General features: G+C 73.1%; 45 protein-coding genes and 3 pseudogenes (2 of these 48 running past the window's edge). 21 read left to right on the forward strand and 27 right to left on the reverse strand.

Translation table 11 applies throughout. The features are described from left to right. On the reverse strand, window positions 1-114 hold the 5' portion of the coding sequence (locus AB0L21_RS24545) for a class I SAM-dependent methyltransferase (protein ID WP_365700768.1). Its footprint begins 486 nt before the window's first position; only the first 114 of its 600 coding nucleotides appear in the window; the start codon lies at window positions 112-114; the stop codon falls past the left edge of the window. A 152-nt stretch (window positions 115-266) separates the two neighbouring features. On the opposite strand from AB0L21_RS24545, the gene AB0L21_RS24550 reads away from it, so the two are divergent. From AB0L21_RS24550 to AB0L21_RS24570, 5 genes are all read left to right on the forward strand, one after another. Continuing rightward, on the forward strand, window positions 267-1040 hold the full coding sequence (locus AB0L21_RS24550; protein ID WP_365700766.1) for an MHYT domain-containing protein: 774 nt from the start codon (window positions 267-269) through the stop codon (window positions 1038-1040). A gap of 47 nt (window positions 1041-1087) precedes the next feature. Continuing rightward, window positions 1088-3709: a nitrate- and nitrite sensing domain-containing protein gene (locus AB0L21_RS24555; protein ID WP_365786389.1), complete on the forward strand. Its 2622-nt coding sequence runs from the start codon at window positions 1088-1090 to the stop codon at window positions 3707-3709. After that, entirely contained in the window at window positions 3706-4143 is a 438-nt protein-coding gene (locus AB0L21_RS24560) for a roadblock/LC7 domain-containing protein (protein ID WP_365700762.1), read from the forward strand. The genes AB0L21_RS24555 and AB0L21_RS24560 overlap by 4 nt, the downstream gene beginning before the upstream one ends. Window positions 4144-4161: 18 nt before the next feature. Then, on the forward strand, window positions 4162-4575 hold the full coding sequence (locus AB0L21_RS24565) for a DUF742 domain-containing protein (protein ID WP_189889154.1): 414 nt from the start codon (window positions 4162-4164) through the stop codon (window positions 4573-4575). A gap of 230 nt (window positions 4576-4805) precedes the next feature. Continuing rightward, window positions 4806-5408, forward strand: a complete 603-nt coding sequence (locus tag AB0L21_RS24570; protein WP_365786391.1) for an ATP/GTP-binding protein — start codon at window positions 4806-4808, stop codon at window positions 5406-5408. Window positions 5409-5417: 9 nt separating this feature from the next. On the opposite strand, the gene AB0L21_RS24575 is transcribed toward AB0L21_RS24570, so the two are convergent. Then, entirely contained in the window at window positions 5418-5846 is a 429-nt protein-coding gene (locus tag AB0L21_RS24575; RefSeq protein ID WP_365786393.1) for a PPOX class F420-dependent oxidoreductase, read from the reverse strand. A 91-nt stretch (window positions 5847-5937) separates the two neighbouring features. Here AB0L21_RS24575 and AB0L21_RS24580 point away from each other — a divergent pair, with 91 nt between their 5' ends. Both AB0L21_RS24580 and AB0L21_RS24585 read left to right on the forward strand, forming a co-directional pair. Beyond that, on the forward strand, window positions 5938-6351 hold the full coding sequence (locus tag AB0L21_RS24580; protein WP_365700756.1) for a roadblock/LC7 domain-containing protein: 414 nt from the start codon (window positions 5938-5940) through the stop codon (window positions 6349-6351). A gap of 126 nt (window positions 6352-6477) precedes the next feature. Continuing rightward, window positions 6478-7239: pseudogene (locus AB0L21_RS24585) on the forward strand (DUF6397 family protein); the annotation flags it as partial. 591 nt (window positions 7240-7830) lie between these two features. Here the strand turns inward: AB0L21_RS24585 and AB0L21_RS24590 are convergent. Together AB0L21_RS24590 and AB0L21_RS24595 are read right to left on the reverse strand one after the other, a co-directional pair. Then, window positions 7831-8697, reverse strand: a complete 867-nt coding sequence (locus AB0L21_RS24590; RefSeq protein ID WP_365786395.1) for an acyl-CoA thioesterase II — start codon at window positions 8695-8697, stop codon at window positions 7831-7833. A 40-nt stretch (window positions 8698-8737) separates the two neighbouring features. Further along, complete coding sequence (locus AB0L21_RS24595; RefSeq protein WP_365700752.1) at window positions 8738-11251, reverse strand: DUF3516 domain-containing protein; 2514 nt, start codon at window positions 11249-11251, stop codon at window positions 8738-8740. Between the two features lie 145 nt (window positions 11252-11396). Between AB0L21_RS24595 and AB0L21_RS24600 the strand changes: the two genes are divergently transcribed. After that, window positions 11397-12191, forward strand: a complete 795-nt coding sequence (locus tag AB0L21_RS24600; protein ID WP_365700750.1) for a metal-dependent hydrolase — start codon at window positions 11397-11399, stop codon at window positions 12189-12191. 32 nt (window positions 12192-12223) lie between these two features. Here AB0L21_RS24600 and AB0L21_RS24605 read toward each other — a convergent pair whose 3' ends face one another. From AB0L21_RS24605 to AB0L21_RS24630, 6 genes are all read right to left on the reverse strand, one after another. Further along, window positions 12224-12487 (reverse strand): type B 50S ribosomal protein L31, encoded by a 264-nt coding sequence (locus tag AB0L21_RS24605; protein WP_014671210.1) that lies wholly within the window; start codon window positions 12485-12487, stop codon window positions 12224-12226. A 51-nt stretch (window positions 12488-12538) separates the two neighbouring features. Continuing rightward, window positions 12539-13003, reverse strand: a complete 465-nt coding sequence (locus tag AB0L21_RS24610; RefSeq protein WP_365700748.1) for a DUF5709 domain-containing protein — start codon at window positions 13001-13003, stop codon at window positions 12539-12541. A 761-nt stretch (window positions 13004-13764) separates the two neighbouring features. Next, complete coding sequence (locus AB0L21_RS24615) at window positions 13765-15546, reverse strand: ABC transporter ATP-binding protein (protein WP_365700746.1); 1782 nt, start codon at window positions 15544-15546, stop codon at window positions 13765-13767. Next, window positions 15543-17348, reverse strand: coding sequence for an ABC transporter ATP-binding protein (locus tag AB0L21_RS24620; protein WP_365786397.1), 1806 nt, complete (start codon window positions 17346-17348; stop codon window positions 15543-15545). Before AB0L21_RS24620 ends, AB0L21_RS24615 begins: the two co-directional genes overlap by 4 nt. Before the next feature lie 830 nt (window positions 17349-18178). Then, complete coding sequence (locus AB0L21_RS24625; protein WP_365786399.1) at window positions 18179-20125, reverse strand: N-acetylmuramoyl-L-alanine amidase; 1947 nt, start codon at window positions 20123-20125, stop codon at window positions 18179-18181. 260 nt (window positions 20126-20385) lie between these two features. Beyond that, window positions 20386-21963, reverse strand: a complete 1578-nt coding sequence (locus AB0L21_RS24630) for a M1 family metallopeptidase (protein WP_365786401.1) — start codon at window positions 21961-21963, stop codon at window positions 20386-20388. A 148-nt stretch (window positions 21964-22111) separates the two neighbouring features. Here AB0L21_RS24630 and AB0L21_RS24635 point away from each other — a divergent pair, with 148 nt between their 5' ends. Further along, on the forward strand, window positions 22112-23722 hold the full coding sequence (locus AB0L21_RS24635; RefSeq protein ID WP_365786403.1) for a peptide-N4-asparagine amidase: 1611 nt from the start codon (window positions 22112-22114) through the stop codon (window positions 23720-23722). A 99-nt stretch (window positions 23723-23821) separates the two neighbouring features. Here AB0L21_RS24635 and AB0L21_RS24640 read toward each other — a convergent pair whose 3' ends face one another. Continuing rightward, window positions 23822-24271: a MarR family transcriptional regulator gene (locus tag AB0L21_RS24640; RefSeq protein ID WP_365786405.1), complete on the reverse strand. Its 450-nt coding sequence runs from the start codon at window positions 24269-24271 to the stop codon at window positions 23822-23824. Between the two features lie 114 nt (window positions 24272-24385). Here AB0L21_RS24640 and AB0L21_RS24645 point away from each other — a divergent pair, with 114 nt between their 5' ends. Further along, window positions 24386-26188, forward strand: coding sequence for an ABC transporter ATP-binding protein (locus AB0L21_RS24645; protein ID WP_365700735.1), 1803 nt, complete (start codon window positions 24386-24388; stop codon window positions 26186-26188). Window positions 26189-26257: 69 nt separating this feature from the next. After that, window positions 26258-27163 carry an endolytic transglycosylase MltG gene (gene mltG / locus AB0L21_RS24650; RefSeq protein WP_365700734.1) on the forward strand — a complete coding sequence of 302 codons (906 nt, stop codon included), beginning with the start codon at window positions 26258-26260 and terminating at the stop codon, window positions 27161-27163. Between the two features lie 12 nt (window positions 27164-27175). On the opposite strand, the gene AB0L21_RS24655 is transcribed toward mltG, so the two are convergent. The 5 genes from AB0L21_RS24655 to AB0L21_RS24675 form a co-directional block, all read right to left on the reverse strand. Next, window positions 27176-28252, reverse strand: coding sequence for an NAD(P)-binding domain-containing protein (locus AB0L21_RS24655; RefSeq protein ID WP_365786407.1), 1077 nt, complete (start codon window positions 28250-28252; stop codon window positions 27176-27178). Window positions 28253-28294: 42 nt separating this feature from the next. Further along, entirely contained in the window at window positions 28295-29308 is a 1014-nt protein-coding gene (locus tag AB0L21_RS24660) for an ABC transporter substrate-binding protein (RefSeq protein ID WP_365700732.1), read from the reverse strand. A 31-nt stretch (window positions 29309-29339) separates the two neighbouring features. Further along, window positions 29340-30077: an ABC transporter ATP-binding protein gene (locus AB0L21_RS24665; protein WP_365786410.1), complete on the reverse strand. Its 738-nt coding sequence runs from the start codon at window positions 30075-30077 to the stop codon at window positions 29340-29342. Beyond that, complete coding sequence (locus AB0L21_RS24670) at window positions 30050-30952, reverse strand: ABC transporter permease (RefSeq protein ID WP_365786412.1); 903 nt, start codon at window positions 30950-30952, stop codon at window positions 30050-30052. The genes AB0L21_RS24665 and AB0L21_RS24670 overlap by 28 nt, the downstream gene beginning before the upstream one ends. A 172-nt stretch (window positions 30953-31124) precedes the next feature. Next, a complete protein-coding gene (locus tag AB0L21_RS24675) occupies window positions 31125-31208 on the reverse strand; it encodes a putative leader peptide (RefSeq protein WP_365178906.1) in 84 nt (27 codons plus the stop codon). 122 nt (window positions 31209-31330) lie between these two features. Here AB0L21_RS24675 and AB0L21_RS24680 point away from each other — a divergent pair, with 122 nt between their 5' ends. Beyond that, window positions 31331-31753 (forward strand): secondary thiamine-phosphate synthase enzyme YjbQ, encoded by a 423-nt coding sequence (locus tag AB0L21_RS24680; protein ID WP_365700727.1) that lies wholly within the window; start codon window positions 31331-31333, stop codon window positions 31751-31753. Between the two features lie 53 nt (window positions 31754-31806). Here the strand turns inward: AB0L21_RS24680 and AB0L21_RS24685 are convergent, their stop codons facing one another. Next, window positions 31807-32622 carry a LuxR C-terminal-related transcriptional regulator gene (locus AB0L21_RS24685; protein WP_365786414.1) on the reverse strand — a complete coding sequence of 272 codons (816 nt, stop codon included), beginning with the start codon at window positions 32620-32622 and terminating at the stop codon, window positions 31807-31809. Window positions 32623-32893: 271 nt separating this feature from the next. Then, window positions 32894-33304 carry a DUF5997 family protein gene (locus AB0L21_RS24690; RefSeq protein WP_365786416.1) on the reverse strand — a complete coding sequence of 137 codons (411 nt, stop codon included), beginning with the start codon at window positions 33302-33304 and terminating at the stop codon, window positions 32894-32896. A 255-nt stretch (window positions 33305-33559) separates the two neighbouring features. Here AB0L21_RS24690 and AB0L21_RS24695 point away from each other — a divergent pair, with 255 nt between their 5' ends. Next, window positions 33560-34375 (forward strand): LysR family substrate-binding domain-containing protein, encoded by an 816-nt coding sequence (locus AB0L21_RS24695; RefSeq protein ID WP_365786418.1) that lies wholly within the window; start codon window positions 33560-33562, stop codon window positions 34373-34375. 150 nt (window positions 34376-34525) lie between these two features. Here AB0L21_RS24695 and AB0L21_RS24700 read toward each other — a convergent pair whose 3' ends face one another. The 4 genes from AB0L21_RS24700 to AB0L21_RS24715 form a co-directional block, all read right to left on the reverse strand. Next, window positions 34526-36025 (reverse strand): MFS transporter, encoded by a 1500-nt coding sequence (locus tag AB0L21_RS24700; RefSeq protein ID WP_365700719.1) that lies wholly within the window; start codon window positions 36023-36025, stop codon window positions 34526-34528. 107 nt (window positions 36026-36132) lie between these two features. Continuing rightward, entirely contained in the window at window positions 36133-38925 is a 2793-nt protein-coding gene (locus tag AB0L21_RS24705) for a beta-L-arabinofuranosidase domain-containing protein (RefSeq protein ID WP_365786420.1), read from the reverse strand. 111 nt (window positions 38926-39036) lie between these two features. Continuing rightward, window positions 39037-39726, reverse strand: a complete 690-nt coding sequence (locus AB0L21_RS24710; protein WP_365700717.1) for an HAD family phosphatase — start codon at window positions 39724-39726, stop codon at window positions 39037-39039. Window positions 39727-39746: 20 nt separating this feature from the next. Then, window positions 39747-40223, reverse strand: a complete 477-nt coding sequence (locus AB0L21_RS24715) for an Lrp/AsnC family transcriptional regulator (protein ID WP_365700715.1) — start codon at window positions 40221-40223, stop codon at window positions 39747-39749. A gap of 238 nt (window positions 40224-40461) precedes the next feature. Between AB0L21_RS24715 and AB0L21_RS24720 the strand changes: the two genes are divergently transcribed. Continuing rightward, window positions 40462-41952: an FUSC family protein gene (locus AB0L21_RS24720; protein WP_365700713.1), complete on the forward strand. Its 1491-nt coding sequence runs from the start codon at window positions 40462-40464 to the stop codon at window positions 41950-41952. 168 nt (window positions 41953-42120) lie between these two features. After that, window positions 42121-43158 (forward strand): lactonase family protein, encoded by a 1038-nt coding sequence (locus AB0L21_RS24725; protein WP_365786422.1) that lies wholly within the window; start codon window positions 42121-42123, stop codon window positions 43156-43158. Between the two features lie 118 nt (window positions 43159-43276). Here the strand turns inward: AB0L21_RS24725 and AB0L21_RS24730 are convergent, their stop codons facing one another. The 3 genes from AB0L21_RS24730 to AB0L21_RS24740 all read right to left on the reverse strand — a co-directional run bounded on the left by AB0L21_RS24730 (window position 43277) and on the right by AB0L21_RS24740 (window position 46367). Continuing rightward, a complete protein-coding gene (locus tag AB0L21_RS24730) occupies window positions 43277-44203 on the reverse strand; it encodes a hypothetical protein (protein ID WP_365700709.1) in 927 nt (308 codons plus the stop codon). Between the two features lie 286 nt (window positions 44204-44489). After that, window positions 44490-45167 (reverse strand): uracil-DNA glycosylase, encoded by a 678-nt coding sequence (locus tag AB0L21_RS24735; RefSeq protein ID WP_365700707.1) that lies wholly within the window; start codon window positions 45165-45167, stop codon window positions 44490-44492. 111 nt (window positions 45168-45278) lie between these two features. Continuing rightward, window positions 45279-46367 carry an exo-alpha-sialidase gene (locus AB0L21_RS24740; protein ID WP_365786424.1) on the reverse strand — a complete coding sequence of 363 codons (1089 nt, stop codon included), beginning with the start codon at window positions 46365-46367 and terminating at the stop codon, window positions 45279-45281. Window positions 46368-46645: 278 nt separating this feature from the next. Between AB0L21_RS24740 and AB0L21_RS24745 the strand changes: the two genes are divergently transcribed. Continuing rightward, window positions 46646-47233, forward strand: a complete 588-nt coding sequence (locus tag AB0L21_RS24745) for a hypothetical protein (protein WP_365700703.1) — start codon at window positions 46646-46648, stop codon at window positions 47231-47233. A 612-nt stretch (window positions 47234-47845) separates the two neighbouring features. Here the strand turns inward: AB0L21_RS24745 and AB0L21_RS24750 are convergent. Further along, complete coding sequence (locus AB0L21_RS24750; RefSeq protein ID WP_365786427.1) at window positions 47846-49522, reverse strand: acyl-CoA dehydrogenase family protein; 1677 nt, start codon at window positions 49520-49522, stop codon at window positions 47846-47848. A gap of 71 nt (window positions 49523-49593) precedes the next feature. Here AB0L21_RS24750 and AB0L21_RS24755 point away from each other — a divergent pair, with 71 nt between their 5' ends. Beyond that, on the forward strand, window positions 49594-50364 hold the full coding sequence (locus AB0L21_RS24755) for a PaaX family transcriptional regulator C-terminal domain-containing protein (protein ID WP_365786429.1): 771 nt from the start codon (window positions 49594-49596) through the stop codon (window positions 50362-50364). A gap of 221 nt (window positions 50365-50585) precedes the next feature. On the opposite strand, the pseudogene AB0L21_RS24760 reads toward AB0L21_RS24755, so the two are convergent. Then, window positions 50586-51261: pseudogene (locus AB0L21_RS24760) on the reverse strand (pectate lyase). A 143-nt stretch (window positions 51262-51404) separates the two neighbouring features. Here AB0L21_RS24760 and AB0L21_RS24765 point away from each other — a divergent pair. The 4 genes and pseudogenes from AB0L21_RS24765 to AB0L21_RS24780 form a co-directional block, all read left to right on the forward strand. Next, window positions 51405-51548 (forward strand): annotated as a pseudogene (locus AB0L21_RS24765) (cellulose binding domain-containing protein); the annotation flags it as partial. Window positions 51549-51717: 169 nt separating this feature from the next. Continuing rightward, window positions 51718-53043, forward strand: a complete 1326-nt coding sequence (locus AB0L21_RS24770) for an SGNH/GDSL hydrolase family protein (protein WP_365786431.1) — start codon at window positions 51718-51720, stop codon at window positions 53041-53043. A 136-nt stretch (window positions 53044-53179) separates the two neighbouring features. Next, window positions 53180-53701, forward strand: a complete 522-nt coding sequence (locus AB0L21_RS24775; protein WP_365700698.1) for a hypothetical protein — start codon at window positions 53180-53182, stop codon at window positions 53699-53701. 9 nt (window positions 53702-53710) lie between these two features. Continuing rightward, window positions 53711-57052, forward strand: partial view of a cation-translocating P-type ATPase gene (locus tag AB0L21_RS24780; protein ID WP_365786433.1) — the 5' portion only. It continues 948 nt past the right edge of the window; only the first 3342 of its 4290 coding nucleotides appear in the window; its start codon is at window positions 53711-53713; the stop codon falls past the right edge of the window.

A 57052-nucleotide genomic window follows, 5' to 3' on the forward strand; every position in this document is an offset into this window, starting at 1 on the left:
CCCGAGGTCGGCCACGGCCGCCGCGTAGGCCGGGCCGTCGTCCGGGAACCGGCTGTCCCAGTCGGCCGCGCGGGCGGTGAAGAACTCCTGGACATGTGTGTGGTCGTCGTTCATGTGCCGCATGATTCCTCACCGTCACGAGGGAAGCCTCTGTGCGCATGTTCGAGCGGGACGCGATCGTTCCGGCACAACTGTGCGCCATATTCCGGCACCTTTCGAAATGCGCCCCCTTTGTGCGCCCATGCCCCCGCTAGCGTCCCGGGGCCATGGGACACCTGGACCACGCCGCCTTCGGCTGGCTGACCCCCGTGCTGTCGTACGTGATGGCCTGCATAGGCGCCGCACTCGGACTGCGCTGCACCGTCCGCGCGCTCGCCGCCACCGGTCGCGCGCGCCGCAACTGGCTCGTCACTGCCGCCTCTTCGATCGGGACGGGCATCTGGACCATGCACTTCGTGGCCATGCTCGGCTTCCGCGTCAGCGGCAGCGACATCCGCTACGACGTGCCGCTGACCATCCTCAGCCTTCTCGTCGCCATGGTCGTCGTCTGCGCCGGCGTCTTCGCCGTCGGCTACAGCCGCGACCGCAACCGCGCCCTCCTCCTCGGCGGGCTCACCACCGGACTGGGCGTCGCCAGCATGCACTACCTGGGCATGGCGGCGGTCCGGATGCACGGTGACGTCACGTACGACCCGGTTCTCGTCGGACTGTCGGTACTGATCGCCGTGGTCGCGGCCACCGCGGCCCTGTGGGCCGGACTCAACATCAAGTCACCCCTCGCGGTCACCGTCGCCTCCCTCGTCATGGGAGCGGCCGTCAGCAGCATGCACTACACCGGGATGTTCGCGGTACGCGTGCGCGTGGACCCCTCCGGCGACGCCCTGCCCGGGGCCACGGCGATGCAGTTCATCTTCCCCCTCGCCGTCGGCCTCGGGTCCTACCTGTTCATCACCTCGGCCTTCGTCGCCCTCTCGCCCACGGCCCACGAGCGCGAGGCGTCCGCCTCCGCCCAGCGGCCCGTCGAAAGCGTCGCCCGCTAGCGGGACCCCGGCCCGAGCGCACCGACCACGTCCCGAGCGAGGAGGCCATGCGCCCACCCCGTACACCCGAGAACGCCGCCGCCCCGGCGCACCGTCCGCGCGGACGCCGCGCCCACGCCGGACCGCCCGCCGACGAGGGCCGCCACACGCTCGGCCCGCCGCCCGGCACCGCACGCGCGCGTGGGAGCCGCCGGCACCTGCGCCCCCGGACCGTGCGCGCCAAGGTGGTCAGCCTCCTGATGGTGCCCGTCGTCTCCCTGCTCGCCCTGTGGGCGTACGCCACCGTCAGCACCGCTCAGGACGTCGCCCGGCTGCGCCAGTCGCAGCGGGTCGACGCCGAACTGCGCACCCCGGTGGCCGCGGCCGTCACCGCGTTGCAGGCCGAGCGCACCGCGGCCGTCCGGTACGCCACGGACCCACGGGCCGGCGACGGCGGCGATCTCCAAGACCTCGCGGCCCGCACCGACCGAGCGGTGGACAGGCTGCGGCTCGACCGGGACAGCACGGTCGCCGACAGCCAGGAGCTGCCCGCCGGCGTCTCAAGGCGCCTCGATGCCTTCGTCACCGGCGCCGAACACCTCCGCACACTGAGAACAGCCGTACGGAGCCACAAGACAGGCTGGGACGGCGCCTACACGCAGTACACGAAGACCATCCGCGCGGCCTTCGCGGTCGACGGCGCCCTCACCGGCATCCAGCAGGCCGATGTCGCCTCCGACGCGCGCGTGCTGCTCGAATTCTCCCGCGCCGCCGAGGCACTGGCCCAGGAGGACGCCCTGCTGGGCAGCGCACGGACCGCCGGAACCCTGCAGGGAGAGCGCCTCCGGCTCTTCAACGCCGCCGTCGCCACGCGCCGTGCCCTCACCGAGACCGCTGTCAGCGATCTGCCCGCCGCCCAGCGCGCCGCCTGGCGGGATCTGACCGCCGGCGGTTCCTACACCACCCTGGGCACCGCCGAAGACCACCTGCTCGCCGCAGGACCGGAGACCAGAGTCGCCGACACGGCACCGCGAGCCGCCTGGAGCGCCGCCCACGCGCGCGTACAGGACGGCATGCGGACCATCGCGGCAGCCGCGGGCCGTGCCGTCGCCGGCCGCGCGGACCCGGTCACCCGCGGCCTGCTGAGCCCCGCCGGAGCCGCCGTACTCCTCGGGCTCGCCGCCGTCGCCGCCTCCCTCGTCATCTCCGTGCGCATCGGACGGGCTCTCGTGGTGGAACTCGTGAGCCTGCGCAACGACGCGCTGGAGATCGCCCGCCGCAAACTCCCGGAAGCGATGGGCAAGCTGCGCGCGGGAGAGGAGATCGACGTCCAGGCCGAGGCACCCTCCGGACCGCCGGCCGAGGACGAGGCCGGTCAGGTCGCGGAAGCCCTGACCACCGTGCACCGCGCCGCGTTGCGCGCCGCCGTGGAGCGCGCCGAACTCGCCAGCGGCATCTCCGGAGTCTTCGTCAACCTGGCCCGCCGCAGCCAGGTCCTGGTCCACCGCCAGCTCAGCCTGCTGGACAGCATGGAGCGACGCTCCGACGACCCCGACGAACTCAGTGACCTGTTCCGCCTCGACCACCTCACCACCCGGATGCGGCGCCACGCCGAGAGCCTGATCATCCTGTCCGGTGCCGCGCCCGGCCGGGCCTGGCGGATGCCGGTCTCCCTGACCAACGTCGTACGCGCCGCCGTCTCGGAGATCGAGGACTACGCGCGCGTGGAGGTGCGCCAGTTCCCCGAGGCGCACGTCATCGGCGCGGCGGTCGCCGACCTCACCCATCTGCTCGCCGAACTCGTCGAGAACGCGGCCCAGTTCTCACCACCGCACACGCGCGTGCGGGTCACCGGCGAACCCGTGGGCAACGGCTACGCCCTGGAGATCGAGGACCGGGGTCTCGGCATGGGCGCCGAGACCCTGGCCGAGGCCAACCGCCGCATCGAACAGTCAGAGGCGCTGGACCTCTTCGACAGCGACCGTCTCGGACTCTTCGTGGTCAGCAGGCTCGCCTCCCGGCACGACATCAAGGTGCATCTGCGGACCTCTCCGTACGGAGGCACCACCGCCGTGGTCCTGCTGTCGAAGGCCCTGCTGCACAGCGGCTCACCGGAATCGTCCATCCGCCAGGCTGAACAGGCCCGACCCGACGAGGAACGCGCCTACGCGCACGTGCCCGGCGCGACCTCGCCCCAGGAGGCCGCCGTCACCGCGTGGCCGGACCGGCCCGCCCTGGCAGCCACCGCACCCGGCCCGCACGGCACCACGCGGACACCTGGACCCCAGAGCACCGGGAGGGCGGCCGATCCCCACGGCACCCGGCCGGCACCAGGCCCGGACGGCACCGGCGCGGCGGCCCGCTCCCACGACACCGCCCATGAACCCCCGCCCCCCGGCGTCACCGCCTTGAGACTGCACCGCTCGCCGGACGACTCCGAGGCCTCCGACCAACTCCCGCGCCGTGTGCGCCAGGCGAGCCTCGCCCCGCAACTGCGCCACCAGCGCCCCGAAGAGCCGGCCCAGCAGCCCGCCCGCCACGGCGACGACCGGCGCACCCCCGAACTCGTACGGGACCGCATGGCGGCATACCGCGAGGGCTGGGCGCGCGGCGGTGGCAGGCAGCCCGGCCGCGGTGCCGCACCGGAACCGGAAACGGGCAGTCACAGCAGCGAAGGAGACCCGGCATGATCCAGGACCCGACACCGAGGACCGGCCAGCGGTCCGGCGAACTGGACTGGCTGCTCGACGACCTGGTGACGCGCGTGCGCGAGGTACGGCACGCCGTCGTACTCTCCAACGACGGCCTGGCGGTCGGCGCCTCCACCGGCCTCGCGCGGGAGGACGCCGAGCACCTCGCGGCCGTGGCCTCCGGCTTCAACAGCCTCGCCAAGGGCGCGGGACGGCACTTCGGAGCGGGCGGAGTACGCCAGACCATGGTCGAGATGGACGACGCGTTCCTCTTCGTGGCCGCGGCCGGTGACGGATCCTGCCTCGCCCTGCTGACCGCGGTCACGGCCGACATCGGGCTGGTCGCCTACGAGATGGCCCGGCTGGTCAAACAGGTCGGCGAGCATCTGTACACGGCGCCGCGCCTCGCGGCGCAGCCGCCCGCCGCCGGATGAGCCGGGAAGGCGGCACCGATGACCGAGAACCCGACCGGCGAGCCCCGGGAGCCGGGCAGCCAGTGGTACGACGGAGAGGCCGGGCCCCTCGTCCGCCCGTACGCCATGACAGGCGGACGCACCCAGCCCGGGCCGACCGGAGTGCGCTTCGATCTGATCGCACTCGTCACCCTCGACCCCGCCGCACCGGCGCTCGACGACGACACCGCGCTCGGCCCCGAGCACCGGACCCTGATCGACCTGTGCCGCCCGGAGACGCAGTCCGTCGCCGAACTCGCCGCGGACGCGGATCTTCCGGTCGGTGTGGTCAGGGTGCTTCTCGGGGACCTCCTGGAACTCGGCTGTGTGACCATCAGCCGCCCCGTGCCCCCGGCGCACCTGCCCGACGAGCGGATTCTGCGTGAGGTCATCGAGGGATTGCGAGCGCTGTAGATGAACGTCCGGACACCGTCGTACGCCGCGCCGTGTCAGCATCTGTACGCCCGGCTGCGTCCCGGTCCGTCCGATCCAGGCGCGTTGTGCCAACGATCGGACCCCAGCCGCTCATATCAGGCGTACTTCGGTCCCCTGGCCCCGACCCGCATCTCCGTTGTCATGATGCTGCCTTCACCCCCGGAGCACGCGGACGCCGGCCGCAGCCGGCCCTCCCGAGAGAAGTGATCATGGTCTCCGAGCACACCGACGCCGTCGGCGACACCTCCGCCCTGGCGCTGAAGATACTGGTCGCCGGTGGTTTCGGCGTCGGCAAGACGACCCTGGTGGGGGCCGTCAGCGAGATCCGGCCGCTGCGCACCGAGGAACTGCTCAGCGAAGCGGGCCAATTGGTGGACGACACCGACGGGGTGGACCAGAAGGTCACCACCACTGTGGCCATGGACTTCGGCCGCATCACGATCCGCTCCGGCCTCTCGCTCTACCTCTTCGGCACACCGGGACAGGACCGCTTCTGGTTCCTGTGGGACGAACTGGCCCAGGGAGCCCTCGGTGCCGTGGTCCTCGCGGACACCCGGCGACTGGAGGACTGCTTCCCGGCCGTCGACTACTTCGAGCACCGGCGCATCCCGTTCGTGGTGGCCGTCAACTGCTTCGCGGGTGCCCGTTCCTACGGTGCCCACGATGTCTCCCGGGCGCTCGACCTCGACCGTGGCACACCCGTGGTGCTGTGCGACGCGCGCGACCGCGACTCCGGCAAGGAAGTGCTGATCAGGCTCGTCGAGTACGCCGGGCGGATGCACACCGCCCGGCTTCTGGACTCGGTCGGCTGAGCTCGCCGCTCAGGCCGCGACGCCCCGCATGGCCAGCACCTTCTCGATGGTCACGCGGACGAGTAGTTCACCAGGTACGCCGTTGCGGGCGCCGTACTCCTCGGCGCGGTCCTCGCCCATGTACCGGGCGGCGATCCGGGTCGCCCACAGACGTACTTCGGCCAGATCCTCCGACAGTTGGGCGCGGCCGTTCAGCACCACGAAATGGAACGGCGGACGGTCGTCGTCCACGCACAGGGCCGCCCTGCCGTCGCGGGCCAGATTGCGTCCCTTCGCCGTGTTCTTTCCGGTGTTGAACACCAACTCGTCCCCGTCCAGCAGAAACCAGATCGGAGCCACATGCGGGCTTCCGTCGGCGCGGACGGTGGAGAGCTTGCCGGTGCGAGTGCCGTCCAGGACGAACGCCCGCCATTCCTCATCGGTCATCTTCTCTGCCATGGGCCCATCCTCCTTGCCCGCACGCCGGTCGTGGGGAAGGCTGGCGGGGAGTTCCTCCAGCCAGGGGGAGACATCACACGGGGAGACGGACATGGCGCAGAACCAGGGTCTCGGCTGGCTCCTGGACGATCTGACCGAGCGGGTGGACCACGTACGCCACGCGCTGGTCCTGTCGAACGACGGGTTGGTCACCGCGGCGAGCACGGGGTTACGCCGCGAGGACGCCGAACATCTTGCCGCTGTGGCATCCGGGCTGCACAGCCTGGCCAAGGGCTCGGGACGCCACTTCGGCGCGGGCAGGGTGCGCCAGACCATGATCGAGTACGACGACGCCGTGCTGTTCGTGACCGCGGCCGGCACCGGCAGCTGTCTGAGCGTACTCAGCGGGGCCCAGGTCGACATCGGCCAGATCGCCTACGAGATGACCCTGCTCGTCAACCGGGTCGGCGAACACCTCGGGGTGGACGCCAGGAGACCCGAGAGGTCTCCCACCACAGATCTCTGACCTGCTGCTTTCCCTGCCCCCGTGGAGTTATCCACAGGCTCGCCATGAGGTGCGACGGACCGGCTACGGTGAGTGCACGGCGAACGCACAGGGCGTGAGCCACCGACGCCACGGGGGAGTACGACCATGTCGGCAAGCACTTTCGACCCCACCCGCCCCGGCACCTGCACACCGAGTCGTGCCGCTCGCGAACTGGGCCTCAAGCGAGTTGAGTTCGACCTCGCTGTCCAACTCGGCCGCATCCGGACCGTGCCCGACGAGGGCGGGGGAGGAGGCCGGCGCGTGGAGCACGCGGAGATCGAGCGCCTCCGCGCACAGGACAACTTCCCCGAGTCCCTTCGCGAGCGGGTGCAGGTCGTGGGTACGGCGGAGGGTGCCGCCCTCATGGAGATCCCGGCCGGCCGGTTCACCCGGCTCGCCCGCCTGGGCCTGCTCGTGCCCGTCAAGTTCTACCTGAACCGCTATCGCGCCGTGGTCTGGCTCTACCTCGCGGAAGAACTCCGCCAGTTCACAGCGAGCCCGGAGCACGCGCACCTGCTCAAGGGACGTACGCCCGAGACCCTGCGGGGCCAGCTGGCGGAGGGAGTGGATCTGCGGGCACGCAACTGGCGCGCACGCCAGGTCGGATTCCTGCTGCGGCAGGCCGAGGACCCGTGGGCCCGAGCCGGCGCCGTGGCCGCCTTCCTCGCACCCGTCGAGGTCGCCGATGTCGTCAAGGACCCGTACGAGCGCGCCCACCTGAACCGGTACCGGCCCGTGCTGCCGGGGCGCGGTGTTCCCGGGTCTCCTTCCGCTCATCTTGCCGAGCGGATCACCACGGCGCAGGACGCGGACGAGGTCGGCTGGCTGCGCAGCGAGTTGGCGCGCTCGGTCGAGGAGGCCCGCGACATCTCGGCGGTCCCGCGCCCGGCCACCCACCGGGTTCCGCCGGCGATGCGAGCGGTCGCACGCCCCATCCCGCCGATGGCACGGACGGTCACCCGGCCCACGGAAGAGGCGACGTGGCCGTGGAAGGCCGCCGCACGCTCCCTGGAGCCGGCGACAGCGCATCCGAAGCCGGCAGCAGAGTCCCCGGAGCCGGTGCGCGGCGCGACACCGCCGCAGGAGACGACGACACCGCTCCCGAAGTCGGTGACACGGCAGCCACAGCCGGTGGGGCGCCCCGCCGAGTTGGGACCCCGCGTCCTGGAGATGCGCACGCGGTTTCCCAAGGCGGTGGCGGCACAGCTCATGGAAGCGGCGACAGTACCCACGGAATCGGCCGCGCAGCCCCCCGAGTCGGGGGCCCGGTCCAGGCAGTTGTACGTCGTTCCGCGGGAGTCGGCCGTGCGGCCGGCAGTGCCAACGGTCCGCCGCGACCACGAGCCGGCGCAGCCCGCTCCATCGCCCTCGTCCCGCGGTCTTCGGGCCTGGCTGCAGCGCAGAAGCGCACGGCCCGCGCGGGTCTGAACGCCCGGTCCCAGCTGTCGTCGCCAGGTGCTACAGGGCCCTGAACAGGCCCTCCTGCACGACCGAGACGAGCAGTCGTCCCTTCAGGTCGTAGATGCGCCCGCGGGCCAGCCCGCGCCCGCCGGTGGCGATCGGCGACTCCTGGTCGTACAGGAACCACTCGTCGGCGCGGAACGGCCGGTGGAACCACATGGCGTGGTCCAGCGAGGCCATGTCGAAGTTCCGCGGGCCCCACAGGGGCTCCACCGGGAGGCGCACCGCGTCCAGGAGCGTCATGTCGCTGGCGTAGGTCAGCGCGCACGTGTGGACCAGCGGGTCGTCCCCGAGCGGGCCGACCGCGCGCATCCACACGGCGCTGCGCGGCTCGGCGTCCTCGATCTCCTCGGCGTTCCAGCGCAGCCGGTCGACGTACCGGATGTCGAACGGCTGGCGGCGCGCCATCCGCTCCAACTGCTCCGGCAAGGCCCCCAGATGCTTGCGGATCTCCTCGGACACCGTCGGAAGGGACTCGGGGCCCGGCACCTCGCGGGCCGGCGGCAGCTGGTGTTCGAACGGTCCTTCCTCAGGCTTGTGAAAGGAGGCGGTCAGATTGAAGATCGTGCGGCCCTGCTGCACGGCCGTGACCCGGCGCGTCGTGAAGGAGCGTCCGTCGCGGACCCGCTCCACCTGGTACACGATCGGCACGCCCGGCCGGCCCGGGCGCAGGAAGTACGCGTGCAGCGAGTGCACCGGGCGCTCGCCGTCCGTGGTGCGGCCGGCGGCGACCAGCGCCTGGCCCGCCACCTGGCCGCCGAAGACCCGCTGCAGGGACTCCTGCGGGCTGCGGCCACGGAAGATGTTGACCTCTATCTGCTCCAGGTCGAGGAGGTCGACCAGTCTCTCGGCCGGATTCGTCATCGGTGGGATTCTCCTTGGCTTGCCACTGGCCGGGGACGGCTCACAACTGGCCGACATCGGTGACGCGGACGACCGCACGCCCCTCGGCGTCGGAGGCCGCGAGGTCGATCTCCGCGCTGATGCCCCAGTCGTGGTCGCCGTTCGGGTCGTCGAAGATCTGGCGGACGCGCCAGAGGCCGTGCTCCGGCTCCTCGTGGATGACGAGCAGCTTGGGGCCGCGGGCGTCGGGCCCGGTACCGAGGTCGTCGTACTCGTCCCAGTACTTGTCCATCGCCTCGCCCCACGCCTCGGCGTCCCACCCGGACTCGGCGTCCAGCTCGCCCAGTTCCTCGACCTGGTCGAGGGCGGCCAGCTCCACGCGGCGGAACATGGCGTTGCGGACCAGGACGCGGAAGGCACGGGCGTTGGTGGTGACCGGCTTGACCTCGTCCGCCTTTTCCTGCGCCTCCTCGGCGGTCATCTCCTCCGGGTTGGCGAGCTGCTCCCACTCGTCCAGCAGGCTGGAGTCCACCTGGCGCACCATCTCGCCCAGCCACTCGATCAGATCCTGCAGATCCTCGGACTTCAGGTCGTCCGGGATGGTGTGGTCCAGGGTCTTGTAGGCGCTGGCGAGGTAGCGCAGCACGATGCCCTCGGTGCGGGCCAGCTCGTAGAAGGACACCAGCTCGGTGAAGGACAGCGCCCGCTCGTACATGTCCCGGACCACCGACTTCGGCGACAGCGGGTGGTCGCCGACCCACGGGTGGCTCTTGCGGTAGGTGTTGTACGCGTGGAAGAGCAGCTCTTCCAGCGGCTTCGGGTACGTGATGTCCTGGAGACGCTCCATGCGCTCCTCGTACTCGACGCCGTCCGCCTTCATCGCGGCCACGGCCTCGCCGCGCGCCTTGTTCTGCTGGGCGACGAGGATCTGCCGGGGGTCGTCCAGGGTGGATTCGACGACGGAGACCATGTCGAGCGCGTAGGACGGCGACTCGGGGTCGAGGAGTTCGAACGCGGCCAGGGCGAAGGTGGACAGCGGCTGGTTCAGCGCGAAGTCCTGCTGGAGGTCGACGGTGAGCCGGACGATGCGGCCCTCGGCGTCCGGCTTGTCCAGCTTCTCCACGATCCCGCCGTCCAGCAGCGAGCGGTAGATCGCGATCGCCCGGCGGATGTGCCGAAGCTGCTGCCGGCGCGGCTCGTGGTTGTCCTCCAGAAGATGGCGCATCGCCTCGAACGCGTTGCCAGGCCGGGCGATCACCGACAGCAGCATCGTGTGCGTCACCCGGAATCGCGAGGTCAGCGGCTCCGGCTCCGATTCGATCAGCTTCTGGAAGGTGTTCTCCGTCCAGCCGACAAAGCCCTCCGGCGCCTTCTTGCGCACCACCTTGCGCCGCTTCTTCGGGTCGTCGCCCGCCTTCGCCAGCGCCTTCTCGTTCTCGATGACGTGCTCCGGCGCCTGCGCGACCACGAGCCCTGCCGTGTCGAAGCCGGCCCGGCCGGCCCGGCCCGCGATCTGGTGGAACTCGCGGGCCCGCAGCGTGCGTACCCGGCTGCCGTCGTACTTGGTCAGCGCGGTGAACAGCACCGTGCGGATCGGCACGTTGACGCCCACGCCGAGCGTGTCCGTGCCGCAGATGACCTTGAGCAGACCGGCCTGGGCGAGTTTCTCCACCAGGCGCCGGTACTTCGGCAGCATGCCGGCGTGGTGCACGCCGATGCCGTGCCGGACGTAACGGGAGAGGTTACGGCCGAATTTGGTCGTGAAGCGGAAATTGCCGATCAACTCGGCGATCTGGTCCTTCTCCTCGCGCGAGCACATGTTGATGCTCATGAGCGCCTGCGCTCGCTCCACGGCCTGCGCCTGTGTGAAGTGCACGATGTACACCGGCGCCTGCTTGCTCTCCAGCAGGTCGGTGAGCGTCTCGGTGAGCGGGGTCAGCTTGTACTCGTAGGAGAGGGGCACCGGGCGGGTTGCCGAACGGACCACCGAGGTGGGGCGGCCGGTGCGGCGGGTGAGGTCCTTCTCAAAGAAGGACACATCGCCCAGAGTGGCCGACATCAGAATGAACTGCGCCTGTGGCAGTTCCAGCAGAGGGATCTGCCAGGCCCAGCCGCGGTCGCCCTCGGCGTAGAAGTGGAACTCGTCCATGACGACCTGGCCGACGTCCGCGTCCTTGCCGTCGCGCAGCGCGATCGATGCCAGCACCTCGGCGGTGCAGCAGATGACGGGCGCGTCGGCGTTCACGGAGGCGTCGCCGGTGAGCATGCCGACGTTCTCGGTGCCGAAGAGCTTGCACAGCTCGAAGAACTTCTCCGACACCAGGGCCTTGATCGGTGCCGTGTAGAAGGTGACCTCGTCCCGGGCCAGCGCGGCGAAGTGCGCGCCCGCGGCGATCATGCTCTTGCCGGAGCCCGTGGGCGTCGAAACGATCACGTTCGCCCCGGAGACCACCTCGATCAGCGCCTCCTCCTGGTGGGAGTAGAGGGTGAGGCCGCGCTCCTGCGCCCACGACTCGAAGGCTTCGTACAGGGCATCGGGGTCGGCGGTCGGCGGCAGCTGATCGATGAGGGTCACGCCCCCATCTTGCCTGGCCTTCCGCCCGAGCGGGGAATCGGCTGCGGATGCGAAGATCATGACCGCTACGCTGTGTCGCCGACGCGGCGTCAGCGCACCAGGTCAACTGGTCAGCGGCACACGAGGAATGGGGCGGGAAGCGGCCATGATGGGACCAGCACACTCACTGTCGGGGGCCGCGGCCTGGCTCGGCGTCGGAGCCGCCACCGCGGCGGCCGGGCACCCGATGCCCTGGCCGGTTCTTCTCTCCGGCGCCCTGATCTGCGCCGGCGCCGCACTCGCCCCGGACCTCGACCACAAGGCCGCCACCATCTCCCGGGCCTTCGGCCCGCTCTCCCGCTGGCTCTGCGAGATCGTGGACAAGCTGTCGTACGCGGTCTACAAGGCGACCAGGAAGCAGGGCGACCCGCGCCGCTCCGGCGGCCACCGTACGCTGACGCACACCTGGCTGTGGGCGGTCCTGATCGGTGCCGGATGCTCGGCCGCGGCGATCATGGGGGGCCGCTGGGCGGTGCTGGCGATCCTGTTCGCGCACATGGTGCTCGCCATCGAAGGTCTGCTGTGGCGGGCGGCGCGGGGCTCCAGCAGCGATGTCCTGGTCTGGCTGCTGGCGGCGACCAGCGCGTGGATCCTGGCGGGAGTGCTGGACAAGCCGGGCAACGGCTCCGACTGGCTGTTCACCGCGCCCGGGCAGGAGTACCTCTGGCTGGGACTGCCGGTCGTGCTGGGTGCGCTGGTGCACGACATCGGGGACGCGCTGACCGTGTCCGGCTGCCCGATCCTGTGGCCGATCCCGGTCGGCCGCAAGCGCTGGTACCCGGTGGGGCCGCCGAAGGCGATGCGGTTCCGGGCGGGCAGCTGGGTCGAGCTGAAGGTGCTGATGCCCGCGTTCATGCTGCTCGGCGGAGCGGGTTGCGCCGCGGCCCTCAACGTGATCTGAGGGAACCCGGGCGGTTGAGGGAGCCCTCCCGGTCAGGTCGCCTCGCCCGCGTCCGCCGCGCCGTACCGGCGCTCGAAGCGGGCGATGCGGCCCTCGGTGTCGACCGTGCGGGCCTTGCCCGTGTAGAAGGGGTGGCTCTCCGAGGAGATCTCCACGTCGATCACCGGGTAGGTCTGGCCGTCGTCCCACTCGATGGTCTGCTCGCTGCGCGCGGTGGACCGGGTCAGGAAGGCGTAGCCGGCGGCGCGGTCCCGGAAGACCACGGGGTGGTAGTCGGGGTGTTTGTCCTGCTGCATGGCGGCTCCTTGTGCGGGGCGCTCGGGGCGGGGGCGGCCGACGGGTCCGGCTCAGCCTGGGAGGGAGTCCTCGTCGACGATGTGCATCGCGGCCTCCTCGGCGGAGGCGGCGGCACCGTCGATGCCGACGTCGGTCGCGACGAGGGCGGCCTCCTCGTCCTCGTGCGCACCCTCGTCGGGGGCCACCAGCCGGCCGGAGCGGAGGTTGCCGACCTCGTTGTCCAGAAGCTCGCCGTCCATGTCGGAGTCGCCGAGGCCGTCGCCGTCGGGAGCGGCGAGGTCCGGCTGTTCCTCGGCGAGTCGCTGGTCGAGGGTCTCGCCCGCCTGGCGTTCGGCCGCCGTCACGCCGGTGTGCTCGACCGCCCATGGCCGCTCGGGAGGGGACCAGCCGCGGTCGAGAGGGTCGACGACGCCGTCGAAATCCAGTGTGTCCTCGACGTCGAGCACCCCCGAGTCCTCCCGGATCTCCGAGGGATCGGGCTGGTAGACGTCGTCCCCCCAGCCGTCCGTGTCCACGACTACCTCCAGGTGGTGAGCACGACCCGGTGCCGTCCCAGTGGGCGGCGGGCCGTCGGCACACAGGGAACGGGGACACACCGCGAACCACCAGGTTCCCGGACAGACCCCGAGCCGGTGCCGCTTTCCAGCCTTCCACCCCTGCTCGGCACCGCGCAACGGCACGAGTGCCCGCCGGGCCGCGCGCCCGTGCACCGCGGCCTGGCCGGACCCACCGGGTCCCGGCCGCGGCAACCCGACGGACTCGGGACCCGGTTTCCGGGGGCTCCGGCAGCGGGGACGGATTCCACGCCGGCTAGGGCGAGCTTCGCCACCGGCCGAGCCGACCGAGGGCAGCAACTGGGCCGAGCCGATCAAGCAGTCCGAGCCGGCCGGGCCGATCAAGCAGTCCGAGCCGGCCGGGCCGATCAAGCCGACCGAGCCCGCCCAGCTGACCGAGCTGGTCGAGCCGACGGTGGCAATCAAGCTCGCCCCGCCGCCCCGCCGCCCCGCCGCCCCGCCGCCCCGCCGCCCCGGCGCACCTCGCCGACCGCGCCGGTCATGCCACCCCCGTCCACCGCGACAACCCTGGCACCCCACCGGCCCAGCGGCCCGCCACCCGGCGAGACCCAACGGCCCCGGCGATCCCTGTGACCCAGTCGCCCCAGCCACCCCCACCAATCCAGCGACTCCAGCCCCAGCGACCCAGCGGCCCCAGCTACCCCCGTAGCGGCCCACGTCGGCACTCACCCCTCTCGCCGCCACCCTCCGCCCCTCACATGTCACCCGTGCCAAGACCGCCACAGCGCCGCGTACGCCCCCTCCGCCGCGACCAGCTCCTCGTGGCTGCCCAGCTCGCTGATGCGGCCGTTCTCGACGACGGCGATCACGTCGGCGTCATGGGCGGTGTGCAGGCGGTGGGCGATGGCGACCACGGTGCGGCCGTCGAGGACACGTGCCAGGGAGCGTTCCAGGTCGCGGGCCGCGCGCGGATCGAGCAGCGAGGTCGCCTCGTCCAGGACCAGCGTGTGCGGATCGGCCAGCACCAGCCGGGCCAGCGCGATCTGCTGGGCCTGCGCCGGGGTCAGCGCCAGGCCGCCGGAGCCCACCTCGGTGTCCAGGCCGTCGTCCAGCGCCCGCGCCCATCCGTCCGCGTCGACCGCGCCCAGGGCTGCCCACAGCTCTGCGTCCGTCGCGCCGGTGCGGGCCAGCAGGAGGTTGTCGCGCAGGGAGCCCACGAAGACATGGTGCTCTTGGTTGACGAGGGCGACGTGCGAGCGGACGCGTTCCGCGGGCATCCGGGACAGCTCCGCCCCGCCCAGGGTGACCCGGCCGTCCCGGGGCGCGTAGATCCCGGCGAGCAGCCTGCCCAGCGTGGACTTGCCCGCGCCGGACGGGCCGACCAGGGCGAGCCGGGTGCCCGGCGCGACCTCCAGGGAGACCTTCCGCAGCACGTCCACGCCCTCGCGGTAGCCGAAGCGCACCCGGTCGGCGTGCACGACCCGGCCAACGGGGGCCGGCGCGGCCTCCCCGGCCTCCGGCTCGATGTCCCGCACACCGACCAGCCGGGCCAGCGACACCTGGGCGACCTGCACCTCGTCGTACCAGCGAAGGATCAGGTTGACCGGATCGACCAGCATCTGCGCGATGAGCGCGCCGGTGGTCAGCTGGCCCACTCCGATCCAGCCGTGCAGGACGAAGACACCGCCGACCATCAGGACCGAACCGAGCACGAGGAGGTGGACGGTGTTGATGACAGGGAAGAGCACGGAGCGGAGCCAGAGGGTGTAGCGCTCCCACGCGACCCACTGCGCAATCCGCCGCTCCGACAGGGCCACGCGGCGGGCGCCGAGCCGGTGTGCCTCGATGGTGTGGCCCGCGTCCACGGTCTCGGCGAGAGCGGCGGCGACGGCGGCGTACCCGGCGGCTTCCGAGCGGTAGCCGGACGGAGCCCGCTTGAAGTACCAGCGGCAGCCGGCCACCAGGACCGGGACGGCGAGCAGCACGGCGGCGGCCAATGGCGGGGCCGTCACGACCAGCCCGCCGAGCAGCAGCAGGGCCCACACGACACCGATGGCCAGCTGCGGCACGGCCTCGCGCATGGCGTTGGCCAGGCGGTCGATGTCGGTCGTGATGCGGGAGAGCAGGTCGCCGGTGCCCGCCCGCTCCAGCACGCCCGGCGGCAGTCCGACGGACCGTACGAGGAAGTCCTCGCGCAGGTCGGCCAGCATCCGCTCGCCGAGCATCGCGCCCCGCAGCCGCACCTGCCGGACGAACCCGGCCTGCACGGCCAGCGCGAGCACGAACAGGCCGGCGGTCAGGCCCAGATGAAGGTCCTCGGTCCTGTCCGTCACCCGCTCGACCAGTCCGCCGAGCAGGTACGGGCCCACCATGGAGGCGACCACGGCCACCGTGTTGACGGCGATGAGCAGCAGGAAGGCCCGGCGGTGCCGGCGGAACAGCTCGGTGACGTAGGCGCGCACGGTCGCGGGGGCGCCGACGGGCAGGGTCGTGGCCGTCGTCGGGGCCGCCGGGTCGTACGCCGGTGGCGCAACGCCGATCATGCGCTCTCCTCGATTTCTTCCAGCTCCTGGAGCGCGTCCAGCAGCATGCTGTCGTCTGCCGCGGCCATTTCCTCGTCGGTCTCCCGGGTCACCACGGCCCGGTACCGCGGCTCGCCGTCGATGAGTTCGCGGTGCACGCCGACCGCCACGACCTCCTCCTCGTGCACCAGGGCGACCCGGTCCGCGCGGTCGAGCAGCAGCGGGGAGGAGGTGAACACCACCGTCGTCCGCCCCGACCGCAGCCGGCGCAACCCGTCCGCGATCCGGGCCTCGGTGTGCGAGTCGACCGCGGAGGTCGGTTCGTCCAGCACCAGCACCTCCGGATCGGTGATGAGCGACCGGGCGAGGGCGAGCCGCTGGCGCTGGCCGCCGGACAGGGAGCGTCCGCGCTCGGTGATGCGGGCGTCCATCGGGTCGGTGACATTGAGCGAACCCTGTGCGAGGGCGTCCAGCACGTCCTCGCACTGTGCTGCCGCCAGGGCGTCCTCGGCCCGTACGGCACCGGAGGCGGGCACGTCGAGCAGTTCGCGCAGCGTGCCGGAGAGCAGCACCGGGTCCTTGTCCTGGACGAGGACGGCGGTCCGGGCACTGTCGAGGGGGAGCTCGTCCAAGGGGACCCCGCCTAGCAGCACCGACCGGCCCGGCTCCGTGGGGTGGCCGCCCAGCCGTTCGGCGAGCCTGCCCGCCGCGTCCGGGTCACCGCAGACGACGGCGGTGAACCGGCCGGCGGGAGCGAGCAGACCGGTCGCGGGGTCGTACAGGTCGCCGCCGGGCACCTCGGCCGTGCGGGTGCCGTCGGTGGCCGTGGACCGCTCCAGCGACAGCACGCGCGCGGCGCGTTTGGCCGAGGGGCGGGAGAAGGAGTACGCCATGGCGATCTCCTCGAAGTGCCGCAGCGGGTAGTTCAGGATCATGACGGCGCTGTAGACCGTGACGAGTTCGCCGACCGTGATCCGGCCCTGGCGGGCCAGGCCGATGCCGTGCCAGACGACGGCGATCAGCAGCAGGCCGGGCAGCAGCACCTGGACGGCGGAGATCAGCGACCACATCCGGGCGCTGCGCACGGCGGCGTGCCGTACCTCCTGCGAGGCCCTGCGGTAGCGGTCGAGGAACAGTTCCTCGCCGCCGATGCCCCGCAGCACCCGCAGGCCGGCGACGGTGTCGGAGGCCAGCTCGGTGGCCCGCCCCGCCTTCTCGCGCTGCACGTCGGCGCGGCGCGTCGCCCGGGGCAGCAGCGGCAGTACCGCGACGGCCACGACCGGCAGGCCCACGGCGACGACCACGCCGAGCGCGGGCTGGTACACGAGCAGGCTGACGCAGACGACCACAACCGTGAGCGCGGCGGCGGTGAACCGGGAGACGGCCTCGACGAACCAGCCGATCTTCTCCACGTCGCCGGTGGAGACGGCCACCACCTCACCGGCGGCCACCCGCCGGGTCAGGGCCGAGCCCAGCTGGGCGGCCTTGCGCGCCAGCAGCTGCTGGACGCGGGCGGCGGCGGTGATCCAGTTGGTGATGGCGGTCCGGTGCAGGAAGGTGTCGCCGATGGCGATGCCCGTGCCGCACAGCAGCATCAGACCACCCGTCAGGGCGAGCCGGGTGCCGGAGCGGTCGACGGCCGCCTGCACGGCGAGGCCGACGCAGAAGGGGAGGGCGGAGACGGAGACGAAGTGCAGCAGGCCCCAGGCGAGCGACTTCAGCTGTCCGCCCAGCTGGTTGCGCCAGAGCCACCACAGGAATCGGGGACCCGAACGCGCGTCGGGCACGCCCGGATCGGGGTACGGAAGGTCTTGAATCTGCATGACGTCCCAGTGGCTCGTGTCAAGGGCAGGGAAGGAGCGGAGCACCGCGGGGAGCGGCGACAAGCCGTGAAAGGTTCGCTTCGCAGGGTGGTGAATTTCAAACGGTTTTCTCCGGGGTCCGCGCGATGCGCCGAGTTCCGGCCAGGACCGTCGTTCCGCGCCGACACCTCGTCCGGCCAGGACCCGTCACCGCCTGTCCTGCGCCGTGCAGCCGTATCACCCCGCGCAGCCCTGCCCCCGCCACGTTGACCGCCGGACAGGACAGGGTGCGGTGCATGACGGCCGCGGCGACGGCCGTCGGCGCCCTCCTGGGGCCCTCTCCGCCGGCGGCGCGACCGCCACCACGCACGGCGCCCGGAGGGCCCACGGCCAGGCCGCACGGACACCCGCCGCCTCCGGAGCCGTGCTGTACCCGGCTGGGCGCGCACTGGCGCCGGGCGGGCAGGTGGCGCCCGCAACGGCCGCAGGACCTGCACCCGGACGAGGGCGCGTACGCGGCCCGGACGGGTGGGACGAGGCGCACCAGCACGACGTCGACTACGTCATCGCCATCGACTGCAACCGCCGCGAGGGCACCCTTCCGCGCGACCCCGTCCGCCCCTGGGGGCAGGACAAGGGCGGCGGCATCTGGGTGCACAGGCACCACGGCGGCGGCACCGCGGTCTGGTCAGCGTCTCCCAGGAGGCCAGGGAGTTCGCGCTGCGCACGCTCGACGCGGGCCGCCACCCCGCCGCGCGACCCCGTCCGCTCCTCGGGGCGCACCTCACGGTCTGGTGAGGCGCCGTGCCGCGGCTCCTCCGTGTGAAAGCCGGATCCCGGCCGGCGTGACGTCAGCGCCCGTCCGGGCCGGTGGCCTTCTGTCCCTGCGGTCCCGCCGAGCCGGAGGCGTTGATCACGTCCACGTCGCTGGCCCGGACGTACGCGAGCCGGTGGCCGAGCTGGATCTCGTAGTACCGCTCCCGGCCCCACACCACCGGGTTGGGCGTGTCGCTGAAGGACTTGGCGGTGTAGGAACTGCCGACGCCGGCCTGGGTCACGTACCGCTGGCCCGCCAGGAGGGGGTAGGGGAGCGGTGACTCGGCCGGCCCGTCGATGTCCTCCGGGTAGGCCTCCTCCTCGGGCAGGGCGCGGCCGTACGCCGGGATCTTGTCCAGGCCTTCCTTCGGTGTGACCATGCGTCCGCTCGCACCGACGGCGGTCGGGTGCTTCTTGGGGTTCTTGAACCACGCTTTCCGGCCCTGGAACCAGATCGCCGTCCAGTCGCCGCTGCGGTCGGCGACGGCGAATGTCTGGCCGGTGGAGACGCGTGACCCCAGGTCGTTGACGTCCTTCGTGGAGTCCTCGCCGTCGGGCTTGCGGCCCGGGTCCTGGATCAGCGGGGCCTTCTCGTCCGGTTCGGTGTACAGGCGGACCGCGCTGGAGCCGTGCGGCGGGCACGGTTTGCCGCTGCCGCCGCATCCCGTGAACTCGGGCTTGTGCCGGGCGAAGTCCGGCAGGATCGTCACCATGTCGCTGTCCGGGCCCGCCGTGGCCTTCAGTGGCGCGCCGAGGAGGTCGAAGTAGTGCCGCCAGTCCCAGAAGGGACCGGGGTCGTCGTGCATGTCGGGGATGGTGTCGGCGGTCGGAGCGGGCACGTTGTCGTGGCCGAAGATGTGCTGCCGGTCGAGCGGGATGCCGTACTTCTGCGCCAGGTACCGCACCAGGCGCGCCGAGGCCTGGTACATCCGCTCCGTGTACCAGGTTCCGGGCTGCGTGAGGAACCCCTCGTGCTCGATGCCGATCGAGCGCGCGTTCACGAACTGACTGCCGGAGTGCCAGGCCTCGTCCTTGGTCCTGACGTGCTGGGTGACATGGCCGTCGCTGGAGCGGATCGAGTAGTGCCACGACGACTCCGTCGGGTCCTGCACCGTCTGGAGCATGCTCGGCAGTTCGGCCTCGGTGTCGTGGATGACGATGTACTCGATCGGCTGGTCCCTGGGCCGGTCGGCCAGGTCGTGGTTGCCGTAGTCGCTGTCGTCGATCTCCTCGTACGGCGCGCCGAGCCAGTCACAGGCCAGTTCGGGGGGGCACTCGACCTGCTTCGGCCGCTGGGGGCCCTGCGCCCGGGGGGCGCGGGGGTGCGGCTGCAGGCTGGGCGTGGCGGGGAGCGCGACGTCCTGCCCTTCGGCGGTGGTGCGGTGTGCTCCGCGGCGGATCAGGGCGAAGACGTCGTCGGCGTAGGCAGCGGCTGACGCGACGTCACGGGTGCCCGGGAAGCGCGCGACCGTCTCCCACCAGTCCGCCGGGTCGGCGCTCAGGGGCTTGCCGAGCTGTCGTTGGGTGGCAGCGAGGAGTGCCGCTCCGCCGCGGACGTTGGCGACGGCGTCCGTGCGCAGACGTTCGGCCGGGGCCTGGATCAGGCGTGCCGCGTTCCGCAGGTCCGCCGGCTGCACGGCGTGGCCCGCCGGCGCGCCCGTGGCGGGCGTTCCCGCCGCGCCCGTGGGGGCCCGGGTCTGACCACCGGGCGGTGTCTGCGGTTCGGACGGCGCTGCCGAGGCCTGGACGCGGTCGGTGTCCACCAGGTGCATGGGCCCGAAGCCACCGGCGACGCTCGGCGCGCCCGGGTGGGAGTCCCAGCGCGACTGCATGTAGGACACGCTCATGAGCACACTGCGCGGCACGTGGAACTCGCGCGCGGCGTTCGTGAAGGCGTCCTGCAGACGCTGGTCCGCCGCGTCGTCGGTGCCGGACATCGGGAGGATCAGCAGCGGCGGCAGCAGAGCCGCCCCCGCGATCACACAAGCCGTACGGCGGCACCTCCGGATGGCACCGGGGACATGTGCAGAAACATTTCTTCTCATCGCAGAGGCTCTCCCAACCACGCTCGATCGCACCAGGACAAAGGAGTTGCCCGTAGCGCCACCCCTCGTACGTTTCCGTGCCCCGGGCGCCGTGTCGTGGCGAAGGTCACCGGGGTGGACCAGCGGTCCGGCGGAGGCCACCCGGTCGGCGGCAGTGACTCGGCTGCCTGGGGCAACCACGGGCGACCGGGCGCGCCTCAGTCCTCGACCGGGTCCACCTGCCAGTCGGGGTGGCCCGGCATGGGCGGGGTGTGCGGGCCGTACAGCCACGGGTGCAGAAACGGTGTCAGGTCCTCGCCGGCGACCCGGGAGGCGAGCGCGACGAAGTCCCGGGTGCCGGCCGTACGGCCCCGGTACTCGGTCACCCAGGCGCGCTCGATCCTCTCGAAGGTCTCCGCGCCGACCTTCTCCCGCAGCGCGAACAGCACCAGCGCCGAGCCGTCGTACCGCATCACCTTGAACAGCGTCGCCTCGGTGGGCTCGGCGGGCGCCCCTTCGTCGTGCCGCCACTGGTCGTGCTGCTCGTACGCCGCTCGCATCACGGACTCCAGGCTCACGCCGCCGTGCTCGTCGGAGTACAGGCGTTCGTAGAAACGGGCGTGACCCTCGCTCAGCCACAGGTCGGACCAGCGCCGGATGGCGACGCTGTCACCCGTCCAATGGTGGGTCAGTTCGTGGACGAGGTTGCGTTCGGCGTCGACCCGGTCGCCCAGCAGGTCGTCCCGCGGCAGGACGGAGAGCGACTGGGTCTCCAGTGCCACGGGCAGATCGGTGTCCCCGACCAGCACGCCGTAGCGGCGGAACGGGTACGGGCCGAGCCGCCGTTCCAGCCAGGCCAGATGGTCCGGGGTGAGGGAGCGGTACTCCTCGGTGTCGGTGACCAGGCCGTCCGGGACCACGTCCCGGAGGGGCAGCCCGCGCGGGCCGCTGCTGTCGACGAAGGTGAACTTCCCGATCGCCAGCTGGACCAGCTGTGCCGCGAGGGGCTGCTCGGAGTCGTACGTCCACCGGGTCCGGCCGTCGGGCCGCCGGACGGTGCCGACGAGCCGGCCGTTGGCCACCGCGCTGAGCCCCGGCGGGGTGGTGATGTGGAACGTGACCGGTGCCCGCAGGCTCGGGTGGTCGTTCGCCGGGAAGATCATGCGGGCGCCGTCGGGCTGCGCGCAGACGACGGTGCCGTCGGAGGTGGGCACCCAGCCGTAGTCCTGGATCGCGTCGTCGCGGTGCCGTCCCTGCGTCGGGTCGGCGGTGTAGGCGACGCGGACGGTGAACGCGGTGCCGCGCGGGATCGGCCGTGCGGGAGTGACGACAAGTTCGTCACCGTCGCGCTCGGCGGTGGCCGGCACGCCGTCGACGGTGACCTGGTGAAGCGTGTTGCCCGCGAAGTCCAGGTCGAAGCGGGACAGGGCCTGTGTGGCGGTGGCGCTGACGGTGGCGCCGGCCTCGAAGGGCGTGCGGGGTGCCCGCCAGTCGAAGTCGAGGGTGTAACGGCGGACGGTGTAGCCGCCGTTGCCGGCGAGCGGCATGAGCGGGTCGCCGATACCCGGTGCGCCGGGGGCCGGGGGCGGGCCCGACGAGGCGGCCGGACCGGGGGCCGGTGAGCCGTCGGCTCCGGGCGGGAGCATGCCGGCGAAGACGGCGGTACCGGTCAGCGCACCCGCTCCGGCGAGGGTGAGGGCCAGGGCCGCGCGACGGGTGCGGAGGACAGGACGGGGGCGTTTGTGCCGCGATTCCTGGTGTGCGGATTCCTCGTATGACCCCTTTGTGATCTCCATGACCGCACTATGCCAGTAAGATCCGTTTATATCACTAAATGTTCCTTCGTTGGGCGTTCTCCCCGGACTGCGCGGCGACCGCCCTCATCGCGCCGATCTGTCCGAGGCGTCATTGCGGGGCGGCCCGTTCGCCCGTAGAACACCGGCCATGAGAAGACGGATCGTCATGTCCATGCTCGTCGGGGCGACCCTCGTGGTGAGCGCGCTCTTCGGCACGGCAACCCCGGTGGCCCAAGCAGCCGACGTACCCGCCGAGTTCGGAACCGACTGGCACGACCCGGTCACCGCGGCACCACCCGTCGACCGGCCGCACAGCAGGTCCTGCCAGGTCACCCTCGCCGACGCCCGGTTCCGCGACTTCACGCCCTACCGGGGCGCGTACACACCCCCCGAGGGCTGCGGCGACCGCTGGAGCAAGGTGGTCCTGCGCCTGGACGGCAAGGTGAAGGGCCGTCAGTACGACCGGCTCGGCTATCTGCACGTCGGCGGGGTCGAGATCCTGCGCACCTCCACGCCGGAGCCCTCGCCCGACGGCATCGCGTGGCACGTCGAGAAGGACGTCACCCGCTACAGCGCCACCTTCCGGGCCGCCCAGGACGTCGAGATGCTGATCGGCAACGTCGTGGACGACACGTACACCGGCGTCATCGACGTCCACGTCACGCTGACCTTCTACGCGGGACGCCCCACGGCTCCGGCCCCCGACCGCGTCCTCACCCTCGCCGACACGCCCGCCGGCACGACCCTCACCACCCCGCGCAACAGCGAACGCGTCGTCGCCGAGGTGTACGCGACCGGCTCGGGCGGTGGCTGCGAGGAGTTCTGGTACCTGACCGTCGCCGACCCGGCGCCGTACTCGTGCAAGGCCGACCGCGGCCCGTACCGCGAGGTGCAGATCAGTGTCGACGGCCGGCTCGCCGGTATCGCTGCGCCGTTCCCGAACGTCTGGACGGGCGGCTGGTCCAACCCCTTCCTCTGGTACGTCGTCCCGGCCCCGCGCGCCTTCGACGTCCGGCCCGTCGAGTACGACCTCACGCCCTTCGCCGGCCTCCTCAACGACGGCCGCCCGCACCGCGTCGAGGTGTCCGTCGCCGGCGTGCCCGCGGGCCGGCCGGGCTGGAGCGCGCCGGTGAACGTGCTCGTCTGGCAGGACGCGCACCGCGCCCATGTGCCGGGCGCGCTCACGGAGGACCACGCGACCGGCCTCGCCGACTCCTCCACCTTCACCCCTGGCGCGGAGAACCGCGTACGCACCGAGGCAGGGCACCGGCTCACCGTCTCCGGATACCTGGACACCTCGCACGGCCGCGTGACCACGACCGTCACCCGGACGCTCGCCCACACCTCCGTCCACCGCTGGACCGACGGCGAGGCGGTGGACGGGCTCGACGCGACCTGGACCGACGACGAGGCGGTCGGTGTCGCCGGCCACGGCCCCGCGCTGACGACCCGCACGCACCGGACGTACACCATGAACGGCGCCACGACGCTGGGCGCGGACGACCGGCTGCGCACCGTGCTGACCCTCGGCGACCGGGCGTCGGCGGTCACACGCGAAGGCGGCCGGCGCACCGCGTGGTCACGGCTGGACGACACCTACAGCGGCGACGCCACGTACACGGTCAACGTCCCGCGCGACCAGCGGCACGCGGTCGGCACATCGGCCGAGCGCTACCGTCTCCTCGGCTCGGACGGCTGCTACGACCGTTCGCTGACCACGGCCCAGGGGGTGCTGACGGAGGATCGCAGCCGCTGCTGAGACGCGTGGTGCGGGGCGCGTCCCCCGTGGACTGAGCCGCGGGGGCGGGCTGGACGGGGGCCGCCGTCCCGCCGGAGGCGGACAAGGGGCCGTCGCCGTTCAGCAGCGCTGGGCGGTGTCCCCGTCGATCAGGGTGTCCAGCAGGACGCCGAGCACCTGGCGCTCCTTCTCCGTCAGCGGCGCCAGCATCTCCTCGGCCGCCGAACGGCGGGCGCCGCGCAGTTCGCGCAGCGTCGCGCGCCCCTCGTCCGTCAGCTCGATCCGGGTCACGCGGCGGTTCGCCGGATCCGGCACGCGCCGCACCTTGCCGCTCGCCTCCAGCCCGTCCACCAGCGTCGTCACCGCGCGGGGCACGACCTCCAGGCGCTCGGCGAGGTCGGCCATGCGCGGAGGTGAGCCATAGTGCGCGAGGGTGCGCAGCAGCCGGGACTGCGCCGGGGTGACGCCCAGGTCACGCTGTTCCAGATGGCGCTTCTGGATGCGGTGCACCCGGCGGGTGAGCCGCAGCAACTGCTCGGCGAGCAGGCCGTCGGGATCGGGGGTGGTCATGCGGGAACAATATCAGGATGCCGTTCATTGTGAGTATAGGTAACAATGAGCTACGATCCGTTCCGTCGCCGTCGGCCGACTCCTGACCGGCGCCCGCCCACCCCGTAGGAGCCCATGCACCCCGACCGTGAACCTTCCTGGACCCCACCTGCCGACGCCGGCGAACAGCCCCGGCAGGTGCGCCGCATCCTGCGGCTCTTCCGTCCCTACCGCGGGCGGCTGGCCGTCGTCGGCCTGCTCGTCGGCGCCTCGTCGCTGGTCTCGGTGGCCACGCCGTTCCTGCTGAAGGAGACGCTCGACGTCGCCATCCCGCAGGGCCGCACCGGCCTGCTGAGCCTGCTCGCGCTCGGCATGATCCTCAGCGCCGTCCTGGGCGGCGTCTTCGGCGTGCTGCAGACCCTGATCTCCACCACCGTCGGCCAGCGGGTCATGCACGACCTGCGCACCGCGGTCTACGGCCGCCTGCAGCGCATGTCGCTGGCCTTCTTCACCCGCACCCGCACCGGCGAGGTGCAGTCCCGCATCGCCAACGACATCGGCGGCATGCAGGCCACCGTCACCTCCACCGCCACCTCCCTGGTGTCCAACGCCACCAGCGTGGTCGCCACGATCGTCGCGATGGTCGCCCTGGACTGGCGGCTGACCATCGTCTCCCTGCTCCTGCTGCCGGTGTTCGTGTGGATCAGCCGCCGCGTCGGCAACGAACGCAAGAAGATCACCACCCAGCGACAGAAACAGATGGCCGCGATGGCGGCCACGGTCACCGAGTCGCTCTCGGTCAGCGGCATCCTGCTCGGCCGCACCATGGGCCGCTCCGACTCGCTGACCGGGTCCTTCGCGGAGGAGTCCGAGCGCCTGGTCGACCTGGAAGTGCGGTCGAACATGGCCGGGCGCTGGCGCATGGCCGTGATCTCGATCGTCATGGCCGCGATGCCCGCCGTCATCTACTGGACCGCCGGCCTCGCCCTCCGGTTCGGCGGCCCCGAGGTCTCCCTCGGCACCATCGTCGCCTTCGTCTCGCTCCAGCAGGGCCTGTTCCGTCCGGCCGTGAGCCTGCTCGCGACCGGCGTGCAGATCCAGACCTCGCTGGCGCTGTTCCAGCGCATCTTCGAGTATCTGGACCTGCCGGTCGACATCACCGAGCGGGAGCGGCCGGTCCACCTCGACCAGATCAAGGGCGAAGTCCGCTTCGAGGACGTCGAGTTCCGCTACGACGACAAGGGCGGCCCCGTCCTCGACGGCGTCGACGTCACCGTGCCGGCCGGCGGCAGCCTCGCCGTCGTCGGCCCGACCGGCGCCGGGAAGTCCACACTCGGCTATCTGGTGCCCCGCCTGTACGACGTCACCGGTGGCCGTGTGACCCTGGACGGCGTCGACGTCCGCGACCTCGACTTCGACACCCTCGCCCGCGCGGTCGGCGTCGTCTCGCAGGAGACGTACCTGTTCCATGCCTCGGTCGCCGACAACCTGCGCTTCGCCAAGCCCGACGCCACCGACGAGGAACTGCACGCGGCGGCCAAGGCGGCCCAGATCCACGACCACATAGCGGCGCTGCCCGACGGCTACGACACCATCGTCGGCGAACGCGGCCACCGCTTCTCCGGCGGCGAGAAGCAGCGCCTCGCGATAGCCCGCACCATCCTGCGTGACCCGCCGGTCCTCATCCTGGACGAGGCGACGAGCGCACTCGACACCCGCACGGAAGCCGCCGTGCAGGAGGCCATCGACGCGCTGTCGGCCGACCGTACGACGATCACCATCGCGCACCGCCTGTCCACGATCCGCGGCGCCGACCAGATCGTGGTGCTGGACTCCGGCCGGGTCGCCGAACGCGGCACGCACGAGGAACTCCTGGAGCGGGGCGGCCGGTACGCGGCCCTGGTGCGCCGGGACGCGCGACTGCAACCCGCCAACTGAACGCGCGACCGCGACCGACAAGCGGAATATATGCCGGGTTTGCGAGGATACGCGTATTAACGTGCCCGCATGCAGACGAACACTCCGTCACGGATCAGGACCCGACTGACACGCCGCGGCAGACTCGCCGTCCTCGTGACCGGCGCCGTCATGGCCGGCACCGCCGTGGCGGTGCCGCTGCTGACACTGGCAGCCGGTCGCGAGCAGACCAAGCCGGCCACGCTGGTCATCCCGGAGGGCTGGCGCGCGAACCAGATCTACGACGCGATCGACAAGGCGCTCAAGCTGCCCCCGGGCAGCACCCGCGCCTCCCTCGGCAAGGCCGCCCTGAAACTGCCGAACGAGGCCGGGGGCAACCCCGAGGGCTATCTCTTCCCGGCGACGTATCCCGTCCGGAAGGGAGCGACGCCCGAGTCCATGCTGCAACTCATGATCGACACCGCGGACCAGAAGTTCAACGCCGCGCCCGTCGCGGCGGGCGCCCAGCGCAACGCGATGAACGTCTACCAGGCGGTCACCATCGCCAGCATCGTCCAGGCCGAGGCCTCCACGAAGGCGGACATGGGCAAGGTCGCCCGGGTCATCCTGAACCGGCTGAACAGCGGAATGCCGCTGCAGATGGATTCGACCCTCCACTATGCGCTGAACCGCAACACCGCCGACACCAGCCAGAGCGACACCCAGACGGAGAACCCGTACAACTCCTACCAGCGCATGGGCCTGCCGCCCACGCCGATCGACAACCCCGGCGAGGACGCGATGCGCGCCGCCCTCAACCCGACGCCGGGCGACTGGCTGTACTTCGTCACCATCGCGCCCGGGGACACCCGCTTCACCGCGGACTACAACACGCACCTGCGGAACGTGGCCGAGTTCAACGCCCTCCACCAGAACGCGGGGACGGCCCAGCCGTCCGGTGACGGCCCGCCGGCGCCTGCGTCCGCGCCCTCCAGCCCGCAGTCCGCGCTCCGCTGACCCGGCGCAAGGTCACGCGGCGACCGGTTCCCCGGCGAGCAGCCGCCTGATGTCCCGGACGGCCGCGCGCCCGGCCCGGTTGGCCCCGATGGTGCTGGCCGAGGGGCCGTAGCCGACGAGGTGGATCCGCGGATCGGCGACCGCGCGCGTACCGTCCACCCGGATGCCGCCGCCCGGCTCGCGCAGCCGCAGCGGAGCGAGATGGTCGAGCGCGGCCCGGAACCCGGTCGCCCACAGAATCACATCGGCGAACACCTGCCGGCCGTCCCGCCACGCCACGCCGTCCGGAGTGATCCGGTCGAACATCGGCCGCCGGTCCAGGACCCCGTCCGCGAGACCCTGCCGGACGGCGTCGTTCAGCGGCAGCCCGGTGACCGAGACCACACTGCGCGGCGGCAGCCCCTGACGCACCCGCTCCTCCACCAGCGCGACGGCCGCACGACCCGCGTCCTCGTCGAACGGGCCCTCGCGGAAGACCGGGGGCCGCCGGGTGACCCAGGTGGTCGCGGCGGCGTACGGCGCCAGCTCCAGCAGGTGCTGGGTGCCTGAGGCACCCCCGCCGACGACCACGACCCGCTGCCCGGCGAACTCCTCGGGACCGGCGTACTGCGCGGTGTGCAACTGCCGGCCGCGGAAGGTCTCCTGCCCGGGGTAACGCGGCCAGAACGGGCGGTCCCAGGTGCCGGTCGCATTGATCAGCGCCCGCGTCGACCAGGTGCCGTCCGACGTCTCCACGAGCAGCCGCCCGCCGGTGCCCTCGCGCACCGCGCGCACATCCACGGGCCGCCGCACCCGCAGGCCGAAGGCGCGCTCGTACCGGTCGAAGTACTCCCGGACGACCTCGGCCGACGGCCGCGCCGGGTCGGCGCCGGTCAGCTCCATGCCGGGCAGTGCGTGCATGCCGTGCACCTTGCCGAAGGTCAGCGAGGGCCACCGGAACTGCCAGGCGCCGCCCGGCCCGGGGGAGTGGTCGAGGACGACGAAGTCGCGGTCCGGCTCGAAGCCGGTGCGCCGCAGGTGATAGGCGGCGGCCAGACCCGCCTGACCGGCACCGATGACGACGACCTCGACCTCGCGTACTTCGTTCACGCCTGGGGCAACAGCGGGCCGCGCACGGATCTTCCCCGCTGCTCAGCCCTTGGCCGCAGTCGTCGACGGCGGCAGATCGCCGTTGTACCGCGGGTCCGTGAAGTCGGCGAAGTCGACCTTCCTCGGGATGAGCTTCAACTCGGTGAACGCGTCGGCGATCCGCTGCTCGGAGGCGACCAGCTGCTTGTCGACGGCGACCGGGACACGGGTGGAGTTGGTGCGCTTCACGGAGGCCAGCGCCACCTCGTACGGCAGCCCGGTGTCCTTCGCCCACACCTTGGCCCACTCCTCCTGGTGGTCGTACACCCAGGCCGTGGCCCGCCGCAGCCGCGCCAGATAGTCCTTGATCGCGGCGGTCTTCTTCGGGTCCTTCAGCGCGGCCGGCGCGGCGACCTGGAAGGTCAGGCCGTTGGTGATGCCGTCGCCCGTGGTGAGCACCCGGCCCTGCCGGGCCTGGAGGATCTGCGAGGTGTACGGGTCCCAGACCGCCCACGCGTCGACCTTGCCGGAGGTGAAGGCGGCGAGCGCGTCGGCGGGCTGGAGGTACTTGACCTTGACGTCGGCGAAGGTCAGCCCGGCCGCTTCGAGAGAGGCGACCAGCTGGTAGTGCGCGGAGGAACCCTGCGCCACGGCGACGGACCTGCCCTTGAGCTGCCGCGGACCGGTCAGCTGCGAGCCGTTCGGTACGAGGATGGTGTCGCCCTTGGAGGTACCGTGCCAGGCGGCGACGACGGTGATCTTCGAACCGGCGCCGGCCGCGAAGACAGGCGGGGTGTTGCCGACGCCGCCGATGTCGACGGCCTTCGCGTTCACCGCCTCCAGCAGCGGCGGCCCGGAGGTGAAGGTCGACCACTTGATCTTGTAGTCCAGGTTCTTCAGCTCTCCGGCGGCGCGCAGGATGGCCTCCGAACCGCCCTTCTGGTCACCGACGTTCAGCGTGACGGAGCCCTTTCCGTCGATGTCGGCGCCGGTCTGGGCGGACGAGTTCCCACCGCAGGCGGTGAGCAGGAGCGCGAAGGGCAGGATCAGCGCGGCGGGGACGAGGTGTCGTCGCATGACGGTTCCGTTCGTGTGCGTGGGCGGGCGTTCAGGCGGCTGCGGCGGCGGTGCCGACGCCGAGCCGTTCCAGCAGTCGCGCGCGGAGGGCGGCGAACCGGGGGTCGGTGATCTCACGGGGCCGGTCCAGGTCGATGCGCTGCTCGTGGGCGATCCGGCCGCCGTCCATCACGAGGACGCGGTCGGCGAGCAGCACCGCCTCCTCGACATCGTGCGTGACCAGCAGCACCGCGCAGCCCCGGCGCTGCCACACCTCCCCGACCAGGCGCTGGGCCCTGATCCGGGTGAGCGCGTCGAGGGCGCCGAACGGCTCGTCGAGCAGCAGCAGATCGGGTTCGCGCACCAGCGCGCGAGCGAGGGAGGCGCGCTGGGCCTCGCCGCCGGACAGGGTCTTCGGCCACGCGCCGACGCGATGACCGAGGCCGACCTCGTCCAACGCCCGCTGGGCGACGGTCCGTTCGGGGCGGCCCGGCAGCCCGAGCAGGACGTTGCGCCACACCTTCTTCCAGGGCATGAGCCGGGGTGCCTGGAAGGCGACGGCCCGGCGGCGCGGGACCAGCGCCGTGCCCTCGATGTCCCGGTCGAGGCCCGCGAGGATGCGCAGCAGGGTGGACTTGCCGCAGCCGCTGCGCCCGAGGAGCGCGACGAACTCGCCGGGTGCGATGTCGAGTCGGAGGTCGTCGATGACCGCGCGGCCGTCGAAGGAGCGGGTCAGCCCCTCGACATGGACCGCGGGCCCGGTCACCGTCCGGTGAAGGTCGGTCGCCATTGCAGCAGCAGCCTTTCGAGGGAGCGGACGATGAAGTCGGCGAGCAGGCCGAGGAAGGCGTAGACGATCAGGCAGACCACGATCACGTCGGTCCGCAGGAAGTCCCGCGCCTGCACCATCAGGAATCCGATGCCGGCGTCGGCGTTGACCTGCTCGGCGAAGACGAGCGCGAGCCAGGAGATGCCGAGCGAGTACCGCAGTCCGGTCAGCGCCCCGGGGAGCGCCCCCGGCAGCACCACGTGCCGTACCAGCCCCCATCGGGACAGCCCCAACGACTCACCGGCCTCGATGAGCTGGCTGTCGACCCCACGGATGCCGGCGTAGACGTTGAGATAGAGCGGGAAGGTCACGCCGAGCGTGATGATGGCGATCTTCGGGGTCTCGCCGATGCCGAACCAGATGATGAACAGCGGGATGAGACCGACGAACGGCACTGTGCGCAGCATCTGCACCGGCGCGTCCACCAGGTCCTCGCCGATCCGGAACAGCCCCGAGAGCAGGGCGAGTCCGGTGCCGGTCACCGTGCCGAACAGCAACCCGAACGCGACGCGCCGAAGGGAGGTCCCCATGGCCGACGGCAGCGAACCATCGGCGATCAGATCCCAGCCGACCCCCGCGATCCGGCCCGGGGAAGCGAGCACGTCGGCTGCCAGCACGCCGGTGGCGCTGAGGAGTTGCCACAGGGCGAGCAGCAGGAGGGGGCCGGTGGTCCGGCGCAGCCAGCGGGGGATCCGGGTGCGGCGGGTGGAGGCGGGGACGACGGGCTGGAGGGCGGGGGGTGCGGGACTGGAAGCTTCCGTGGCGGAGGCTTGCGACTTGGATATACCCGAAATGTCGGGCTCGGGGGAGTTGGGTGGGGCATGGGTGATGCTCATGAATGCTCCACGGGGAGAGAGCGAGGGGTGGGGGAGGCGCGGCTCCGCGCGGTTACGTCATGTCCCGCTCAACAATGAGCGGGTCAGGGGTGACGTACGGACGCACGGGGGTAGGGCCAGGTATCCCGCAGCTGGGAAAGCCGCGAAGGGGAGGAGGAAGGGGCAAAGGGCGTCAGCGGCCGCGGTGACACGCGGCGGAGGCCACCCGCAGCAGGTCGATGTGACCGCGCGTGGTGAGCAGGGCTGAACGCAACATGCGGCTGTACGTAGCCAGATGGTGGCGCACGGGTCAACGGTGTCTCGTCTTGTGGACCACGTGTACCGGAATACGCGGGTGCCGCGGGGTGTGGGAACCGGCGTATGGGTCAGGATGAGGGCATGTCCGATGCCTTCACCACACGCGTGCTGAACGTCTCCACCGGCAGCCGGGAACGCGTCGTCGACCTCACCGCCGACTGCGAGGAATTCCTGCGGGAGGCGGCGGCCGGCCGCGACGGTCTGCTCAACATCTTCGTCCCGCACGCCACCGCCGGAATCGCCGTCATCGAGACGGGTTCCGGCAGCGACGACGACCTCCTCGCCGCCCTGCACACCCTGCTCCCCGCCGACGACCGCTGGCAGCACCGGCACGGCAGCCCCGGCCACGGCCGCGACCACGTCCTGCCCGCCTTCGTGCCGCCGCACGCGACCCTCCCGGTGATCGGCGGACGCCTGGAGCTGGGCACCTGGCAGTCGGTGTGTCTGGTGGACACCAACAAGGACAACCCCGACCGCCGCGTCCGGCTGAGCTTCCTCGGCTGAGCTTCGCCGGCTCACCGGATGGAGGCCGGCTCACCGGATGGACACGGTCCCGGTCACGAAGGACGAGCCCGGGAGCCCTCGGCCCGACCGGGCGTCGGCACCAGGCCGAGCCGCTGTGCGCGCAGCACCGTGCCGACGCGGTCGCGGGTACCCAGCTTGCGGTAGATGTTCTCCACGTGCTTGTGCACCGTACGGACCGAGATGCCGAGACGGCGGCCGATCGCGTCGGCGGTGAGCGCGTCCGTGAGCAGCAGCAGGACGGCGGTCTCGCGCGGGGTCAGCGCGCAGTCCGCCGCCCGCTGGTCCGGCGCGCCGGCCGGGCCGAGCGCCCGCCGCCACTCCTCCAGCAGCTGCCGCTGCCGCTCGACCGCCGCCAGCAGCGGCTGCGCGCGCTCGGCGACGGCCAGGTGGTCGTCGCCGAAGTCCGTACCGGCGCGGTACACCAGACACCCGGTGATCGGGGCGGCGTTCCCCGGCAGGGGCACGCCCAGCACATGATCGACGTCCAGCACCTCGCGGAGCAGACGGGCCATGGGGCTGGAGGGCCAGGTACGGCCCGCCGCCCGCTGCGCGCTGACCGGTCTGCGGTCGGTTCCGGCCGCGTAGTGACCGGCGAAGGGATAGCCCGCCCGCAGCACGCCCAGGTCGGCGTCCCCGAGCCCGGCCAGCTCAGCGGCGGCGGCGTCGGGCACCGTGCCGATCGTGCCCTCGCTCTCGCTCCACTCGTCCAGCTTGTGGATGACCGCCTCGCCGCCGCACACGTCCGCCAGCGTGCCGGCCAGCATCGGCCACAGCCGCTCGGGTTCCCGCTCGTGCAGTGCCGCCACGGCGACGGCCGTCATGCGCTCGTAGGCCTTCTCCAGCAGCACGGGTTCCTCTCCGGTTGCCTTGCGTACCCGTCCTCCCCGTCGGCGTACGCAGTTGTACGCATATCCCTGCGGTCCCCGGTTGTCGCACACTTCAACCCGGCGACACCGGCCTGCTCGGCACAGCGTGTCCGAGGGGGCCGCCGGCACGGGGGAACGGCGGCCCGTCCGGTGTCGCCCTCTGCGTGCCCGTTCCTCGCCTGGCCGGCCGTTCGACCGACAACGGACGACGCCCCCCGGGCGGAGCCGGAGGGCGTCGGGACGGGCGGACGGATCAGCCGCGCTCGGCGCCGCTCTCCGCCCTCTCCGCCTTCTCCTTCTTCAGGTTCTTGAGCCGCGCGGCCTCCTTGCGGACCTCCGCCTGGGTGGCGCGCTCCTTCTCCAGCCATTCGGGCCGCTCCTGCCGGAGCGCCTCGATCTGCTCGGTGGTCAGCGCCTCGGTGACCCCGCCCCGGGCGAGACCCGCGATGGACACGCCCAGCCTGGCGGCCACCACCGGACGCGGGTGGGGACCGTTGCTCCGCAGCTCGCGCAGCCACTCGGGCGGGTTGGCCTGCAACTCGTTCAGCTCGGCGCGCGTGACCACACCCTCCTGGAAGGAGGCGGGGGTGGCGGGGAGGTACACACCCAGCTTCTTCGCCGCGGTAGCGGGCTTCATCGTCTGGGTGCTCTGCTGCGACTTCATGTCGTCAAGGGTATCGGCCGCGTGCGGGAGGGCCGACCACGGCCGGTGACGACGGCCTCGGTGGCGGGCTGTGCCGGAGCGCAGGTGGCGCCTGCCGGCGAGGCCTGGTGGGGATCGGTGCCGGAGCGGAGGTGTGCTCCTGTCCGGCGAGGCCTGGTGGGACCGTGACGGCGAGCCCGTGTCGGCTGCGCGTATCAGCGGCCCGTGCCGACGACCCGTGGCGGGGGGTTCCGGCCGGGCCGGTAACCTGGCCTGATGACAGGCTCGGAGGATTCACCGTCGTTCCGGCTCGCGTACGTTCCCGGAGTGACGCCCGCCAAGTGGGTGAGGATCTGGAACGAGCGCCTGCCCGACGTCCCGCTCACCCTCGTCCAGGTCCCGCCCGCCGAGGCGCCCGAGGTGCTGCGCGCCGGCGAGGCCGACGCGGGCTTCGTCCGGCTGCCGGTCAACCGTACGTTCTTCAGCGCGATCCCGCTCTACACGGAGACCACGGTGGTCGTCGTCCCCAAGGACCACCTGATCACGGCGGCGGACGAGGTGACGCTGGCCGATCTCGCCGACGAGGTGCTCTTCCACCCCCTGGACGACGTCTTCGACTGGGAGGCGCCGCCCGGTGAACCGGCCTTCGAGCGGCCCGCCACGACCGCGGACGCCGTCGAACTGGTGGCGGCGAACGTCGGCCTCCTGATCGTCCCGCAGTCCCTCGCCCGTCTGCACCACCGCCGGGACCTCACCTACCGCCCGGTCGTCGACGCCCCCCAGTCGAGCGTCGCCCTGTCCTGGCCGGAGGAGGCCACCACCGACCTGGTGGAGGAGTTCATCGGCATCGTGCGCGGACGCACGGTCAACAGCACCAGGGGTCGTACGGCGGTGAAGGCCTCGGCCGACGAGCAGGGCAAGCGCTCGGACCAGGGCGGCGCCCGCCCGACAGCAGCGGCGAAGTCGCAGGCCAAGTCGTCCGGCAAGCCGTCGGCGAAGTCCTCGGGCAAGCAGGCCGGCCGCACGGCACGCGCCCGAACGGGTGGCGGGGGCAAGCCGGCCAAGCGGGGGAAGCCGCGCCGGAGGTCGTGAGGCGAGTGCCCGCGGCCAACGCCGCCGACGCGCATGGTGCCGTCTGTGCTCTCGGCGCGCTCGGTGCTCTCGGCGCGCTCCGTGCCGAGCACTCCGCGCTCTCGCCGGCCCCCTCGCGGGTCTCTCACCGCAGACCGCGCGCCCGTCCCCTCACGAGCCGGGCCGCACCCCCTCCACGGCGCCCCCCTCCTCCCATCCCCGCCCGACCGGCTCCACGGCCTTCTCCGGTTCCGGGCGCACGTGGCGTTCGCGCAGATCGGCGACCGCGAGCACGAGTGCGACCAGGATGATCCCCGCGACGGCGAGCAGCCCGAGCTGGAGTGCCGTGTCGGCGCGGCCGTGATTGGCGAGGTGGGCGAAGTACACCGCACCCACCACCGCGATCCCGGCCGCCGAGCCGACGCGCTGGCCCGTCTGCAGGACGCCACCGGCGGCGCCGGCCCGGTGCACCGGGACGCGGGTGAGGGTGAGGGTGGTGTTCGGGGAGACCGTCAGGCCGGATCCGATGCCGCCGACGAGCAGGGGCAGCGCCGACGCCCATCCCACGTTCCGTCCGGGTACCAGCTCCACCGCCGCCACCACCCCGAGCACGCCCAGTGCCACCCCGGCCAGCCCCATGACGACCAGCTTGCGGCCGAAGCGCACCACCAGCCGGCCGCCGATGGCCGCGCCGGCCGCCGAGGCCGCTGCGAAGGGGAGGACCGTGAGCCCCGACGCCAGCGCGCTGTATCCCACGCCGTTCTGGAGGTACAGGGCGTAGAGGAAGAAGACGGTGGTGAAGCCCGCGAAGTAGCTGAGGCTGATCAGGGCGCCGAGCGTGAAGGAGCGCAGGGAGAACAGCGCCAGGTCGACCAGCGGGGCCCGGCCGAGCCGCCCCTGCCGTCTCTCCCACGCCCAGAACGCGCCCAGCAGTACGAGGGCCAGCGGCATCAGCGCCCACTTCTCCCGGCCGGTCCACTGCTGCTCCTGGACCAGGGGCAGCATGAGCGCGAGCACGCCCGAGCCGAGGAGGAACACGCCGAACAGGTCGAACTCCTCGTGCTTCCCCGTCGCCGGGAGACGGGGCAGCAGCCGGAGGCCCGCGACGAAGGCGGCCACCCCGATCGGCAGATTGACGAAGAACACCCAGCGCCAGCCGTCGTCGGTGCCGGCGGCGTCGATCAGCAGGCCGCCCGCCAGGGGGCCCGCCGCCGTGGACACCCCGATGACGGTGCCGAGCACCCCGAAGGCCTTGGCCCGCTCGGAGCCCTGGAACATCTGCTGGATCAGCCCCGAGGTCTGCGGCGCGACGATGCCCGCCGCCGTGCCCTGGATCAGCCGGAACACCACCAGCCATCCGGTACTGGGCGCGAACCCGCATGCCGCCGAGGCGACCGTGAACAGGGCGAGCCCGAAGAGGAAGGCCTGGCGCCGGCCACGCATGTCGCCCAGCCGTCCGGCCGGGACCAGCGCCAGCCCGAAGGTGAGGGCGTACCCGGAGACCACCCATGCCTGGGTCGCCTCCGAGGCCCCCAGTCCGCGCTCCAGCGAGGGCAGCGCCACATTCACGATCGAGGTGTCGAGGAGCGAGATGAAGCCCGCTGCCAGACAGACCCCGAGCGCCTTCCACCGCCGCTCGTCGGGGGCGGTCCGGGCCTGTTCTGTGCTCATGGGGTCACGCTATGCAGTCATGGCCGTGCGCGCACGCCGGGAACGACCGTGCGCGTCCCCGGAACGGTGCCTTCCCCGCCTCCGGTCGCCTCACCTCCCGAGGCGGCTCAGGAGACGTACGACGCCCTTCGCGCCGTACGCACCACGGCCTCGCCGTCCGCACGCCCCAGCCGCCCGTCGGCGACCCAGGCGTCCACGGTCTTCCCCACGTGCACGACCAGCGCCCCCTTGCTCCGAAAGGGCGCCGCCGCCCACACCGCGTCCAGCAGGGTGGTCCCGTCGGGGCGGACGGGGTTGGCCACGCCGGAGTCGAGGCCGCCGAACACCAGCCGGGGCTCGGAGCGGCGGACGTAGGCGTGCGTCGGGTCCTCGGTCCCTTCCAGGAAGGGGACGAACTCGGTGCCGCGCAGGGTGAAGTGGAGCGGGGAACCGGGCACCGGGGTCAGGGAGGGCAGCAGATCGCCGGAGAGCGCCGCGTTGCCGTACAGGCCGGCCTCCAGGTAGGTGGTGGCGGCGCCGCGGCCGACCAGGTTGACCGGGCCGTAGAACAGGGCTTGCAGGGACGGGTCGTCCGGGGTCGGCTCGGTCCGCAGCCGGAACGGCATGCTCACCCGGACCGTGTCCCCGGCCCGCCAGGTCCGGGAGAGGGTGAAGTAGCTGCCGGGCACCGGGGTGCCCTCCGCCGCGCGCCCGTTGACCGTCACCCGGAACCCCGCGGTCGCCCACGCGGGCACCCGCAGCCGCAGCGCGAAGGAGGCACTGCCCCCGCCGATGGTGAGCGTGCTGCCCTGCTCCTCGGGGAAGCGGGTGCGCTGGGTGACCGTGACGCCGTGCTCGGCCCAGGTGAGCGTGGAAGGGCTGTAGAGGTTCACGTACAGGCAGCTGCCGTCGGCCGCGGCGAAGTACACCGAGTCCTGGTACTTCGTGGCGCTCTCCATGCCGGTGCCCTCGCAGCAGGTCGTGCCCTGCTTGGGCGTGTAGTCCCGGACGTGCCCGGGCGTCAGCCCGATGAAGTAGGTGACCAGCGGCTTCTCCGCGTCCGGCTTGTCCTGCTTGCTGCCGAGCACCTGGTTGTACAGGGCACGCTCGTAGTACTCCATGTAGGCCGCGTCCGGCTCGTGCAGGAACAGCGCCCGGCTGAGCTTCAGCATGTTGTACGCGCAGCAGGTCTCGGCGGTCGTCGCGGTGATCGTGCCGGCGATGACGTCCCGCGCCTTCCAGAACTCGCCGGTGCTGGTGCCGCCGATGCCGTACATGCGGTGGGGTACGACCATCCGCCAGAAGTTCTTCGCGGCGGTCAGGTAGCGCTGCTCGCCGGTCGCGTCGTACAGCCGGACCAGGCCCGTGAAGATCGGGATGTGCTGGTTGGCGTGCAGTCCGTCGAGCACGTCGGTTCCGGCGGCGCACGCGTCGATCAGCCGGTCCAGGTCGAACAGCCGGGCCAGCGCGAGGTGCTCCGGCTTGCCGCTGCGGTCGTGCAGATCGCAGATCGCCTCGACGATCCCGCCGTACTCGCCGCTGGAGAAGATCCCCCACATGCGCTGCAAGGTCGCCGCGGGCAGCCGGGACAGCCGCGCGTACATCCAGTCGCCCATGCCCGAGGCCAGGTCCAGCGCCCGCGCGTCGCCGGTGGCGAGGTGGGCGTCCAGCAGGCCGCGCAGGATCTTGTGCGCCGTGTAGTACGGCGCCCAGACCCTGGTGTAGTCGCTGCCGGTCATCGACTCCAGCTGGACGAACTGCGTCTCCGGGTAGGCGGCGAGGAACCCGGGATGGCTGGGGCCGCCCCAGGTGCGGCGCAGGGTGGCGGCCAGGCCGCGCCCGGAGGAGTCGGCGAAGCGGGAGCCGGACGTCTCGTCGAGCCGGTACGACACCAGGTCGCCGGGACCGGCGGAGGTGCCGGCCGCGCGGGCGCCCTGGAGTTCGGTGATCTCCGCGGCGCTCAGTACCCGCGACCAGACCTGGAACTCCGCGAGGCCGCCCGCGAACACCGGGTCGGCGGCGTAGTGCGAGCGGCCCAGCCAGTGGTCGGCGAGGCTGCCCAGGGCCGCCGGGGTGAGCGTCATGGCGGTGTTGCGGGCCACGGCGGTGCCGTCGACGTAGAGGGTTCCGGTGCCGTCGCCGAGCGTCACGGCCAGGTGGCTCCACCGGCCCAGCGGCAGCGGAGCCGTCCCGTTCAGCCCCTGCTCGCCGCCCGCGCCGGATGTGGTGACGGCGAACCTCGGCACCCCGGCGGCATTGCGCACGGCGAGGTAGAGGTACCGGGTGGTGTCGTCGCCGAAGTCCAGCACCCGCGCCCAGTTCGCGTCGTGCCCGGGCTTCACCCAGACGGACAGCGTGACGGCCGGGGCGCCGCCGAGCACCCCGCCGGGCAGGTCGACGTACTGGTTCGAGCCGCGCACCTGCTCGACGGCGGCCCCGAAGGGACCGCCCGCCGGCAGCACGGCCGGGTCCCGGCGCAGCGCCTCCCGCACCTCGGACAGCGCACCGATCACGGCCCGGATCCTGTCCCCGAACACCTTCTCGCCGGTGCTCGCGTACGCCTGCGCGAGCATGGTGAGGAAGTGCCCGGTGTAATGCCCGCGCAGATTGCCGTTGGCCTCCCCGTCCAGCCCCTCCCACCCGCCGGGCGCCACCGCGCCGCCCGTGTCCAGCCCCGCGTTGGCCCGGAAGACCTGGAGCAGCCGGTTCACGTCGTAGCCACGGGCGTGGTCGAGCATCAGGGCGCGCTTGCCGGCGAAGAGCCCCGGGTCGAGGGTGACGTCACCCAGGGCGAACGGCCGGAGCGTGGCGGCGGGCTCGGCCGCGGCGGCACCGCCGCGGGCGGAGACGCTCAGGCCGGTGGCCGCGGCGGTGAGTGCGGTCGCTCGGAGGAGGGTGCGTCGCGACAGAGGCGGGGCCATGTGCTCCTCGATTCCCATGGGTTCGATATGTCGAACGGTGTTCGGCAAGTCGCCCAGAAGATAGAGAAGGGGTGGAGGAGCGTCAACGATACTGACCGGTAGGGGAGTTGTTCAGCGGGCCGTGTCTCGCAGCCACGCGTACGCCGACCGCGCCGTGAACTCCGCCTGGCCGCCCCGCAGGAGCAAGGACGCGGTGCCGAACCCGGGGGCGTCGGCCTGGGCGGGGACGTACGGGACGGCCACGCAGCGCATGCCCGCCGCGTGGGCGGCGGCCGCCCCGGGGGCCGCGTCCTCCAGCACCACACAGTCGGCCGGGTCCGCGCCGAGCCGGCGGGCCGCCTCCAGGAAGACGTCGGGGGCGGGCTTGCCGCGGGGGACCTCGTCGGCCGAGACCGCCGTGCGCAGGAACGCGGCCAGGCCGGTGCCCGCCAGGATCGCCTCGATGGCCTCCGGGGAGGAACCCGACGCCACCGCCATCGGCACGTTCTCGGCGGCCAGCAGCTCCACGAACGCGCGCATCTCCGGGTACGCGCGCGTACGGGTGCGGGCCAGCTCCAGATAGCGGCGGTTCGTCGCGGCCAGCAGCTCCGCCGCCGAGGCGCGCAGGCCGTAGCGCTCCCGCCAGACCGTCACCGTCTCCCGGGTGCTGATGCCGACATAGCTCTCGTGGTCCGCCCAGGTGAAGTCCGGGACGCCGTGCTCGGCCAGGGTCTGCCGGCTCGCCTCGTAGTAGTTCGGCTCGCTGTCCACCAGCGTTCCGTCGAGATCGAAGATGACCGAGAGGGCGCCGAGATCGCTCATGGCGTCCAGGATGCCAAGCGTCAGGCGCGGGCCGCCCGGCCCACCGCCTCCACCAGGGGCAGCAGCCGGTACGGGACGCGCTCGCGCAGCGCCACCTCGGTGCGGGTGCGCACCACCCCCGGGAGGCTGATCAGCTTCTGGATCACGTCCTCCAGGTGGGCGTTGTCCCGGCCCACCACGCGCGCGAGCAGGTCTCCGCCACCGGTGATCGAGAAGGCCTCCACGATCTCCGGTACGGCGGCCAGCGCGTCCCCCACGTCGTCCAGGTGGCCCTGGGTGACCTCGATGTGCACGAACGCCAGCACCGGATGCCCGAGCGCGGCGGGCGACAGGGAGGGGCCCGTGCCGGTGATCACGCCGTCCCGTTCCATCCGGTCCAGCCGGGCCTGGAGCGTTCCGCGGGCCACGCCGAGGATGCGGGCGTACTCGCGCACGCTGGTGCGCGGCTGCTCCAGGAGCAGCCGCAGGATGCGGGTGTCGAGCGCGTCCACGGTCATGATGGACGACTGTACCAATGGTCCAGGTGATCCAGAGCCGCGTATGCCGTCCGACCTGGTCCGTTGGCATTCCGGTGAAGGCGCGTGCCGGACTGGTGCTGTGCCAATGGCTCAGCGATTCGCGTCACACTTGAGCCAGTGACCTCGGTGATGCTCTCATGGACGTGTCGATGGCGCTGCGGACCCCCGCGGCGCCTTTTCTGTGCCGGTGCACCCATGCACCCAGGGGAGGGCAGCAGTGCTGAAGAGGATGTTCGCGGCTCCGGACCCGGGACGGGCGCGGTTGCGCTTCGCCGCGCGGGCCGTCCTCGGCATCGGACTGGCGGTGGTGGTCTGCGGACTCGCCGGACACTCCCTCGCCGGTGCGGTCACCGGCGGCCTCGCCGCGCTGCTCGCCCTGTTCACCGTCACCGACCCGACCGTGCGCGGACAGGCGGTCACCACCGCCCTGCTGCCCGTCGTGGGCGTGCCGGTGCTCGCCGCCGCGGCCGAGCTGCACGACCATCCGGTCGCCCGCGACCTCACCTTCCTCGCCGTCGTGGGCGCCGGCGTCTACGCCCGCCGGTGGGGCCCGCGCGGGCACAGCCTCGGCGTGTTCGGCTTCATGACCTTCTTCGTGGCCCAGTTCCTGCACGCCGCCCCGGGACAGCTGCCCGAGCTGTACGCCGCGGTCCTGCTCTCCGTGCTCAGTGCGGCCGTCGTGCGCTTCGGCCTGTGGTGCTACGAGCGCCGGCTGCCCCCGGCCGCCGTACCGGCCCCGCCCGCCGGGACCGGGCTGGACCGGCTGACCACGCGGCAGGCCTTCCAGGCCACCGCGGGCGCCGGGTTCGCGCTCGTCGTGGGCCAGCTGGTGTCCGGACAGCGCTGGTACTGGGCGGTCGGCGCCACCTGGTGGATCTTCGTCAACACCGCCTCGCGCGGCGAGACGCTGGTCCGCGGCTTCCGTCGGGTCCTCGGCACGGTCATCGGCATCTGCCTGGGCTTCCTGATCGCCGTCCCGGTGCACGGCGCGCCCCTGCCGACGGCCGTCCTCGTCGCGGTCGCCGTGTTCGGCATCTTCTACACGGCCGCCGTCTCCTACACCTGGATGATGCTCTGGGTGACCCTGCTCGCCGAGTCCCTGTACGGCCTCCTCGGCGTCCTCAGCCCCGGACTGCTCGCGCTGCGGCTCGTCGAGACCGGTGTCGGGGCGCTCGGCGCCGCGCTCGCCGTCCTGTTCGTGCTGCCGGTCACCACGCACGCCACCACCGACGCCTGGATCCAGCGGGCCCTGCGCTGCGTGCACGCCTGCACGGCCGAGGCCGCCGCCCGCCTCGCCGGCTCCGCCACGGCCGACCCCGCGCCGCGCGTGGCCGAACTGGAGCAACTGCTCGGCCGGGTCCGGCTCTCGGTGGCTCCGCTGGTGCACCCGCTGAACCCGATGCCGGCGCGCAAGGCGCGGGCCCGCCGGGTCCTGGCGCTGCTCGACGACTGCGCCCGCGAGATCCGGGGCCTGGTCGCGGTCGCCGCCGACCCCGAGGCCTCCCACGACGCCCGCCTCGCCGCCGCCTGCTGGCGTGTCGAGGCCGCCGTCGAGGCCCTCACCGAGGGCCGCGCCGAACCCTTCCACCGCCCCGCCGAGCCGCCCGCCGAACCCGCCCTGGCGCATCTGCACGGCCTGGAACGCGCCCTCGCCGAACTCGCGGAGCCGCTGTGCGCGCCGTCGGGCTCCCGGCTGGTCGGGGCGTGACCGGAGCGGGGGCGCGCGAGAACTGAGCGCGCCCCCGCTCCGGAAGAAGTGCGCCGACTCCCGGAAGAACTGCCCTGCCACCCCGGCCCCTTGGTCTAGACCTCGGGTGATCGACTGCTACCGTCGGCCCCGGACCGGCTCGACGGGCTCGACCGAGAGGGGACAGCGGTGGCACAGGACGGCAGGGCGGGCAGGCGCCGGGCGTTCATCGGATCGTTCACGGCGGCGGGCGGCCCCGGACTGGTGACCGCCGAGGTCGCGCCGGACACCGGGGCGCTCACCCTCGTCTCCGCGGTGCAGGACGTACCCGACCCCTCCTATCTGGCCCTGTCACCGGACGGGCACACGCTCTACGCGGTCAGCGAGACGGCCGAGGGCGCCGTCGCCGCCTACCGCGTCACCGGCGACGGGCCGGAACCCGCCGGCCCTCCGGTGCCGGTGGCCGGCAGCGGCCCCACCCACCTCAGCCTGTACGACGGGCATGTGCTGACCGCCAACTACGGCTGCGGCAGCGTCACCGCCGTCCCCCTGCGCCCGGACGGCACGCTCGCCGGTGCGCCCTCCGGACGGCTCCAGCACACCGGCTCAGGACCGCACGACCGGCGCCAGCGCGGCCCGCACGCCCACCAGGTGCAGCCCGACCCCAGCGGGCGGTGGGCCGTCAGCGTCGATCTCGGAACCGACTCGGTACGCGTGTGCACGCTCGCGGACGGCAGCCCCGCCGTACACCGCGAGATCGCGCTGCGCCCCGGCTCCGGGCCGCGCCACCTCGCCTTCCACCCGGACGGCGAGCACGCCTACGTGGTGAACGAGCTGACCCCCACGGTCACGGTGTGCCGCTGGGACGCCGCGGGCGGCTCCCTGAAGCCGCTGACCGAGGTACCCGTGCTGCCCGGCGCACCCGCAGGCGACGCCCACCCCTCCGGGATCGTCGTCTCGCCCGACGGCCGCTTCGTGTGGACCGCGACCCGCGGCGAGGACGTCCTGTCCGTCCTCACCGTCGAGGCCGACGGGCTCCGGCTGACCGGCACGGTGCCCTGCGGCGGGCACTGGCCGCGCGCGCTGGCCGTACACGACGGCTTCCTGTACTCCGCGAACGAGCGCTCCGGCGACGTGACCTGGTTCGCCGTCGACAGGACGACGGGCGTCCCCCGCTACGACGGCTCCGTACGGGTTCCGGCGGCCTCCTGCGTGGTGTTCGGCTGAGCGCGGGGGCCCGAAGCGTGCTGGGACCCGAGCGCAAGGCGAAGGGCCCGCTCCGGGTGGGGAGCGGGCCCTGTGTCGTACAGGTGCCGGGTGGTCCGGGGGCCGGACGCCGGGGGCGTCAGCGGGCCGGTGCGCTCTGCGGTTGCTGCGGGGCGATGCCCAGCGCCGTCGTGTACTTGGCGAGCGCGAGCTTGCCGATCGCCGGGTACGCGCCGAGGGCCTCGGCCGTGGAGCAGCCGGCCTCCTCGGCGGCAGCCGCCAGCAGCGCCGGGTCGATCTCCGGGCCGATCAGATACGGCGCCAGGGCCAGCTGCTGCGAGCCGGCGGAACGCAGCTGCTCGGCCACGGAGGCGATGGAGCCCTCCTGGTCCAGGGCCGCGGCCATCACCGGCACGGCCAGGCGCGCGGCGAGCAGCATGCCGGTGATCCCGGCCGCCTGGACGGCGTCCTCGCCGCCCACGGAGGCCAGGATGATGCCGTCCGCGGCGGTGGCCACGGTGAACAGCCGGGCGCGGTCGGCACGGGCCAGGCCCGCCTCCGACAGCCGCACGTGCAGCGCCTCCGCGAGCAGCGGGTGCGGGCCGAGGACATCGGTCAGTTCGGCCGCGACGCGGCTGTCCATCACGGCCTGACGGATCTGGCGCAGCAGCGCGCTGTCCGGACCGGCCAGCAGCGGGACGACGACGGCGACCGGGCCGTCGGGCTCCTTGACTCCCTCGACCCCGGCGGCGACGGCCTGCTCATACCGGGCGGTGCGCTCCTCGGCGGCGCGCGCCAGCACGGAACGGAGCGTGGGGAACTCGGCGTCGTCCCCGTCCAGGTACCCGATCCGGGCGTCGAGGCCGGGCAGTTCGGAGCGGGCGATGCTCACGACCTCCTCGGCGAGGCTGCGCGTGGTGGTGCTGGGCACACCGGGCACCGCGAGGACGAGCGCGGGCGCGCCCTCGGGAGCCACCAGCGGTTCCGGACGGCGGTGCCGTCCGGGCTGGCGGGGTCGCGGCATTCGTACGGGCAGGCCGGACGCGGGTCCAGTGGGGGAGCTCATGGCGCCGCATGTTACTGGCTTGGTGGCCGCCATCGTTCGGGGAGGGTGCAGGTGAGCGCTATCCGTCCGGATTTGTCTGATGAGTTACGCCCGGAAGACGCGTGCGGCCGGCATGTGCCCGGGGCATGTGCCAGACCTCGTGGAGGCACCGGGACGGAACCGCCGGTCCGAGGCAGCGCGGAGCCGTGCCGGCCCCTCTCGGCCGGCACCTGCCGGGTCGCCCCTCCCGAAGAGGCCGTCGCTGCCTTCCCCTTCGGGTGCGCCGTCCGCCCGCGCGCCGGTGCGGTCACGGCAGACGCCAGTCCACCGGCTGCCCGCCCTGCTGGATCAGCAGGTCGTTGGCCCGGCTGAACGGGCGCGAGCCGAAGAAGCCGCGGTCGGCCGACATCGGTGAGGGGTGCGCGGACTCCACCGCAGGCAGACGGCCCAGCAGCGGACGCAGATTGCGGGCGTCACGGCCCCACAGGATGGACACCAGCGGCTTGCCGCGCGCCGCCAGGGCCCGGATCGCCTGCTCGGTGACCTCTTCCCAGCCCTTGCCGCGATGCGCGCCCGGGCTGCGCGGCGCGGTGGTGAGCGCCCTGTTCAACAGCAGCACGCCCTGCTCGGTCCACGGCGTGAGATCCCCGGTGGACGGCTGGGGGAGCCCCAGGTCGGTGTTCAGCTCGCGGAAGATGTTGATCAGGCTGGGCGGCAGCGGGCGCACATCGGGTGCCACGGAGAACGACAGGCCCACCGCGTGCCCCGGGGTGGGATACGGGTCCTGACCGACGATCAGCACCCGTACCTCGTCGAAGGGTTGCTGGAAGGCCCGCAGGACGTTCGGTCCGGCCGGGAGGTACGTGCGCCCCGCGGCGATCTCCGCGCGCAGGAAGTCGCCCATCTCGGCGATCCGTCCGGCGACGGGTTCCAGGGCCTTCGCCCAGCCCGGTTCGACGATTTCATGCAAGGGTCGTGGTGCCACGGGCGTCACCCTACTGCCGTACACCCGTCGGTGATCAACCGATGGCCGGAGCACGACAGCGGGCGGCGCCTCGCCGCTGCCCGCCTCCGCGAGAGGTCAGGCGAGGAGAGGTCAGCCGGTCACCGCCGCCCGCACGCACAGCACGTCCGGCAGATGCGCGGCCAGCAGCTGCCAGCTGTCGCCGTCGTCGGCCGAGGCGTACACCTCGCCGTTGCGGTTGCCGAAGTACACCCCGGCGGGGTCCGAGTCGTCCGTGCACAGGGCGTCCCGCAGGACCGTGCCGTAATGGTCCTCCTCCGGCAGCCCCTTGGACAGCGGCTCCCAGGTGCGGCCCGCGTCGGCCGTGCGGAAGACCCGGCAGCGGCGCCCGGCGGGCACCCGGTCCGCGTCGGCGTTGATCGGGAAGATGTACGCCGTGTCGCCCCGGCGCGGATGCGCGGCCGCCGCGAAGCCGAACGTCGACGGCAGGCCCTCGCCGATGTCGGTCCAGTGCGCGCCCGCGTCGTCGCTGCGGTACACCCCCCAGTGGTTCTGCAGATACAGCCGGTCCGGGGCGACCGGGTCTCTGGTGATCTTGTGTACGCACTGGCCGAACTCCGGGTTCGGATCCGGCAGGAACACCGCCGACACACCGGAGTTGGACGGCGACCAGCTCGCGCCGCCGTCTGTCGTACGGAACACGCCCGCCGCGGACACGGCCACCGTCACGGCCCCGGGGTCGCGCGCGTCGGTGAGTACCGTGTGCAGGCACTGGCCGCCCGCGCCCGGCACCCACTGCGAGCGGGTCGGGTGCTCCCAGAGCGGCCGGACCAGCTCGAACGTCTCGCCGCGGTCGTCCGAGCGGTACAGCGCGGCCGGTTCCGTGCCCGCGTACACCACATCGGGCTCGGCGGCGGACGGGTGCAGCTGCCAGACGCGCTCCAGGGAAGCGCCGGTCTCCTTCGGGAACCTCACGGCGGGCCGGGCCGGTTCGGTCCAGGTGCGGCCGAGGTCGTCGGAGTGGAACACCGACGGACCCCAGTGCGCGCTGTCACCGCCCGCCAGCAGCCGGGGCCGGGCGCCCCGGGTGTCGATCGCGACCGAATAGACCGCCTGCGCGTTGAAATACGGACTCTCGTCGAACTCCCAGGGGCCGTCGCCCCTGCGCCGCGCGATGAACAGGCCTTTGCGGGTGCCCACCGCGAGCAGTACCTCGGTCATGCCGATCACCTCCGGGACGCCGTCGTCCCGATAGCCGTCAGATATCGGCCAGTCTGCACCCCGCCACTGACACTCTCCCCCCGACTGTGTGTTCGCGCAGGTCACCGCCTGTGTCGCGGAGGTGCGGCGAAGATCGGCCGGTCCCGTTCCGGCATGCGCCTGCGCGAAAGCCGTGTCTCGTGCGACCGTCGGGGAGACGGCTCGTCGTGAGCAACGGAGCGATCTCCCGCGTATGGGAGGGCGGTCCGGCCGGTCGGTGCGCTCGTGAGGAGGATGCCTTGAAGGCGTTCCGTGGTCCGAAGGTGTGGCTGTGGCGCTGGCGGCGCAACCCGCTCAAACGCCGGGCCGACGTCGTGGAGGCCTGGGTGGTGCTCGGTGCCTGTCTGCTCACCGTCCTGGCCGGTGTGCTCGCCGGCCTCGCGGCGGCCGGCTCGGTGGAGCACGGACTCGCCCGGGAGCGGACCACCTGGCGGCCCACCGTGGCCCGGGTCGTCGCGCAGGTCCCGGGGAAGTCCCCGGCGCACAGCAGCCACGCCTCCGCCGGCGAACAGGTCTGGGCCGAGGTCCGCTGGACGGTCGCCGACGGCTCCGCCCACACCGGCCGGATCCGGGTGGAGCCGGGCAGCAAGCCCGGTACGCCGGTCACCGTCTGGACCGACCCGCAGGGCCATCTGGTCTCCCGCCCCACCACCGCCTCCGAGGCCGCGTTCCGGTCCACCCTGATAGGCCTCCTGGTCGGCGCGAGCACCGCCGCCGTCCCCTTCGTGGCGGGCCTGGCCGTACGGGGCCGACTGGAACGCCGGCGCATGGAGGCCTGGGACACGGAATGGGCCCGACTGGGCCCACAATGGGGCCGCATGGTGTGACCCGAAGGCGTCCGGTGGCGCCGGGGGTACGCGGGCCTGGCCGGGGCGAGGTTCCGGATGCCGTCGGCGGCCCGCTCCCACCACGGCGCGGGGAGCGGGGCCGGGCCGCAGCAGCGCCGCAGGACTCATCGACCCGCCGTCGCCGTCCCGCGTCCGGAGCAGACCGCGGACGCCCTCCCCACGCCCCGGCCGAACCACCGCCGGCGCCTCCCGGCACCTCCTCAGCGGTTCCTCGTCGTCCGGGCTGTCATGGCTGCCGTAGGCGCCCTCGTGGGCCGTGTGCCGGCGCGGGTGGGTCAGTTCGGCGGTGATCAGGTCGCGCGGCGGCGCGGCGGCCGGGCCCATCGTGGTCAGACACCGGGCGATCGGGCCACGGGCGCGGGGGTCAGCCGTCCACGCGGACCGGAAGACGGCCGGACCGGTTCGGGGTCCCCGGCGACGCGCCACAGCGCGCACCCGACCGGTATCCGCTCCCGCACCCGTCCGGACCGGGCGAGGCGGTGCAGCTCGGGCAGCGCGGGGCGCGCGGCCGGGCCCGGTCTGCCGAGCTGCCGGGCGGCGGCGCGCCGCCGCCCGGGTCGTCTCGCGTTCCGGCACGCGCGCGTGAAGGGGTCAGCTCCGGTCGGGCAGGGCGCGCTCCAGGATGGCGTCGAGGTCGGTTCCCGCGGGAAGGGTGCCGAACGCGTGGCCCCAGTCGCCGCCGAGCCGGCTCGCGCAGAAGGCGTCCGCGACCGGGTGCGGAGCGTGCCGGACGAGCAGGGAGGCCTGGAGCGCGAGCGCCATCCGCTCGACCAGCCGGCGAGCGCCCACCTGATCGGTTCCGGCCAGTTCGTGTGCGAGCGCGGCCACGGCCGAGTCGAGCCGGGCGTCCGCTCCGCGCGCGAGGGCGAGTTCGGCGAACAGGGCTTCCGCGGCGTCCGGTTCGCGGCCGAGGGCGCGCAGCACGTCGAGTGCGTTGACGTTGCCGGAGCCCTCCCAGATCGACAGCAGCGGGGCCTCCCGGTAGTGCCGGGGCATGCCGGAGTCCTCGACGTACCCGTTCCCGCCCAGGCACTCCAGCGCCTCGGCGGTGAAGGCCGGGCCCCGTTTGGTGACCCAGTACTTGCCGACGGCGGTGGCGATGCGCCGGAAGGCGCGCTCCCCGGCGTCCCCGCGCACCGCGCGGTCGGCCGCGCCGGACAGCCGCAGCGTGAGCGTCGTCGCCGCCTCCGACTCCAGCGCGAGATCGGCCAGGACGTTGCGCATCAGCGGCTGGTCGATCAGCCGGGCGCCGAACGCGCTGCGGTGCCGGGCGTGGTGCCCCGCCTCGACCAGCGTCTTGCGCATCAGGGTCGCCGAGGACATCACACAGTCCAGACGGGTGCAGTTGACCATCTCGATGATGGTCTTCACGCCCCGCCCCTCCGGCCCGACCAGCCAGGCCACGGTCCGGTCGAACTCCGGCTCCGAGGAGGCGTTGGACCGGTTGCCCAGCTTGTCCTTCAGCCGCTGGATGCGGAAGGTGTTGCGGCTGCCGTCCGGCAGGACCCGCGGCACCAGGAAGCACGACAGCCCTCCCGGGGCCTGCGCGAGCACCAGGAACACGTCGCACATCGGCGCCGACGTGAACCACTTGTGCCCGCGCAGCGTGTAGACCCCCGTCTCCCCGGTGGGGGTGGCCGTCGTGGTGTTCGTCCGGACGTCGGAGCCGCCCTGCTTCTCGGTCATGCCCATTCCGGCGAGCAGCCCGGGCTTCTCGGTGGGAACGCGCAGCCGGGGGTCGTACTCCCGGCTGGTGAGCAGCGGCTCGTACACCTTGGCGAGATCCGGCTGTGCGCGCAGGGCGGGCACGGCGGCGTACGTCATCGACGTGGGGCAGCCGTGTCCCGCCTCCGTGTGCCCCCACACCAGGCCGCCCGCCGTCCGGGCGACGTGCGCGCCCGGCCGGTCGTCGGCCCACGGGGCACCGGCCAGGCCCTCGGCGACCGCCGTCCGCATCAGGTGGTGCCAGCTGGGGTGGAACTCCACCTCGTCGACACGGTGGCCGTAGCGGTCGTGGGTGCGCAGCACCGGCTCATGCCGGTTCGCCAGCTCGCCCCACTCCTGCGCCTCCGCGCTGCCGGCGCGCGCCCCCAGCCGCCGGATGCCCTCCTCGGCCCACTCCGCGCCCTCCCGGCGCAGGCCCTCCAGCAGGGCCGGGTCGTCGGAGGCGTCGTAGGGGGCGAGCGGCGGGGGCTGGTTGGTCACGTCGTGCGTGGCGTACGGCTGGGACGGCGACGGCGGCTGCGACTGCCCGGAAATCGAGACCATAGCAGCATGTTGCACTCTTCCTGCGGCTGTAGCAATGATGCAATAAGAGAACGCACGTACAGTACGGGGCCATGCGCATGAACGTCTCAGCGGAGCCGGACGCGGATGCCGCCGGCCTGCGACCGCTGTCCGCCCGGTCGGTCGTGCTGAGCCTGCTCCTCGGCGTGCATCCGCCCCGGCTTCCGGTGAAGGACCTGGTCCGGCTTGTGGAGCCGTTCGGGGTCGGCGGCTCCACGCTGCGGGCCGCGCTGAGCCGGATGGTGGCCGCCGGCGACCTCCGGCGCACCGACGCCGTCTACCGGCTCAGCGACCGGCTGCTGGCCCGGCAGCGCCGCCAGGACGACGCCGTGCGTCCCCGCACGCGCGCGTGGGACGGCGAATGGGAGATGGTCGTGATCACCGTGACGGGCCGCGGCCCCGCCGAACGCGCCGACCTGCGCGCCCGGCTGACCGCCCTGCGCCTGGCCGAACTCCGCGAGGGCGTGTGGCTGCGCCCGGCCAACCTCGACCGCCCGCTGCCGGCCGGTCTGCGCCAGGTGGCGCAGACGTACACCGCACGCCCCGAGGAGCCCCCGCGCGACCTTGCCGCCCGGCTCTGGCCGCTGGCCGACTGGGCGGCCACCGCGCGCTCCCTGCTCGCCCACGCGACCGGGGCCGTCCACCCGGCCGACCGCCTCACCGCCTACGCGGCGGCCGTCCGCCACCTGCTCACCGACCCGGTCCTGCCGTCCGCGCTGCTGCCCCCCGACTGGCCGGGAGAGGCCCTGCGGACGGCCTACGCCGACTACCGGCGGGAACTGGCCACGACCCTGGGTGCGCCGGAACCGGAGGGCGAACGCTGACCGCACGGCCCGCCTGCCGGGGTCACCGAAGCTGGACCAGCCTCCCACGACCGCTCAGCCGGGGCCCGTTCATCCCGCGCGCGGGGACAGCGGCCCCGCGCAGGACGGCCCCGTGGGGTGCGGGATCAGCGCTCATGGGGCAGGCGTCCCGCTCCCCGCGGTGCGCAGGCCGCGCGAGCGCCCGGGGGCGGCGGTGGCACCCCCGGGCGCTCGGCCGGCGATCACTTGCAGGTGATGTCCGAGCTGGAGTACTTGCGGTACGTGCCGTCCGGGCCCGAGCCGTTCGTCGTCGGCTCCTTGCCGGTGTTGTCGCCGATGTACTTCTGGCACGGAACGATCTTCTTTCTGGTGTCCCCGACGATGGTGACGTTCTTCAGGGTCGCGCTGTCGCCGTAGTCGGTGTTGATGCCGACGAGTTCGCTGCCCTTGTAGGTCGCCTCGATGCCGCTGAGGTTGATCATCCGCTTGTACTGCGTCTTGCAGTTGCCGCAGGAGCGGGCGAACGTGCCGAAGTTCCGCACCGCGAAGCCGGAGACGTTCAGCGTGCCGGCGCCGTTGAACCGGAACACCTTGTCGCTCGCCTCCTTCGCCCCGCCGCCGCTGAGGGTGTAGACGCTGATGACGTTCTTGAGGACCGTGCCGGGGGCGAGTTCCAGGAGGGGGCCCTGGTCCTCGTCCTGGCTGTCGCTGCCGAGGTCGCCGGTGCCGTACAGCCGCCTCATCCCGTAGTCCTTGGTGCCGGACAGGGAGATGGTCGCGGAGACGGCCTGGCTGCCGTTGGCGCCGGGCCGGGTGGCCGCGCCCGCCGGTGCCCCCTAATGTCATGAACATGCCAAGCGTCAGTCCGAGGGTGGCCAGGCCGCCCAGCAGACGGCGCGCGGGTGCTGATGGCGTCATGGGGTGGGAGCGCTTCCATGAATTGCGTGTCCATGCCACGATGCCGGGTGTTCCTCGCAGGACGCGCACGCAGCGCGCCCTCGCACGAGCCGTGATCAGAAGGGACAGGTGACGTGCCCCCACCCCGCACCGCCCAAGAACCGGTGACGGCAACCAACGCCTCGTGCAACGCCACCCTCGCCCCCGGTGCGAGCGTGACCATCGGCTACCAGGCCACGCATACCGGCAACAGCGCGGCACGGGTTGCGTACAGCCTCAACGGCGGTGTGTGCACGGCCGGTCGATGACCGGGGTCGCGCCCCGGAGCGGCATGACCCACACGGCGCGCGCCCCGCCGCACCACAGCTGCGGACACCCGCACCCGGCACGCCGCCGGCCACCGCCGCGTACCCCGCACCGCACCCGTGCCGGCTCGATCCCGCACCCGTCGTCGTCCCGCACCCCGGAAAGGTCTCCGTGAAGCCGCCCAGCAGAACGCCGCTCGCCTCCGTCCTCAGCACCTGCGTCCTCGTCCTCGCCCTCGCCGTGACGGCCTCAGCGCTCACCGCGCTGGTCAAGAGGGCGGCTCCGGCCACCGCCGCGGCGGGCCCCGGCCGGCACTGGGTGAACACCTGGACCGGCATGCCCCAGCTGACCGAGCCCGCCAACCTGCCGCCCGCGCCGTACACGGGTGAGAAGTCGGTGCTCGTCGACACCACCCTGCGGCAGACGGTACGCGTCACCGCAGGCGGCCCCCGCATCCGGCTGCGGTTCTCCAACGCGTACGGCGACACCCCGCTGCCGCTGACCGCCGTCACCGTGGCCCTGCCCCGCGACGGCGAGGCCGGTGCCAGCGCGGTCGAACCCGGAACCCTGCGCCGGGTTACCTTCGCGGGCCGGGACTCCACGACCGTCCCGGTGGGCGCGCAGATGGTCTCCGACCCCCTCGACTTCGAACTGCGCGCCGGATCCGAACTGACGGTGACGGCGTACACCGCGCGCGGCCAGGCGTCGCTCGCGCTCACCTCCCATCCCGGCTCGCGGACCACCTCGTACCTCGCGCACGGCGACCACACACGCGACCGGGACCTCCCGGGCGCGACCGCCGTCGACCACTGGTACCTGCTCAGCGACGTCGAGGTGCTGGCCTCCGGCCGTAGCGAGGCGGTCGCCCTCGTCGGCGACTCCCTCACCGACGGACGCGGTTCCACCACCAACGGCAACGACCGCTGGCCCGACCAGTTCTACGACCGGCTGCACAGCAGCCCGGCCACCTCGGACATCGCCGTCCTCAACCAGGCGGCCGGCGGCAACCGCGTCCTCAACGACGGACTCGGTCCCAACGTGCTCGCCCGCCTCGACCGGGACGTCCTCTCCCGCAGCGGCGTGGCCTGGCTGATCCTCTTCGAGGGCGTCAACGACATCGGCACCGCCGACGCCACCCCCGCAGCGCAGCGCGCGGTCACCGACGACCTGATCGCCGGGTACCGGCAGATCGTCGTCCGCGCCCACGCCCAGGGCATCCGGGTCTACGGCGCGACCCTCACCCCGTTCGGCGGCAGCACCCTGTACGACGACCCGGCGGGCGAGCGGGAGGCCGCCCGGCAGCGCGTCAACGCCTGGATCCGCACCCCCGGCCACTTCGACGCGGTGATCGACTTCGACCGGGCGGTCCGGGACCCCGAGGCCCCGGACCGGCTCCGGCCCGCGCTGCACGCCGGGGACTGGCTGCACCTCAACCCCGAGGGGTACGGCGTCCTCGCCGCGGCCGTGCCGGCGGGGCTGTTCCGGCACACCTCCTGACGCGCGGGGCGGGTGGCGCCGACGGGATCCGTGGCGTTCTCTTGGAAGGGGTGGTTTCCCTGCGAGAAGAGGGGATGACCAGCACGGTCGCGGGCACTCGGTGGGGCACGCAAGACGATCTCACCCGAGGAGAGTCATGGCTGAGCAGAAGTCGTCGGCCCTCACGGCGCCCCTGCGCGGCGCGGCCTCGGTACTGCGCAGGGTGCCCGGCTCCGGAACAGTGACCAGGGCCGCCGAGGAAACACTGGACAAGGTCGGCGCGGTCTCGCCCCGCGGGCGGCGCATGGCGGTCTACGCGGGGGCAGGGCTGCTCGGCGCCGCGGGCGTCGTGGAGTGGCCCGTGGCCCTCACCGGCGCGGCGGTGGCCTGGCTCACCCAGCCCCGGCCCGCGCAGCCGGCGGACGCCGGGGAAACGGCCGCACCACCCGAACCCGCGCACGACCTGGGCACCGCGGCCCTCAGGTCCGGCGAGGGCCACGGGCACGGTCCGGCGGCCGGGACCGGCGCGAGCACCCGGGCGCCGGGACCGGCCAAGGAACCCGGTCACGCATCCACACCCAGCCCGCCCGAGGCCTCCCACGGTGTCCGGGCGTCGGCGGGCAAGACGTCCTCCGGCCCCCTCGGGCCCACCGCGCGACCCGATCGCACCACGCTCTGAGGAGGTCATGTGCTCGGTCTGCTGACAGCGCCGTCGTCCGCCGCCCGCCTGCTGCCGGCGGCGCCACGCCTGCTCGCGCGGGCGGCGGCACCGGCGGTCGGACTGGCCGCCGGTGCCGCCGCCGGAACCGCGCGCGCCGGCGTGCGCGGCTTGGACGCCGCCGCGCGTGTGGGGCGGGTGGCGCGCAACGCGCTGCCCGGCTCCGGTGACCACTGGCGGTCCGGCGCTCGCGCCCACCTGGCGGTCCGGCCCCTGGAACCGGAGCACGCCCGGCGCGCGGGCGGCACGGCCCACCTGGCGCGCCGGGTGGCCGAGGCGCTGGCGGACCACCCCGACGTACTCGTCGCCTACTGGGACCAAGGGCTCGCCCGCCTGGTGGTGACCGCGACCGGAGAGGAGGCCGCCGACCGGGTCCTGGACCACGCGGCCGGCCTCGCCGAGCGGCACGGGCTCGTCCTGGCGGGCGGAGACGTGGAAGAGACCACGCATCCGGCCGACCCGGCCGGGGTGCGTGCCGCGGCGGCCACGCTCGCCGCCGACGGCGCCGGGATCGCCGTGGCCCTGACCGCGTACGCGCTGCGGCTGCCGCCCTCCCCCCGGATGGTGACCGCGGCCGTGACCCTGCTGCGGGAGAACCCGCGGTTCCGCGCCTGGCTGCGCGCCCGGCTCGGCGACACCCGGATGGATTTCCTGCTGGCCTGCGCGAACGCCGCCGTGCACGGCGCCGGGCAGACCCCCACCTCCCTGGTACTCGACGGGGCCCTGCGGGCCTGCCAGGTGGCCGAGACGGTGGCCCGCTCGGCCGCCTTCGACGCCGTGCACGACCAGCTGTGCGCCCCCGGCCGGCTCAGCCTCGCCGCGCAGGGCCCGCCGCGCCCTCCGCTGCGCGTCTCCCCGGCCCAGGAGTACGCGGCCCACGCCTCCGCCGGCAGCCTCCTGGGCGCGGCGGCCACCTTCCTGGTCAAGCACGACGGCGCCGAGGCGGCGGAAGCGGTACTGGCCGGCTCCCCGAAGGCCGCCCGCTACGGTCCCGCCGCCTTCCACGCCGTGCTCAGCGCCGCCCTGGCCCGCACCGGCGTGCTGGTCCGCGATCCGGAGCGGCTGCGCGAGCTGGAGATGGCCGGCACGGTCGTCCTGCACCCGAGCGCGCTGCGCACCGAGGACGGCGAGGCCGACCCGTGGGCGGAACCGGTGCTGGACGCGGCCCGCCGGGCCGGGCTCCGGGTCGTCCTCGTGGACGATCCGGCCCTGGAGGACTTCACCGGCCTCGCCGACCAGGTCGTCGACGCCCGCCGGCCGCTGGACGACGTCGTGTACGAGGCGCGTGCCGACGAGGGCGCCGTCCTGGTGGTCGCCCGGGTCCGCGCGGCCGACGAGCACGACGTCCTCGGCGCCCTGCGGGCCGCCGATGTCGCGGTCGCCCTGACCGACCGCAAAGGAGCGGTCGTCTGGGGCGCGGACATCCTCGCCCTGCACGGCCTGCCCGACGTGTGGCGGGTGCTGACCGCCATCCCGGCCGCCCGCCGGGTCGGCCACCGGGCCCAGACCCTGGCCCGTTCCGGCGCCGCGCTGTCCGGGCTGCTCGTCGCCGTCGGCGAGTCCGGCGGCGGACGAGGCCGCCGGTCCGTACTGCCGGGGCTCCGGCACGCACCCGTCGACGCCGGCGCCGCTACGGCCCTGCTGTCCGGGATACGGTCCGCACTGGGCGTGGCGGTGGCCCGCGCCCCGCACCCGCGCCCCCGGGTGCACTGGCACGAGCTGGACCCGGACCAGGCCCGGGACCGGCTGGCCCACGAACCGGCCGCCGACACCGGCCCGTTCGACGCGCTCACCGCCCGGATGCGCAAGGCGGCCGAGGGCGTCGGCCGGCACCCGGTCGCCGCGCCCGCCCGCTGGTCCTACCGGCTCGGCCGTGCCGTCCGCGGGGAACTCCAGGACCCGCTCACCCCGGTCCTGGCCGTCGGTTCGGCCGCGTCGGCGATCCTCGGCTCCGTCGTGGACGCGCTGCTCGTCGTCGGCGCCCTCGACCTGAACGCCCTGGTCGGCGGCATCCAGCGGCTGCGGGCCGAGCGGGCGTTGTCCGGGCTGGTCGCGGAGCAGAAGCAGAAGGCGCGCCTGGTACCGCCGGAGACCGATGCCCCGGTCGGCGGCACCCGCACCGTGGAGGCGGGCAAGCTCCGGCCGGGCGACGTGATCCAGCTCAAGACGGACGACGTGGTCCCCGCCGACGCGCGGCTGCTGTGGCAGGAGGGCCTGGAGGTGGACGAGTCCGCCCTGACCGGCGAGTCGCTGCCGGTGGAGAAGCAGACGGACCCCACCCCGCACGCCCCGGTGGCCGACCGGCGGTGCATGCTCTTCGAGGGCACGACCGTGGTGGCGGGCGAGGCCCGGGCCGTCGTGGTCGACACCGGCGACCGCACCGAGGCCGCCCGTGCCGTCCACCTCGCCGCCCGTACGCCCCCGGCCGCCGGCGTCCAGGCCAGGCTCCAGGAACTCACCCGCAAGGCCCTGCCGCTGACCCTGGCGGGCGGCGCCGCGGTGACGGGGCTGGCGCTGCTGCGCGGCACCCCGATCCGCGAGGCGGTCAGCGGCGGAGTGGCGGTAGCCGTGGCGGCCGTACCGGAAGGGCTGCCGCTGGTGGCGACGGTCGCGCAACTGGCGGCCGCCCGGCGGCTGAGCCGGGGTGGTGTCCTGGTGCGCACCCCGCGCACCCTGGAGGCGCTGGGCCGCATGGACACCATCTGCTTCGACAAGACCGGCACGCTCACCGAGAACCGGCTCCGGCTGGTGCGCACCTCGGACGCCGGGGGCACGGTCCGCGCGGTGGACGACGCCGGCTCCGAGGAGACGATCCGGTCCGCCGCGCGGGCGTGCCCACAGCTGAACGGCGGCACCGACCGGCCGGTGCACGCCACCGACGAGGCCGTGCTGGCCGCGGCGCCGCCCGACCCCGACTGGATCCAGCTCGCCGACCTGCCGTTCGAGGCCGCGCGCGGCTACGCCGCCGCCGTCGGCCGGAGCGGGGACGGCCCGGCCGTCCTGGTGGTCAAGGGCGCCCCGGAGACCGTGCTGCCCGCCTGCACCGGGCTGCCGGCGCACGCCTCGGAGTCCGCGCAGACGCTGGCCGGGGCCGGACTGCGGGTCCTGGCGGTGGCCGAACGCCGGCTCGGCGCGGCGGAGCAGGAGTCGGACGTCCTCGAACAGCCGCTCCACGACCTGCGGTTCATCGGTCTGCTGGCGCTGTCCGACGTACCGCGCGAGACGTCCACGGCGCTGGTGAACGGGCTGAACGGGGCGGGCGTACGACCGGTCATGCTCACCGGCGACCATCCGCAGACCGCGCGGTCCATC

Source organism: Streptomyces sp. NPDC052721 (genome assembly GCF_040678315.1).
Classification (GTDB): domain Bacteria; phylum Actinomycetota; class Actinomycetes; order Streptomycetales; family Streptomycetaceae; genus Streptomyces.

Bases quoted from the DNA above. Each gene is read 5' to 3' on its own strand.
- AB0L21_RS24550 (WP_365700766.1), top strand. From the start codon at position 267: ATGGGACACCTGGACCACGCCGCCTTCGGCTGGCTGACCCCCGTGCTG.
- AB0L21_RS24555 (WP_365786389.1), top strand. From the start codon at position 1,088: ATGCGCCCACCCCGTACACCCGAGAACGCCGCCGCCCCGGCGCACCGT.
- AB0L21_RS24560 (WP_365700762.1), top strand. From the start codon at position 3,706: ATGATCCAGGACCCGACACCGAGGACCGGCCAGCGGTCCGGCGAACTG.
- AB0L21_RS24565 (WP_189889154.1), top strand. From the start codon at position 4,162: ATGACCGAGAACCCGACCGGCGAGCCCCGGGAGCCGGGCAGCCAGTGG.
- AB0L21_RS24570 (WP_365786391.1), top strand. From the start codon at position 4,806: ATGGTCTCCGAGCACACCGACGCCGTCGGCGACACCTCCGCCCTGGCG.
- AB0L21_RS24575 (WP_365786393.1), bottom strand. From the start codon at position 5,846: ATGGCAGAGAAGATGACCGATGAGGAATGGCGGGCGTTCGTCCTGGAC.
- AB0L21_RS24580 (WP_365700756.1), top strand. From the start codon at position 5,938: ATGGCGCAGAACCAGGGTCTCGGCTGGCTCCTGGACGATCTGACCGAG.
- AB0L21_RS24590 (WP_365786395.1), bottom strand. From the start codon at position 8,697: ATGACGAATCCGGCCGAGAGACTGGTCGACCTCCTCGACCTGGAGCAG.
- AB0L21_RS24600 (WP_365700750.1), top strand. From the start codon at position 11,397: ATGATGGGACCAGCACACTCACTGTCGGGGGCCGCGGCCTGGCTCGGC.
- AB0L21_RS24605 (WP_014671210.1), bottom strand. From the start codon at position 12,487: ATGCAGCAGGACAAACACCCCGACTACCACCCCGTGGTCTTCCGGGAC.
- AB0L21_RS24615 (WP_365700746.1), bottom strand. From the start codon at position 15,546: ATGATCGGCGTTGCGCCACCGGCGTACGACCCGGCGGCCCCGACGACG.
- AB0L21_RS24620 (WP_365786397.1), bottom strand. From the start codon at position 17,348: ATGCAGATTCAAGACCTTCCGTACCCCGATCCGGGCGTGCCCGACGCG.
- AB0L21_RS24630 (WP_365786401.1), bottom strand. From the start codon at position 21,963: ATGGAGATCACAAAGGGGTCATACGAGGAATCCGCACACCAGGAATCG.
- AB0L21_RS24635 (WP_365786403.1), top strand. From the start codon at position 22,112: ATGAGAAGACGGATCGTCATGTCCATGCTCGTCGGGGCGACCCTCGTG.
- AB0L21_RS24640 (WP_365786405.1), bottom strand. From the start codon at position 24,271: ATGACCACCCCCGATCCCGACGGCCTGCTCGCCGAGCAGTTGCTGCGG.
- AB0L21_RS24645 (WP_365700735.1), top strand. From the start codon at position 24,386: ATGCACCCCGACCGTGAACCTTCCTGGACCCCACCTGCCGACGCCGGC.
- mltG (WP_365700734.1), top strand. From the start codon at position 26,258: ATGCAGACGAACACTCCGTCACGGATCAGGACCCGACTGACACGCCGC.
- AB0L21_RS24660 (WP_365700732.1), bottom strand. From the start codon at position 29,308: ATGCGACGACACCTCGTCCCCGCCGCGCTGATCCTGCCCTTCGCGCTC.
- AB0L21_RS24665 (WP_365786410.1), bottom strand. From the start codon at position 30,077: ATGGCGACCGACCTTCACCGGACGGTGACCGGGCCCGCGGTCCATGTC.
- AB0L21_RS24670 (WP_365786412.1), bottom strand. From the start codon at position 30,952: ATGAGCATCACCCATGCCCCACCCAACTCCCCCGAGCCCGACATTTCG.
- AB0L21_RS24675 (WP_365178906.1), bottom strand. From the start codon at position 31,208: ATGTTGCGTTCAGCCCTGCTCACCACGCGCGGTCACATCGACCTGCTG.
- AB0L21_RS24680 (WP_365700727.1), top strand. From the start codon at position 31,331: ATGTCCGATGCCTTCACCACACGCGTGCTGAACGTCTCCACCGGCAGC.
- AB0L21_RS24690 (WP_365786416.1), bottom strand. From the start codon at position 33,304: ATGAAGTCGCAGCAGAGCACCCAGACGATGAAGCCCGCTACCGCGGCG.
- AB0L21_RS24695 (WP_365786418.1), top strand. From the start codon at position 33,560: ATGACAGGCTCGGAGGATTCACCGTCGTTCCGGCTCGCGTACGTTCCC.
- AB0L21_RS24700 (WP_365700719.1), bottom strand. From the start codon at position 36,025: ATGAGCACAGAACAGGCCCGGACCGCCCCCGACGAGCGGCGGTGGAAG.
- AB0L21_RS24705 (WP_365786420.1), bottom strand. From the start codon at position 38,925: ATGGCCCCGCCTCTGTCGCGACGCACCCTCCTCCGAGCGACCGCACTC.
- AB0L21_RS24710 (WP_365700717.1), bottom strand. From the start codon at position 39,726: ATGAGCGATCTCGGCGCCCTCTCGGTCATCTTCGATCTCGACGGAACG.
- AB0L21_RS24715 (WP_365700715.1), bottom strand. From the start codon at position 40,223: ATGACCGTGGACGCGCTCGACACCCGCATCCTGCGGCTGCTCCTGGAG.
- AB0L21_RS24730 (WP_365700709.1), bottom strand. From the start codon at position 44,203: ATGAGCTCCCCCACTGGACCCGCGTCCGGCCTGCCCGTACGAATGCCG.
- AB0L21_RS24740 (WP_365786424.1), bottom strand. From the start codon at position 46,367: ATGACCGAGGTACTGCTCGCGGTGGGCACCCGCAAAGGCCTGTTCATC.
- AB0L21_RS24750 (WP_365786427.1), bottom strand. From the start codon at position 49,522: ATGGTCTCGATTTCCGGGCAGTCGCAGCCGCCGTCGCCGTCCCAGCCG.
- AB0L21_RS24755 (WP_365786429.1), top strand. From the start codon at position 49,594: ATGCGCATGAACGTCTCAGCGGAGCCGGACGCGGATGCCGCCGGCCTG.
- AB0L21_RS24775 (WP_365700698.1), top strand. From the start codon at position 53,180: ATGGCTGAGCAGAAGTCGTCGGCCCTCACGGCGCCCCTGCGCGGCGCG.